This window comes from Pseudomonas putida (genome assembly GCF_001941965.1).
Classification (GTDB): Bacteria; Pseudomonadota; Gammaproteobacteria; order Pseudomonadales; family Pseudomonadaceae; genus Aquipseudomonas; species Aquipseudomonas putida_L.
Map to the genome: position 1 here is coordinate 341,693 of NZ_MKZO01000012.1, position 56,833 is coordinate 398,525.

Sequence of the window (56,833 nt, forward strand, 5' to 3'; positions counted from 1 at the left end):
CACGCCTGCTGGCCACCGATGAAGTTGAAGAAGGTGCCGGTGGGCTGGCCGTCGGGGGCGCTGAAGACGTTCTGACCGCTGGCGATGTCGACCACGCTCTGGTGGATATGCATCGAGCTGCCCGGTGTCTTCGCCAGCGGCTTGGCCATGCACACCACGGTCAGGCCGTGCTTGAGCGCGACTTCCTTGAGCAGGTGCTTGAACAGGAAGGTCTGGTCGGCCAGCAGCAGCGGATCGCCGTGCAGCAGGTTGATCTCGAACTGGCTGACGCCCATCTCGTGCATGAAGGTATCGCGGGGCAGGCCCAGCGCCGCCATGCAGCGGTAGACCTCCTGGAAGAACGGGCGCAGGCCGTTGTTGGAGCTGACGCTGAAGGCCGAGTGACCGTCTTCGCGGCGGCCGTCGAGGCCCAGGGGTGGCTGGAACGGCTGGGTCGGGTCGGGGTTGGCGGCGAAGACGAAGAACTCCAGCTCGGTCGCCACCACCGGCGCCAGGCCACGGGCGGCGTAGCGGGCGATCACCGCCTTGAGCTGGCCGCGGGTGGACAGGCCGGAGCTTGTGCCGTCCAGTTCATCGGCATCGCAGATGGCCAGGGCGCGGGGTTCGGCGCTCCAGGGCAGGCGGTGGATCTGCGTGGGGTCGGCGATCAGGGCCAGGTCGCCGTCGTCGCCGCCGTAGAAGCGTGCCGGCGGGTAACCGCCCATGATGCACTGCAGCAGCACCCCGCGGGCCAGTTGCAGGCGCCGGCCTTCGAGGAAGCCCTCGGCGGTCATCACCTTGCCGCGCGGCACGCCGTTGAGATCTGGCGTGACGCATTCGATTTCATCAATGCCCGTCAGGCGCTCTTCCAGGGAACGCTGAACATTGGTCGTCATGACTCTGTCCTTGTTGTTTTTCGCATGCCGGAAACGGCGACAGGGACAACATACTCAGGGGCTGTTCAAAATATCAAGCGGAGATGGTGGTGATTGATCGTGATTTTCTACACCCTTGGAGATTTATCGCTCTCAGGGGCCTCATCGCTGGCAAGCCAGCTCCCACAGGGTTTTGTGTTGACCACAGGATTGGTGGCCGACGCGATCCCTGTGGGAGCTGGCTTGCCAGCGATGAGGCCCTAAAAATCAACGAGGCTCGTGCAGCGTCAGCCCATTGGCCGGCAACGGCAGCGCCGTCTTGTACCTCACCTGCTTCAAGGCAAAGCTCGACCTGATATTCGCCACCCCCGGCAGCCGGGTCAGGTAATCGAGAAACCGCTCCAGCGCCTGGATGCTGGGCAGCAACACCCGCAGCAGGTAATCCGGGTCCCCGGTCATCAGGTAGCACTCCATCACCTCGGGCCGCTCGGCGATCTCTTCCTCGAAGCGGTGCAGCGACTGCTCCACCTGCTTCTCCAGGCTGACATGGATGAACACGTTGACATCCAGCCCCAGCACCTCCGGCGCCAGCAAGGTCACCTGCTGGCGAATCACCCCCGACTCCTCCAGGGCCTTGACCCGGTTGAAACAGGGCGTCGGCGACAGGTTCACCGAGCGCGCCAGCTCGGCGTTGGTGATCCGCGCATTTTCCTGAAGGCTGTTGAGAATGCCGATGTCGGTACGATCCAGTTTCCGCATGAGATAAATCTTCCTGCCTATTGTTCTTTTGCAGAATATTTATCCGCGCGCTCGAACAAAGGCAATCAACATCAGAAAAATATTCTTCCGGGGCCGGAATATCATTAAGACAAGACTGACTTCCTGGTCACAAGCCGGGTCTCAGTAGCTACCGCTTCAAAGCTCAACAAAAACACAAGACAGAGCGAGCGTAAAAAGCATGAACGAGTACGCCCCCCTGCGTTTGCATGTGCCCGAGCCCACCGGCCGGCCAGGCTGCCAGACCGATTTCTCCTACCTGCGTCTGAACGACGCCGGTCAGGTCCGTAAACCCGCCATCGACGTCGAACCTGCCGATACCTCGGACCTGGCCTACAGCCTGATCCGCGTTCTCGACGCCGAAGGCAACGCCATGGGCCCCTGGGCCGAGGACATCGACCCGCAAGTCCTGCGCCAGGGCATGCGGGCCATGATGAAGACCCGCCAGTTCGACAGCCGCATGGTGGTCGCCCAGCGCCAGAAGAAGATGTCCTTCTATATGCAGAGCCTGGGCGAGGAAGCCATCGGCAGCGCCCAGGCCCTGGCCCTGAACCGCACCGACATGTGCTTCCCCACCTACCGCCAGCAGAGCATCCTGATGGCCCGGGAAGTGTCCCTCACCGAGATGATCTGCCAGTTGCTGTCCAACGAGCGCGATCCGCTCAAGGGCCGCCAGTTGCCGATCATGTACTCGGTGCGCGAAGCCGGCTTCTTCACCATCAGCGGCAACCTCGCCACCCAGTTCGTCCAGGCCGTCGGCTGGGCCATGGCCTCGGCGATCAAGGGCGATACCAAGATCGCCTCGGCCTGGATCGGCGACGGCGCCACCGCCGAATCCGACTTCCACACCGCCCTGACCTTCGCTCACGTTTACCGCGCCCCGGTGATCCTCAACGTGGTCAACAACCAGTGGGCGATCTCCACCTTCCAGGCCATCGCCGGCGGTGAAGCGACCACCTTCGCCGGACGTGGCGTAGGCTGCGGCATCGCCTCGCTGCGGGTCGACGGCAACGACTTCGTCGCGGTCTACGCCGCCTCGCGCTGGGCCGCCGAACGCGCCCGCCGCGGCTTCGGCCCGACCCTGATCGAGTGGGTCACCTACCGTGCCGGCCCGCACTCCACCTCCGATGATCCATCCAAGTACCGCCCGGCCGACGACTGGATTCACTTCCCCCTCGGCGACCCGATCGTGCGCCTGAAGCAGCACCTGATCGCCAACGGCCATTGGTCCGAGGAAGAACACCAGCAGGTCAGCGCCGAACTGGACGCGGAAATCATCGCCGCGCAGAAGGACGCCGAGCAGTACGGCACCCTCGCCGGCGGACAGATGCCGACCCCGGCCTCGATGTTCGAGGACGTCTACAAGGAGATGCCGGAGCACCTGCGCCGGCAGCGCCAGGAACTGGGGATCTGACATGAACGATCACAACACCTCCATTCAAGTGGAAAACGCCATGTCGACCACCAACATGACCATGATCCAGGCCCTGCGCTCGGCGATGGACATCATGCTCGAGCGCGACGACAACGTGGTCATCTACGGCCAGGACGTCGGCTACTTCGGCGGCGTGTTCCGCTGCACCGAGGGCCTGCAGAACAAGTACGGCAAATCCCGGGTATTCGATGCGCCGATCTCGGAAAGCGGCATCGTCGGCACTGCCGTGGGCATGGGCGCCTACGGCCTGCGCCCGGTGGTGGAAATCCAGTTCGCCGACTACTTCTACCCGGCCTCGGACCAGATCGTTTCCGAGATGGCCCGCCTGCGCTACCGTTCGGCCGGCGAATTCGTCGCCCCGCTGACCCTGCGCATGCCCTGCGGTGGCGGCATCTATGGCGGCCAGACCCACAGCCAGAGCCCGGAGGCGATGTTCACCCAGGTCTGCGGCCTGCGCACGGTGATGCCGTCCAACCCCTACGACGCCAAGGGCCTGCTGATTGCCTCGATCGAGAACGACGACCCGGTGATCTTCCTCGAACCCAAGCGCCTGTATAACGGCCCGTTCGACGGCCACCACGACCGCCCGGTAACCCCCTGGTCGAAACACCCGGCCAGCGCCGTGCCGGACGGCTACTACACGGTGCCGCTGGACAAGGCGGCGATCACCCGCCCGGGCAACGACGTCACGGTGCTGACCTATGGCACCACGGTCTATGTGTCCCAGGTCGCCGCCGAGGAAACCGGTGTCGACGCCGAGGTCATCGACCTGCGCAGCCTGTGGCCGCTGGACCTGGAGACCATCGTCGAATCGGTGAAGAAGACCGGCCGCTGCGTGGTCGTGCATGAAGCCACGCGCACCTGCGGCTTTGGCGCCGAACTGGTTTCGCTGGTCCAGGAACATTGCTTCCACCACCTGGAAGCGCCCATCGAGCGCGTCACCGGCTGGGACACCCCCTACCCGCATGCGCAGGAGTGGGCGTACTTCCCTGGCCCTTCGCGGGTCGGTGCGGCATTGAAACGGGTCATGGAGGTCTGAATGGGCACGCACGTCATCAAGATGCCGGACATTGGCGAAGGCATCGCGCAGGTTGAACTGGTGGAATGGTTCGTCAAGGTCGGCGACACCATTACCGAGGACCAGGTGGTGGCCGATGTCATGACCGACAAGGCCACGGTGGAAATCCCTTCGCCGGTGTCCGGCAAGGTGCTCGCCCTGGGCGGCCAGCCCGGCGAGGTCATGGCGGTGGGCAGCGAGCTGATCCGTATCGAAGTGGAAGGCGCTGGCAACCATCAGGAAAGTGCCAGTAAACCGGCCCCGGTGGTTGCAGCAGCACCCGAACCGAAACCGGCACCGGTCGAAGTACCGGCGGCCAAACCACAAGTCGCTGCCGCGCCTGTCGAAAGCGCGCCGATCGTACCCCGTGGCGCCAATGAAAAACCCCTCGCCTCCCCCGCCGTGCGCAAGCGCGCCTGGGATGCCGGGATCGAACTGCGTTACGTCCACGGCAGCGGCCCGGCCGGGCGCATTCTCCATGAGGACCTCGACGCCTTCCTGACCCAGCCGACCCGCAGCAGCCACGGTGCGCCGAGCGGCTATGCCAAGCGCGAGGACAGCGAACAGATCCCGGTGATCGGCCTGCGCCGCAAGATCGCCCAGCGCATGCAGGACGCCAAGCGGCGCGTCGCCCACTTCAGCTACGTGGAAGAGATCGACGTCACCGCCCTGGAAGAGCTGCGCCAGCACCTCAACGGCAAGTTCGGCGACAGCCGCGGCAAGCTCACGCTCCTGCCGTTCCTGGTTCGCGCCCTGGTCGTGGCCCTGCGCGACTTCCCGCAGATCAACGCCACCTACGACGACGAAGCCCAGGTCATCACCCGCCACGGCGCGGTGCACGTGGGCATCGCAACCCAGGGCGACAACGGCCTGATGGTGCCGGTGGTACGCCATGCCGAAGCCGCCAGCCTGTGGGCCAACGCCAGCGAGATCGCGCGCCTGGCCCATGCCGCGCGCAACAACAAGGCCAGCCGCGAGGAGCTCAGCGGTTCGACCATTACCCTGACCAGCCTCGGCGCCCTCGGCGGCATCGTCAGCACACCGGTGGTCAACACCCCTGAAGTGGCGATCGTCGGAGTCAACCGCATGGTCGAACGGCCGATGGTGATCAACGGCCAGATCGTCATCCGCAAGATGATGAACCTCTCCAGCTCCTTCGATCACCGGGTGGTCGACGGCATGGACGCCGCACAATTCATCCAGGCCGTGCGCGGCCTGCTCGAACAACCCGCCAGCCTGTTCGTGGAGTGAGCATGCAGACTCTGGACACTACCCTCCTCATCATCGGTGGCGGCCCCGGCGGCTACATCGCCGCGATCCGCGCCGGGCAACTGGGCATTCCGACCATTCTGGTGGAAGGCCAGGCCCTCGGTGGCACCTGCCTGAATGTCGGCTGCATCCCGTCGAAGGCGCTGATCCATGTCGCCGAGCAGTTCCACCAGACCGAGCAGCACAGCCGGAAATCCAGCCTCGGCATCAAGGTCGTCGCGCCGAGCCTGGATATCGGCCAGAGCGTGGCCTGGAAGGACGGCATCGTCGACCGCCTGACCACAGGCGTGGCCGCCCTGCTGAAGAAAAACGACGTAAAGGTGATCCATGGCTGGGCCAGGGTCATCGACGGCAAGCTGGTGGAAATCGACGGCCAGGACCTGCGGATTCGCTGCGAGCACCTGTTGCTTGCCACCGGTTCCAGCAGCGTGGAACTGCCGATGCTGCCGCTGGGTGGCGCGGTGGTTTCCTCCACCGAAGCGCTGTCGCCCAAGGCGCTGCCCAAGCGCCTGACCGTGGTCGGTGGCGGCTATATCGGCCTGGAGCTGGGCATCGTCTATCGCAAGCTCGGCGTTGAGGTCAGCGTGGTGGAAGCCCGGGATCGCATCCTGCCGACCTACGACGCCGAACTGACCCAGCCGGTGGCCGAATCGCTGAAGAAACTCGGGGTGCAGCTGTACCTCGGGCACAGTGTGGAAGGCTTCGATGCGACGGAAAAACGCCTGAAGGTGCGCAAGCCGGATGGCGAGGAACTGGCGCTGGAGACGGACCAGGTGCTGGTTGCGGTTGGCCGTCGTCCGCGGACCAAGGGTTTTAATCTCGAAGCCCTGGAATTGAAGATGAACGGTGCCGCGATTGCCATCGACGAGCGTTGCCAGACCAGCATGCGCAATGTCTGGGCTATCGGTGACGTGGCGGGCGAGCCGATGCTGGCGCACCGGGCCATGGCCCAGGGCGAGATGGTTGCCGAGCTGATCGCCGGCAAACAGCGGGCGTTCACGCCGGCGGCCATTGCGGCGGTGTGCTTTACCGATCCTGAGGTTGTGGTGGCAGGCAAGACCTCTGAAACTGCCAAGGAAGAAGGCCTCGATTGCCTGGTCGCGCAGTTCCCCTTCGCCGCCAATGGCCGGGCCATGACCCTGGAATCGAAGAGCGGTTTCGTGCGGGTGGTGGCGCGGCGGGACAATCACTTGATCGTCGGCTGGCAGGCGGTCGGGGTGGGGGTTTCGGAGCTGTCCACGGCGTTTGCCCAGTCACTGGAGATGGGCGCGCGACTGGAGGATGTGGCGGGGACCATTCATGCCCATCCGACCTTGGGTGAGGCGGTGCAGGAAGCGGCACTGAGAGCACTGGGCCACGCCCTGCATATCTAGAACCGAAAGCACGACGCTGCACCCTGTGGGAGCTGGCTTGCCAGCGATTGCGATGGTGAATTCACCAAAGTCATCGCTGGCAAGCCAGCTCCCACAGGGTCCGCGCTCTCCATCAGAAACCAAGAAGGCCGCTCAGTGAGCGGCCTTCTTGTGTTTCAGCAGTCCATTCAGACGCGGAAATAACCCACGGTCGAATCGAACGGCAGACGCTTCAGCTCGATCTTGTTCAGATCCAGCACATCACGCAGTGCTGCGGTCTCACCTGGGAAGTTGCGGTAGGCAACTTCGTCCAGGACCACGATGGCACCCTTCGGCATGTACGGCAGGAAGGTTTCCAGCGCCACCTTGGTCGACGAGTACAGGTCGGTGTCGAGGATCAGCATCGCCACCACCAGGTCCGGACGGGTCTTGACGAAGGCCGGGACGGTTTCGAGGATGTCGCCCTTGACGATCTCGCAACGCGGGATGCGGTTGACGGGACGGATCAGGTCGTTGGCGTCGATCATGTCCTGGATCAGGGTCTCGTCGGTGTCGGAGAACATCTTCTCGTTGATGTCCGCCGGGTCTTCCTTCTCGTCGATGCTGGCAAAGCCCTGGAAGGTGTCGAAACCGATGATCGAGCGGTTGATCGCATACGGCTCGAGAATCATCGACAGCTGCATGTAGAGCATCAACGAGTTGCCCTTGTACACGCCGCATTCAACGATGGCGCCCGGTACGTCCTGGACCATCTTGAACAGTTCGATCCGCGACAGCGCCGCGGTCACGGCGATGCGGTTGGCGAAGACGAAGGGGGCGTCGGCCACGTATTGGGCATCGACACGGCTCAGCACGCTGGCACGCTTTTCGTTGTACTCGACCTCGGCAGCGGTCAGACGACGCTTGGTCATGGATTAACTCCCTGGAATTGCGAAAAGTCGCTGGCATGGAAAAGGTCTTTGAAGCCGGCTTCCACGTCGAAACAGCCGTTGTCGACATTGGGCGCGCCGCGCTTCTGAATCAGGTCCTGCAGGTGGATCAGGCGGAAGTCCACGCTGAAACGGATACGGTCGGTGCGGTTGGCCACGGTGCCGTGCAGGTGCGAACCGGAGAAGGTCAGGATCTCGCCGCTGTTGCCGGCCACGCGGATTTCCGAGGAGTCGTCGACCTCTTCCAGCGGCACCGGGTGGATGCGGGTTTCCTGGGTGATGTTGTCCTTGGCCTTGATCCGCTGGTTGGTGATCCAGTCGGTCAGGCTCCAGCTATGGGACGAGTTCTCCACCGGCCGGGTGAAGTAGGCCGGGTTGATCATCATGGTCTGGTCGGGCTCGATGGTGTAGATCGGCATCCAGGTGTTGATCTGGCAATCGACGTTGCCGTACCAGGTGTCGCGGTGCGGCTTGTAGGCGTAGCTGACGCCGGCGTGCAGGTAGTCGTAGTTGGGCACGACACGGATGCGCGGCACGTCGAACAGGTAGTCGTCCGGGTTGGCGCCGATTTCCAGCACGTAGTCGCGGATCAGCGCCTTCGCCTGCGGGCCGTTGGTGAACTGGCGCTTGAGCCGGGTGACGTGCTCGACGAAGGTTTCCACCGGCATCTGCTTGTGCAGCGACAGGTGGTCGGTTTCGCCGTCGAAGGCGTCGGTGATGCTGTGCCGGGCCAGGGCGCAGAGCTCGTGGGCGCTGCGCAGGTTGGTATCGAGGAAGATATCGCCCGCATAGACCTGCTCGCGGAATGCCGGCTTCTTCTGCAACTGGTTGATGTAGAGATTCATTGGTGCCTCTTCCTCATAAAGACTGATGCCCGCCGGGCGGGCCATGAATTGAAGTGGACGCAAGGCGACGCCCCCCTGCCCCTCGGCAGGCAACTCCAACCGCATGGGCTACCGGGTCATGAGCCCGGTTCTAGTGATCTTGTGATCGGCATCAGGCGGGCAAACTTTAATACCGCCGGGAAGGTTACAAGGCTTGCCGCTGACGGCAAGGGGTTTCCGCCCGGAGGCAAGGCGACACACCGCTTCGTTGCTGGAAGCCCCGTAACACGGGACCTGGATCAAGCTGGCACAGCTATTGCCCTGTATCCCGGAGCATTGTCGCCCCACTCAAGGAGGTTGATCCCGTGAGCATCATCAATGGTCATGGCTGGCAGAACGCCGCCATCCAGCAACATCGCACCCTGCCCGCCGTTTCCGGCGTGGACGGGCAAGCCTATCAGGCCGAGACCGCGACGGCCTCGTCGGTTGCCACCGTTGCCAGCGCGGCAGCGGCGAGCAGTGCGTCCGGCTCCACCTACCAGGATGCCAAGGATGCGCAGGACGAGGCCTTCGCCAAGCTCAAGGTGGCGCTGCAGAACACCGACAGCAGCAGCGTCAGCGAGTCGGACGAGGGCACCTCGACCACCCGCAGCGCGGCCCAGGAATTCCGTGACTACATGGCGTTGTCCCCGGAAGAGAAGATCCGCCTGAAGATGCTCAACGAGCTGGGGCTGACCGAGGAAGACTACGAGGCGTTGCCGCCGGAGAAGAAGGACGCGATCGACAAGCAGATCGCCCAGCGCCTGAAGGACGAGAGCGAGGTCAAGTCCATGGCCAGCCTGCAGCCACAGATGCAGGTGGCGATGGCGGCACAGGGCCTGATCAAGCCGGTAAGTGAGGTCGAGGCGGCGGATCCGGCGCAGGTGCGCAAGGACCGGGAGGATCGGGAAGATCCGTTTAATGTGTGATGGGCTTTAGGGCCCTATCGCTGGCAAGCCAGCTCCCACAAGGATCGCGTGCACCGCCGAACCTGTGGGAGCTGGCTTGCCAGCGATGAGGCCATCAGCCCTGTGCAGATACCTCAGGCAATCGGAATCATCGGATCCGCCGCCGCCAATGCCACCGCCCTGTCAGCCACCGGCGGATAGATCCACTGGGTATTGATCTGCCGCTTCAGCGCCTTGCCCTCCTCTCGCACCAGCTTCACCTGGCGATCCCAGCCCTCGGTGAACACCGCGCCCCAGCCGCCCAGATCGAGGCAGGTCACATACTTGGGCTGGCGATACACCACCGGCTCCACCCCGATCAACCGCGCCGCCGCATTGTTGCCGGCATGCCGCCCCAGCGGAATCGCGTGCTGGCAGGTCATCAGCGCATGGTTGCCGAGATCGTCGGTCGCGGCATAGGCGGTGTCCCCTGCCGCGAACACCGCGTCCTGACCGATCACCCGCAGATGTTCGTCCACATGCAGGCGCCCCATACGGTCGCGCTCGCCGGGAACCTGCGCAGTCAGCGCACTGGCCTGCACACCGGTGGTCCAGATCACCGTACTGGCCTCGATTCGCTGGCCATCCGACAAGGTCACGCCCTCGGCATCCACCACTTCCACCGAAGCGTTCAAGCGCCACTCCACGCCCAGTTCCGCACTCGCCTCGGCAATCGAGCGGGCGATCTCCTCACCCTGTGAAGCACCAATGGCCTGGCCGCGATCAACCACGATCACCCGCACCTCGGCAGCGTCACCCAGCACCTCGCGCAGACGAGCCGGCATCTCGGTCGCCGTCTCGATTCCGGTGAAACCACCACCAGCCACCACCACGGTATTACGTGCCGCCGAGTATGGGCGCTGGGCAAGGGATTTCAGGTGCTGCTCAAGGCGCACCGCCTCCTCGATCCGGTCGACATCGAAAGCATGCTCGACCGACCGCGCCAACCCGCTGCCGGTCGCCAGGACCAACTGGTCATAGTGCGCGACCGCAGCATTGCCCTGCCCATCCACATACTCGACACGCTTGCCGGATACATCGATGTGCTGCGCGGCGCCCTGGATAAAGCGTACGCCGGTCACGGCGAACAACTCGCCCAGCGGCGCCATCAGGCTGGCTGCATCCGGCTCATAGAAGCGCGGACGGATACGCAGTTCGGCCTGGGGCGCCAGGACGCTGACCATGGCGTCCGAACGGCCATGCATCTCCAGCAGGCGGGTGGCGCTCAGGGCGCTCCACAGACCGCCGAAACCGGCGCCAAGAACAAGAATGTGCTGCTTCATCGTGCTGCTCCGCATCAGTGAGGTTCGATTCAATAACTACGACTGTATTAGTCGCAGTTAATAAAATCAAGCCACCATTGGTCGGCGAGCGGCTTTGCCTGATCCCTGATGAAGCGCTAAAATTGGCGACCAGTTCAGTCGGAGATAGGCAGATGTCGTTGTACAGCGCGGGGGTCGAATACGGCATTCATTGCCTGATATTCCTGGTGGGGGACGGCGGTGAAAGCCGTGACGCCAGCGTGCGCGACCTGGCCGAATTGCAGGGCGTGCCCCAGGATTACCTGGCGAAGATCTTCACCAAGCTGGCCAAGGCGAAACTGGTCGCGGCCACCGAGGGCGTGCGCGGCGGTTTTCGCCTGGCGCGGCCGGCGGATGAAATCACCCTGCTGGATATCGTCACGGCCATCGACGGGCAGAAGCTGATCTTCGACTGCCGCGAGATTCGTGGGCGTTGTGCGCTGTTCGAAGGCGAGCCACCGGGCTGGGCCATCGAGGGGCCGTGTGCCGTGCATGCGGCGATGATCACTGCGCAGAAGCGCATGGAAGAGGCGCTGGCCCAGCAGACCGTGCTGGACCTGGCGCGAAGGGTCGGGCGCAAGGCGCCGGCGGGGTTCGGGGCGCAGGTGGATGACTGGATGGGGGGACGGCGGGAAAAGAAGGCGGCTGGAGACATTCCCCTCACTGAAGTCTGATCAAGAATCCAAAGAGCGACCGAGGACCCTGTGGGAGCTGGCTTGCCAGCGATTGCAATAGTGAGTTCACCATAGCTATCGCTGGCAAGCCAGCTCCCACAGGGTCCTCGGTCGCTCTTTCGGTATCTACAGGAGGCTGAAGAGTTTGATTGCAGCCAAGTGCACCGGATAGAACCACCATCCCCAGCGCCCCACCGGCAGCACCCGGCCAGGCCATTCCCGGCGTAACAGTTCCAGCCCAACAAACACCGCCATGAACGCAGTCCCCGCCACCATCACCGACACCGGCGCCAGCGGATGCTCGAACAGCCAGCTATTGGTGAAATTCCCCGCCATCGCCAGAAACCCCGCCAGCCAGGCAAAACGCCCGTCCTTCAAAGCCATCAGCAACGCCGCCGGCAGCAACACGCCGGGCAAACCGTACATCAGCCATTCGCTCGCCAACGTCGCCGTGATTGCCGCCAAGAACGCCATGGCCGCCGTGGCGCGAGTACGCAGATGCACACCCCAGGCGATAAGCAGCCCGAGGCCCAGGGTCGGCATCACATTCAGGGTCATCGAGCCGTTATCGAGCCAGCGATAAGGCACTTCGGACAGCAGGGAAAACCCGACGAACCACCCAAGATACCGCCACCTGACCACCGCCGAACGCGCCACATTGGCCGCCAGCGCCAGGCAAAAAAACGGAAATGCCAGCCGCCCCGTGACAAACAGCCAGTCCTGCTCCGGCCACAGATACCTCAGGTGATCGCCGATCATGGTGACGATCGCCAGCCACTTGAGCAGATCGAGGGACGCCGAGCGGGCCATCAGCGCGAGCGGAACGCGGCGGGTGTCACCCCGACGACTTTCTTGAACGCCCGGGCCATATGGCTCTGGTCGAAGAAGCCGCAGGCCACCGCCGCCTCGGCCAGATCCATACCGGTGCGCAACAGCGCCTGCACCCGCGCCACGCGCTTCTGGATCTGGTAGCTGTGCGGCGCCACCCCGACCTCGCGCTTGAACACCCGGATCAGGTAGAGCGGGTCCATCCCCGCCTCCAGGCCGAGGGTTTCCAGGGACAGGTTGTGCTCCGCCTCGCTGTCCAGGCGGCTGCGGATACGCCGTACCGCATCACGCTCCGGGCGAGCGGAGCGGGCCAGCTCATGCCCGTGCTGTTCGAACAACCCGGCAAGCATCTCCACCAGCAGCGTCTCGCGCTCCAGCGGCAAGCGCGACTCGGCAATGGCTTGATGGGTCAGCAACAGGCGCCGGGCGAACCGCGGATCATCGGTCATCGGCTGGCGAAACAGATGCACATGCTGACTGCCGTAGCGCCCTTGCAGCACCAGGTCGTTCAGCCAGCACGGATCGACGTAGAGCATGCGATAGACCCAACCGGCATTGTCCACTGGCACGCCATCATGGATTTCCCCCGGGCTGAGGGTCACCACCGTGCCAGCGCCGCCGAAGTGATGAGCGCCCCGGTAATAGAGCTTCTCGACCCCCTGGGTGATCACCCCGAAGGCATAGCGGTCGTGGCTGTGCCGGCCGAAATGCTGCTGGCTGTAGCGCGCGCTGAGCAGTTCGCAGCCACCTTCGGGGATGCGCAGGAACTGCGAGAAGTCCTTCTCTTGTGGCGTCATGGGTTGTCCAGTTTCGTCCAATCGTTGTGCCGACGGGCTTGATAGGTTCTGTGTTCCTACGCAAACCTGCAAGCGATGCAACGACATGCACACTCGAAAAGCCCTGCTCGAACTCACCCTTGGCGGCCTGATGCTCAGCCTCTCCGCCCTGGCCGTAGCCTTTGCCGATATCGGCGCAGGCGGTGCCGGTTTCTACCGGATGCTGTTCGCCTCGGTCCTGTTCTACCTCAGCCTGAAATGGCGGCGGATCCCGGTGCGCCTGCCGTCGGCGGCTGCGGTGCGCCTCACCGCGCTGGCCGGCCTGTTCCTGGCCATCGACCTGATTCTCTGGCACCACAGCATCTACATCGTCGGCCCCGGTATCGGCTCGATCCTGACCAACTGCCAGGTGTTCTTCATGACGTTGCTCGGCCTGTGGCTGCTCAAGGAAAAACCGTCGCTGAATTTCAGCCTGGCCATCGGCCTGGCGTTCTTCGGTCTGTACCTGCTGCTGGCGCCGGAAATGAGCAGCGAAGTCGGCGTGCGCGGCGTGCTGTTCGGGATTGCCTCGGGGCTGGCCTATGCGGTCTGTGTCTACTACCTCAAGGCCGCCAGCCAGTTGCCCTGTGGCGGCGGCGACAAGCTCGCGCAGATGCTCAACCTGAGCCTGTGGGCCGGGCTGGTGATGCTCGGCTATGCGCTGCTGCGTGGGGAAAGCCTGGCCATCGGCGACGGGAAAACCCTGCTGATGCTGGTGATCTACGGGGTGATGGTGCAGTTCGTCGGCTGGCTGCTGGTCAATCGCTCGATCGGGCAGATCAGCCTGGGGCTGGCGGGGTTGATCCTGCTGCTGGAGCCGGTGATTACCTATTTCGTCGATGTGACGTTCCTGGGCAAATCGAGCTCGGCAGTGCAGATCGGCGGGGCGTTGCTGACGGTGGTGGCGGTGTATATCGGGTCGTTGCGGCCGCCTGAAAAGGTATGTGTCACGCAGTGACCTTACTGGCCTCATCGCTGGCAAGCCAGCTCCCACAGGTTCGGCAGCGACGCGGACACTGTGGGAGCTGGCTTGCCAGCGATGAGGCCATCAGCAACAACCCATCAGCTAGAAGCGGTACTCCACTCCAGCCCCCGCATACCACGACCGCCCCGGCGCCGCCTCGTAATAACGGCCATTGCCGTCACCCACGATCACCGACCCCACATACTGCCGGTCCAGCAGGTTGTCCAGGCGCACCATCTCGTACAGCGTGAAGTGATCGAGCTGCTGCTCCATCCGCGCCCGCCAGTTGAACACCGCATAACCCGGCGCGGCCTGCTGCTGGTTGCTGTCCTCGACATACACCTCGCTGCGGTACTGCCCTTCCAGCGCCGTGCTCAGCCCGGCCACCGGCTTCCACACCAGCTCACCGAACAGACTGGTTTTCGGCACACCCGGCAGGCGGTTGCCCTTGTCGATCTGGCCGACCTTGTCCCGGTAGGTCGCATCGAGCCAGGTGTAGGCCAGGTTCAGCTCCCACTGTTCGGCCAACTGATGCTGCAACCCGACTTCCAGGCCACGACGCAGGGTCTTGCCGGCGTTGTAGTAACTGGTGCGCCCAGAGTTGGAACCAGCCACCACGATCTCGTCCTCGGTGTGGATCTCGAACACCGCCACGTTCAAGCGGCTGCGCTCGTCGAGGCGGGCTTTCAGCCCGATCTCGTATTGCGTGCTGGTGGCCGGCTTGAGCCCGAAGTTGAAACTCTCGCTGCCCCCCGGTGCATAGGCCATCTCCGCCTGGGTCGGGGTTTCGAAGGCCTTGCCGGCGCTGATATAACCATGCAGGTCCGGGGTGAACGCGTACATGACCGAGAGGCTCGGCGTAGTTCGCGAGTACTTTTTCGAACCACTGGAATCGCCATTGGACAGGTAGTGGTCATCCACTTCCATCTCCATGCTGCTACGGCGCAGCCCGGCGTCGAAGGTCCAGCGTTCCAGTTCCCAACGGGCCTGGATATAGGGATCGAGACTGGTGGCGGTATCGATCTCGTCGCGGCGCAGCTCACCCTTCACGCCGAGCACGTTGCCGCTGTAGTTCTGGTAGCCACGGCGGTCGTCACGGCTCTGGTCGTAGTCGGCACCGACCGTCACGGTCAAGGCACCCGGCGCCGCGCTGATCGGTTGGATCCAGCGCAAGGTACCGCCATGGAACTCACGGTCGAAATCCACCACGCCGCCACCGCGTTCGTTGGCCGGATTAGGGACGTTGTTGCCGATGGTCCTGGGAATCGACAGGTACTGGATCACGCTGCGCTGCCCGGCATAGGCATTGAACTGCAAGGTCGCCTCGCCGAAATCACGCTCGTAGTTCAGGCCGACCTGCTGGTGATGGATGCTCTTGCGCGTGTTGTATTCCTCGGCCCGCGAACTGACCGAGCGCGGGTCGTGCTGGTAGGCATCCCAGCTCTGCCCCAGCGGGTCCTGGGTGCCGTTCTGCTCAAGCGTATTGAAGATCAGCGCCATCCGGCTGTCGTCATCCGGCCGGAAATGCACCTTGGCGAACGTCTGGTCACGCCGCGCCGAACTGTGGTCGCGATAACCGTCGGTGTCCATGCGCGAGGCATCCAGCACGAAGCCGGCCTGGTCATTGCCGCCCTGGCTGTACAGGTGGTTCTTGAGGAAGCCGTCGCTGCCGAACAACGTGCTCGCGCCAATGGTCGCCGAGCCACTGCCGTCCTTGCTGAACATCTGGATCACCCCGCCGGCATTGCTGCCGTAGAGCGCCGAGGCCGGGCCGCGCAGCACTTCGATACGCTCGGCCACGTCCAGGTTCAGCGACGCCGCCTGGCCCTGGCCGTCCGGGGTGCTGGCAGGAATCCCGTCGCTGAGCACCTTGATCCCGCGAATGCCGAACGCCGCGCGGGCGCCGTAGCCACGGGTGGACACCTGCAGGTCCTGGGCATAGTTCTGGCGGTTCTGCACCACCACGCCGGGTACGCGGCCCAGGGCTTCGGAGAGGTTGACCCCGGCCTGGCCATCGCTGATCTGCTCACGGCTGACGATATCCAGGGAGGCCGGGACATCGAAGGTCGAGGACGGGACGTAGGTGCCCGTCACGGCCAAGGGTTCAAGGGTGATGCCCGGCTCGTCGGCCATGGCCGCCGTGGTGCCGGCAAGGCAAATAAGACAAAGGGACGCCGGGGTGCCGCAGGACAGGAAACGGCGGCGGCGGAGGAACGGAACAAACATAGGAAGTCTAAAAAACCTGGCAAAGCCCACGCGAATCGGTGGCCTGTGAAAACGACTGCGGGTCGACGCTGACGCTCGGGATTGTCTAAGATCGCAACTTTATCGTTTCAGCGTATTTCAGTCGAGGAGTCCCATGTCCATTCAGGAAGCACCGCCGCCACTCGCCGCATCCAAAAGCACCATCGCGAAAATGGAGGCGGCCATGGCGCTGGGCAGCTTCGCCATCGGTACCGGCGAGTTCGCCATCATGGGCCTGATGCCGGATGTCGCCAGCAACCTGCACCTCAGCGAACCCGAGGTGGGTCATGCCATCAGCGCCTATGCCCTGGGCGTGGTGGTGGGTGCGCCGGCCCTGGCGATCCTCGGCGCCAAGTTGCTGCGCAAGCACATGCTGCTGGTGCTGATGGCCCTGTACGCCCTCGGCAACCTGGCCACCGCCTTCGCCCCCTCCTTCGCCAGCCTGGTGGGTTTCCGCTTTATCAGCGGCCTGCCCCATGGCGCCTATTTCGGTATCGCCGCCGTGGTGGCGTCGAGCATGGTGCCGAGCAACCAGCGCGCCGGCGCGGTGGCCCGGGTGATGATGGGCCTGACCCTGGCCATGCTGCTGGGCAACCCCATCGCCACCTGGCTCGGGCAGTTCTTCGGCTGGCGCTCGGCCTTCGTGCTGGTGGGTGCGATTGCCCTGTGCACCATCGCTCTGGTCTGGCGCTTCGTGCCGCAACCCAAGGACGAGCCGCGCAGCGATCCGCGCAAGGAACTCCAGGCCTTCCGCCTGCCCCAGGTGTGGATGGCCCTGGGTATCGCGGCCATCGGCTTTGCCGGGATGTTCTGCGTGTTCAGCTATCTGGCGCCGACCATGCTCGAAGTGACCAGGGTTTCACCGCAGTGGATTCCCTTTGGCCTGGCTGCCTTCGGCGTGGGCGGGATCATCGGCAATATCGCCGGTGGCAAGCTGTTCGACCGTTTGCAGTTCCGCGCCGTAGGGCTGGTGCTGGTGTGGTCGGTCGCGGTGCTGCTGTTCTTCACCTTCGCGGCCCAGGCGCTGTGGTCGATCCTGCTGGGCATCGGCCTGGTCGGGACGATGATCGCCCTCGCCGCGCCATTGCAGATCCGCCTGATGGATATCGCCCATGAAGCGCCGAGCCTGGCCGCGGCGTCGAACCATGCCGCGTTCAACCTGGCCAATGCGCTGGGGCCGTGGTTGGGTGGCATGGCGATCACTGCCGGGCTGGGCTGGACCAGCACCGGGTATATCGGTGCGGCGACAGCGCTGGCGGGGTTGGGGATTTTCCTTATCGCGCGGCGGATGAAGGACGGGCACTAACGCTTGGCGATACGGTTGCGTTCGTGGTGGATGCAACCGTCGTAGTAGGTCTTCTTCACCGACGCCGGTGGCAGGCGACTGCGGCTGGCGTAGGTCTGCTCGGTGATGCCGCGGGCCATCTTCGGCATCCAGCGTTCCGGGTACTTGCGCGTCTTGAGGTTCTCCCGGGCCCGCCACAGGGTGGTCCCGGAGAGTTTCGAATGCTGCGCCGAACGGGCCACTTCCGATCCCCAGCGGCACATCTCGACCTGCTTCCTGTTCAATCCCTTGGCCTGGGCCGATGTCATCACTGTCATCAGCACCAGCGCTGCCACACCTGCATATCCGAATCGCATCTGGAAAAGGTCCCACTGTCCAAGAAGCGAAAAATGCTATGCGAAAACAAAGGGTTGAAAGGGCCATCAGTTTGGATTCTTGTGTAGGGGCTGATGGCCTCATCGCCGGCAACGCCGGCTCCCACAGGTTATGTGAAGGGCACGGGTGCCCTCAGGACTTGAACCGCCCTACCAACTGATGCAGCTCCTGCGACAGCTCCGACAACCGTCCCGAATCCTCCCGCGCCGAGCCGGCAAGCTGTTCCACCACCCGCGCCTCGTCGTAGATCTGCTGGATATGCCGGTTGATCTCCTCGGCGACGCTGTGCTGCTCTTCGGCGGCCGCCGAGATCTGCAGGTTCTGGTCGCGGATTTCATTCACCGACAGCTGGATGCCCTCGAAGCTATCCCGCGCGCTTTCGATGGACGACACGCTGGCCCGGGACAGGTCCAGGCAGCTTTCCATCTTCTCCGAGACTTCCTGGGTCTTGCTGCCCAGGCTGTTGAGCAACTGGTCGATCTCTCCGGTGGAGTCCGAGGTGCGCTTGGCCAGCGCCCGCACCTCGTCCGCGACCACGGCGAAACCACGGCCCTGGTCACCGGCCCGCGCCGCCTCGATGGCCGCGTTGAGCGCCAGCAGGTTGGTCTGCTCGGCAATCCCGCGGATGGTGCCGAGGATCTGGTTGATGCTGCGGCTGCCGGCTTCCAGTTCGAGCATGGCCTGGGACGACTCGACCAGGCGGCTGCCCAGGCGATTGACGTTCTCGGTGGTCTGCTCGATCTGCTGCTTGCCCTCGGCGACACGGCGATGACCGCTCTCCGCCGAATCGGCAGCACTGCTGCAGGAACGCGCCACTTCGTTGGCCGTGGCGACCATCTCGTTGAACGCCGTGGACACCAGCTCCACCGCCTCACGCTGGCGGCCGGCCGCTTCGTTCATGTTGCCGGCCATCTCGCTGTTGGCCCGCGAGGCGTCATGCAGGTTGGTCGACGCCGCGCCGATACGCTGGATCAACTGGCGAATGGCGGCGAGGAACTTGTTGAACCAGCCCGCCAGCTCGGCGGTTTCATCCTTGCCGTGGACGTGCAGGTCCTGGCGCAGGTCGCCCTCACCTTCGGCGATCGACTGCAGGCCGCTGCTGACCTGGCCGATGGGCTTGACGATAACCCGCGAGAACGCCGCCGCGATCACCGCGAACAGCAGGCCCAGGACGATGACGATGCCGGCGGTGAGCCAGGTCATGCGCGTGGCCGTGGCCATCACTTCCTTCTGCTCGATCAGGCCGACGAAGCGCCAGCCCAGGCCAGGGGACGTCCAGACATTGGCCATGTAGCGGGTGCCATCGATTTCCACCTCGGTAGAGCCCTGGGTGGTCGCGGCCAGCTTGGCATAGGGCTCGCCCAGGTCCTTGAGCGGCTTGAAGCTGTGGGCGCTGTCCCGCGGGTCGACGAGGACGATGTCGTTCTCGATCAGCATCACGTAGCCGCTGTCGCCCAGCTTGATGCTCTTGACCAGTTCGGTGAGGTTCTTCAGCGACACGCTGACCACGAACACGCCCTTGGCCTTGCCGGCGTCGTCGAGCATGGCGCGGGCGGTGCCGACCAGGGCCACGTCGTCCTTGTCGTAGTAGTAGGCGGTGGTGCGCACGGTCTTGCCCGGGCTGGCCATGGCCGCCTTGTACCAGGGGCGGGTGCGCGGGTCGTAGTTGGCCAGCTTCGGATCGTCCGGCCACTTGGCGTAGCTGCCGTCTTCCAGGCCGATGGAGAGGATCGCCGCCGCCGGGTGGGTTTCACCGTACTGGGCGAACTGGGCGATGACCTGCTTGGCCGACTCCGGCAGCGGCTGCTGGGCAGCGTCGGGGCCTTCGTAATGTTTCAGGCTGGTTACAGCGGTGTATACAGGATCCTTGGCCATCTGATCGACGTTCTGCAAGGTGCCGTCGAAGAACTGGCGCATATTACCGTCGATCTGGCGAATTTCGCGGGTGCTACTGTCCAGGAACTGGCTGACCGCGTCAGTCCTGGTATTGCTCACGGAGATGATGCCGACCAGGCTGACCGGGAGGATGGCGACAGATATGAAGGCAAGGGCGAGCTTGGTTTTTATTTTCATACGGGGTCACGATCCGGGACAAAGTTGATCCATTGGTCAAGTAATGGCTACTTGCCATCTATTGGTTTTCGGCAGGATCGTAACGAATCTTTAGGGATAGTTTTGTGTACAAGTTATCAATCTAGTGAATCCACAGGTTGAGTTGCTCGTCGCGGTGGATGACCAGGGCCTGGAGGGCCTGTCCCAGGCAGGGGCCGAGCAGGCAGTTGCCGTCGGCGGGATCGAACAGCGCGCCGTGGGCGAAGCAGACGATGTGCTGGCCGTCGCCGGACATGAAGCGGTCCTTGCGGTATTGCATGGCGACGTCGAGGTGGGGGCAGAGGTTGCGGTAGGCCTTGATCTGGCCTTTCCATTTCAAGGCCAGGACGGTATCGCGGCCTTGCTGCCAGGGGTCGAAGCCAAGGGCCTGGCCTTCTTGCAGGTGGTGTTCGTGGCATAACAGAACAGGAACGTTCGACACGCTTGTTTTACTCCACATGATTCATGGCTTTGCACGAACCTGTGGGAGCTGGCTTGCCAGCGATTGCTGCCGGGAATTCACCATAGCTATCGCTGGCAAGCCAGCTCCCACAGGGTAGGCGTCGTGCTCTTGATCTCAGATCGGCTCGGCCGTACGCGCCAGCATCGCCTTGGTCAGCCCGATCCGGTCGAACCCGGCATCCCGGGCCATCTCCCGCTCCCCGGCCATGATCGAGTTCTCGGCGATGTACTTGCAGCGGTCGAAGCGGCGCATCATGAAGCGCTGCAAGCGCGTGCGCAGGTCGCCCTCGCCGAACAGTTCCTCGCTCAGCACCAGCGCATCCTCGATGGCCATCCCCGCGCCCTGCCCCAGGTGCGGCGTGGTGGCATGGGCCGCATCGCCGATCAGGATCACCCGCCCCTTGAACCACGGATCATCGACGAACAGTACCTCCATCGGCTTGTAGACCACCTGGCTGTCATCGGTGATCTGCTCGCGCAACTCGCCCACCAGCCCGCCGATCCCGGCGATGCGGTCGCGCATGGTGGCGGCCAGCTGGTCCTTCTCGAACCAGGGATTGTTCGGCTCGTGGGAGGTGGAGAACATGTACATCAGGTCGTCCGCCAGCGGCACCAGCCCGGCATTGCCTTCGGCGCCGGTGTAGCTGGCCAGGTGGTCGATGGACGGATGCCGCGGGAAGTTGTAGCGCCACACCGCCTGCCCGGTGAAGCGCGGGGTGTAGGTGTCGCCATAGAGCAGGCCGCGAATCTTCGAGTACACGCCGTCGGCACCGACCATCAGGTCGTAGCGGCCGCTGGAGCCGTCGGTGAAGCTGACGTTGAGGTCGAGGGGGAGTTCCTCATAGGACTCGACACTCACCCCGAGGCGCACCCGGGTGCCAAGCTCGATGGCGGTATCGCTGAGCACCTGGTGCAGGGCCAGCCGCGAGATGCCGACGTTGGCCGGATACTGCGGGCCCGCCAAGCGCTGCCCGGGGATGCGCGCCAGGGCCTTGCCCTGCAGGTCGTAGATGCCCACGTCCTCGAAGGCGTAGGCGGCATCGAGGTAGCGGTCGAGCACGCCGAGACGGGCCATTTCCCGGACCACGTTGCTCTGCTGGATGATGCCGACGCCGTACACCGTCCACTCCGACTTGATCTCCACCAGGTCGACTGCCACCCCCTGGCGGCGCAGCGCGATCGCCGCGCACAGGCCGCCGATGCCGCCGCCCACGATCAGTACTCTGTTGATATCGCTCATGCGTGATTCCCTTGTTCTTGTTGTGTGGATCAGCCCTCCGGCGGGAGGCTGGAAGCACAGGCTAGGAACCGGGGAAGAATTTGACTAATCGTTACTGGGGATGCAGGGTATCGCGAAAATAAATACAACAACGAGATGCCTGCCATGCGCTTCAAACACCTGGATCTGAACCTCCTGGTGGCGCTGGATGTCCTGCTCGAAGAGCAGAACATCACCCGAGCCGCCGAACGTCTGCACATGACTCAATCGGCCACCAGCGGGGTACTCGGGCGGTTGCGTACGTACTTCGAGGACGACCTGCTGGTCCAGGTCGGACGCAAGATGATGCTCACGCCGCTGGCCCGCGACCTGGAGATCCCGGTGCGTGAAGTGCTGCTGAAGATCCAGACCTCGATCACCGCCAAGCCGGTGCAGGACATCGCCGAAAGCAAGCGGCATTTCCGCATCATGGCCTCCGACTACCTCATCAGCGTGCTGTTCGCCGAGGTGATCCGCGAGGTCAACCAGCAGGCGCCGCTAATGACCTTCGAACTGATCAGCCCTGGCGAGACGGCCCGGGAAATGCTGATGCGCGGCGAAGTCGACCTGATGATCGCGCCGGACCACTACATCGTGAAGGAGCACCCGTAGCAATTGCTGTTCGAGGAACAGCACGTCTGCGTGGTGTGCCAGGACAACCAGGCAGTGGGCGAGCGCCTGACCCTGGAGCAGTACCTGGAGCTGGGGCATGTCTCGGTGGTGTTCGGACGCAACCGCACGCCGGGGATCGAGGAATGGTTCATGAGCGAGTATGGCTGCAAGCGCCGTCTCGAAGTGATCACCCATGACTTCAACACCCTGCCGCAACTGGTGATCGGCACCCAGCGCGTGGCCACGGTGCATGGCCGCCTGGCCCGGCTGTATGCGCGCAACCTGCCGCTGCGCATCGTCCCGCCGCCGGTGAATCTGCCGGCGATGCAGGAGTACATGAGCTGGCACCGCAGCCTGGACCGGGATCCGGTGCTGGCGTGGTTGCGGGGGAAATTGCTGGAGATGGCGAGTAGGCCGGCTGCGCCGTTGGCGGCTTGAGACACTCCTGAGAGCAACTCTGCCCCTGTGGGAGCTGGCTTGCCAGCGATTGCTTCAGTGAATTCACCATAGCTATCGCTGGCAAGCCAGCTCCCACAGGGTTTGCGTCAGCCCCTCAAATCAGCGCTCGGCGCGAAATACACCCAGCGCCTCCCCAAGCCCCGCACTAAGCCGCTGCAACCCCTCACTCGCCGCCTCCAGCCGCGCACACTCCGCCGCATTCTGCTCCACCACCCGCTCCACTTCCCCAGCCGCGCCATCCACCCGCCAGGCGAGATCCTGCTGGGTCCGCGCCGCCTCGGCGATATGCCCGGCAGCACTCTCCACCTCGACAATGCTCGCCGTGATCGCCGCCAACACCGCACTGGCCCGCGCCGTCAGTTCTACCCCTTCCCCCGTCAGGCGCTGGCTGTCATCCAGGCTCGCCGCCGCCGCCCGCGTCACTTCACCGAGTCGCTGGATCATCCCGTCGATCTCCCCGGTAGACGCCCGGGTCCGGCTCGCCAAACCGCGCACCTCGTCCGCCACCACGGCGAACCCACGCCCATGCTCACCGGCCCGCGCCGCCTCGATCGCCGCATTCAACGCCAGCAGATTGGTCTGCTCGGCCACCGCACTGATCACATCCAGCACGCCGGTAATGGCTTCGCTCTGGCTTTGCAGCAGTTGCATGGCCGCAGTCCCCGCCCCCATCTCCCCGGACAACCGCTGAAGACTCTGGCTCGCCTCGCGCACCAGCCGATCGCCCTCGTGAATCAACGAGCTGGCCTGCCCGAGGCTGGCCTGGCTGGCATCGACCCGCTGATTGACCTGCACCGTGGCCTGGGTCATCAACTGCATGGCCTGCATCACCTCGCCGGTCTGCCGCCGCTGCGCCCGCACGCCCTGCCCCGTACGCTCGACCATCCCGGCCAGGGTGTCGGCCGCGACATCCAACTGGTCGGCATCCCCACCAATCCGCCCGACCAGATCCCGCAGCGCCTGCAGCATCACCCCGATCGCTTCGTTCAGTTGCCCCAGCTCATCATTGCGCCCCAGCCGCGGCAGACGCCCGTGCAGATCCCCGGCAGCGACCTGCTGCGCCAGCGCCAGCATCTGCCGGACCGGCACGGCAATGGAGCGGCGAATCAGTACACAGGCCGTGATACTCGAAAGCAACGCCAGCCCGAGCATCAGCGCCAGTTGCAGGTCCAGATGCCGACGCTGCACCTCCCAGGCCAGGGCCGCACGCTCGCGCTCGCCATCGAGGGCGGCGATCGCCTGCTGCGCCGCATTGTTCATCGCCGCCTGCTGGACCAAAGCCTGCTCACCGCTGTCGCTGTAGCGCAGGAAGGCCTGGCGGTATTCCTCCAGCGCCGCAGTGGCCTCGTCCAGCGCATGACGACGCTCGCCTTCCAGCCGGGCGGCAAGGCTGCTTAATGCGGTACCCAGTTCGTTGACCCGGTTGATCCAGTCATCGCGATAGCGCTGCTGCGGATCGAGGGTGAAATACAGCTCGCTGTCACGCAGGTTGGTCAGGCGCTCACGCAGCGCGGCGGCATCTTCCAGCAGTTGCATGGCCGCCGCGTCGGGTGACTGGTCCTGCTCCAGCCCGGCATTGATTTCATCCAGCTGATCGAGGAATACCCCGGCAAACCGTTGCCCCGCACCCTGAGCCAGTTCCTGCATGCGCAACCGGGCGTCCTGGGCCTGCAGGCGGGCCCTGGCATAGCCCTGGAAGCCTTGCAGGTACTCCGTGCCCAGCCTCGCGACATCCCCGTCGACCGATTCGTCACGAAGCTTCTGCAAGGCGATGGTCACCGGCGCCGCAGACTCGTCAGTGACCAGCAAGGCAAAGGTCTTCTCCGCCTGCCGCGCCTCGGCCAGATGATTCTGCAAACGCTCCAGTCCGCGCAAACGCTCGCTGTTGGCCTGGCTCACCTGCAACGCATACCAGGCCGCCAGCCCCATGCCGAGGGTGCAGACCAGCACCAGGGCAAAGCCCAGCGACAGCTTGCCGCCCACGCTGAGGCGACCGAACGGGCCGGTGGACTGAATGGTTTCGAACACGCTGGAAACGGACAAGGGCATCCTCCTCGGAAAGCCGCGCGTCGTGCGCGGCCGCCCATCCTGCCCGCCTCCTTCACCCCCCCACCAATCGCATCTGGCGATGCGACGCATCGGCCCGCGCCATGTATCGCGTGCCCGGATAGCTGGCATCCGAACAAGCGATTTGTCCGATTCACAAGGCTCGTGCGAGCGTGCAACAGCTGCCCGAAGGGTGGCCGTCGCCCCATGCCTGTGCAGTTGCCGGCGATGTGCATAACAAGAAGGAAACCAACCATGTTCCGTTACTTCCCGAGCAACTACGTGTGGAACCTCTCGGTCAACCTGGCCATCGAGATGGGCGCGCGCATCGGCGAGATCGTCGAGATGTGCGAGCCCCTGCAAGAGGCCGCCAGGCAGCCTGATGCCGAAGGCACCCGGGCCTTCCGCGAGACCTGGGCGAAGATGGCCGACAAGCTGAGCGAGATGGCCGGCGAGGATGAAGCCCTTGGCCGGCTGCTGTCGGCCGGCGAAAAATATAACCGTGCGGCCACCTACTACCTGACCTGCGAACGCCTCCAGGCCCATGGCGCTCCCGGCCGCCTGGACCTGTACCAGCGCTTCCTCGACACCTTCGCCCGCGGCGTCGCGCTGTCGAAGGAGAACTGCGAGCGGGTCGAGATCCCCTACGAGGGCAAGGTCATCTCCGGCCTGTATGTTCGCGCCGAAGGTGTCAGCGGCCCGGCGCCGATCCTGGTCCAGCTCAACGGCCTGGACTCCACCAAGGAAATGAAATACCGCGTCGGCCTGCCCGCGTGGCTGGCCAAACGCGGTGTCGCTTCGCTGCTGATCGATCAGCCCGGCACCGGCGAAGCCCTGCGCCTGCATGACCTCAAGGCACGCTACGACGCCGAGCACTGGGCCAGCCGGGTGGTCGACTGGCTGCAGGACCGGGCGGACATCGATCCCCAGCGCATCGGCTGCGAAGGCGTGTCCCTCGGCGGCTACTACTGCCCCCGTGCCGTGGCCTTCGAACCGCGCTTCGCCTGCGGCGTGGTGTGGGGCGCCAACCATGACTGGCGCGATGTGCAGAAGCGTCGCCTGGAGCGCGAAGGCAGCTTCCCGGTGCCGCATTACTGGGAGCACGTGCGCTGGGTCTGGGGTGGCAAGGACATCGAGGAGTTCATGCAGATCGCCGAGAACGTCCACCTCGATGGCGTGGTCGAGAAGATCCGCGTGCCCTTCCTGGTCACCCATGGCGAGCAGGACTCGCAGATCCCGCTCAAATGGGCGCACCGCACCTACGAGCAACTGGTCAACAGCCCCAAGCGCGAACTGAAGATCTTCACTTCCCGCGAAGGTGGCGTGCAGCACTCCAGCTTCGACAACTCCATCAATGCGGGCCAGTACATCGCCGACTGGGTCGCCGAAACCCTCGGCGGCCGCACCGCCTGACTTCTGGACACGATCATGAACATCATCGGACCCGATTACCTGGTCTTCGGCGTGGACAACGTCGCCGACTGCGTGCAGTACATGACCGACTACGGTCTCAAGCCTTGCGATATCGATGACAGCGGCGGCTGGCTGGAGGCCCTCGACGGCACCGGCGTGCTGATCCGCCCGCGCCACGACCCACGCCTGCCGCCGGCCATGGAAACCGCCACCACCCTGCGCGAAACCGTATACGGCGTCGCCGATGAAGCCACCCTGCTGGCCATCGAGGCCGAGCTGGGCAAGGATCGCGAAGTGCGTCGTGGCGAGGATGGCGTGTTGCGCTGCGTGGACGACATGGGCTTCGCCCTGGGCTTTCGCATCACCCAGCGGCGCACCCTCGACCTCCCCGGCGAAGCCAGCCATGCGCCGGGTGCGCAGGCGGCGCGGCCGGTCAATGCACTGGGCGCCAGCAATGACATGCCGGCGCTGCCGCGCAGCCTGTCCCATGTGGTGTATTTCGTGCCGGATCCGGACCGGGCCGAGGCGTTCTATACGCGCCTGGGCTTCGTCTGTACCGACCGTTTTGCCGAGACCGGGCCGTTCCTGCGTCCGGGCGGCACCCTGGACCACCACACCCTGTTCCTGATCCAGACCCCGCCGTTCATGAAGGGCATCGAGCACTTCACCTTCCACATGGGCGGGCCGACCGAAGTGCTGGTGGCCGGGACGCGCTTCGTCGAGAAGGGTTATGAATCGTTCTGGGGACCGGGGCGACATCAGTTGGGGTCGAACTGGTTCTGGTACTTCAACAGCCCCATGGGCTGCCATGTGGAATACGACGCGGACATGGACCTGCATGATGAGCAATGGACCGCGCGGGTAGCGGCGCCGGGGGCGGATAACTCGCAGTATTTCCTGTTCCACTATCAGGAGAAATGGTTCCCGGGAGGGCCGCCGGCCAAGCATTGAGGGAATGCAGAAGGGGGTGTCATTGACACCCCCTTTTTTTGCTTTGTTGCTGATGGCCTCATCGCTGGCAAGCCAGCTCCCACAGGGATCGCGTGGACAACACTGACCCTGTGGGAGCTGGCTTGCCAGCGATGAGGCCCTCAAAAACAACATCCATTTTCAGTCCTTCTGCGGTGGCACAACCACCCCAACCTCCTTCGCATACACCTGCCACTGCCGCTTCAACCGCTCGAACACCTCCGGCTCCCGCGCCGCCAGGTCCTCCACTTCACCTCGGTCCCTCGCTACATCGAACAACTGCCAGCGCGTCGCCTGCGGTGCCTGCCCCGGCATCGCCCAGGGCCGCAGCCCCAGCAGCTTCAGATTGCCCTCGCGGTAATACAGGCTGCCAAACAACTCCCCGGCCAACGGCCGCTCCACCGCACCCTTGCCCTCCAGCATCGGCAGCATCGAACGCCCGGTGATCGGATGCTTGCCCTGCCCCTGCGGAAGCGCCAATCCGGCAATCTCCAGGAAGGTCGGCGCCAGATCATCCACCCGTGCCACCCCGCGCTCCACACCCTGACGCGCCAGCGCACGGGGCATATGCACGATCGCCGGCACACTGATCCCGCCCTCCGCCGTGCTGCCCTTGAACAGCCGCAACGGCGCCGCACTCACCTCGGCCCAGCGCAAGCCATAGTCGATCTGCGAGCCTCGACGCCCAAGGTTCTCCAGGCTGTTATCGGTATTCGCCCCCGCGGGATAGAACTGCTCATGCCGCTCCCCCGCTGCGCCGTTGTCGGACATGAACACCACCAGGGTGTTGTCGTACTGCCCGGTGCTTTTCAGGTAGTCCAGCAAGCGCCCGATGTTGTAGTCGAGGTTGCCGACCATGGCCGCATAGATCTCCATCTTGCGCGCCTCGACCCGCCGCTGCTCCGGGCTCAACTGCTCCCAGCCCGGCAGGTCCGCCGCCACCGGCAGACGCTGGGCGGCGACGAAGTCCTCCGGCAGACGCTGGGCGGCGACGAAGTCCTCCGGCAGCAAACCCTTCTCGCGCTGCCGTTCGATCCGTGCCTGGCGGACCTTGTCGTAGCCCTGGTCATACAGCCCGCGGAACTTCTCCAGCCAGGCTTCCGGCGCCTGCAGCGGCCAGTGCGGCGAGGTGTAGGCGGCGTAGGCGAAGAACGGTTTGCCGCTGTCCTGGCCCTTGCGCAGGTAGTCGATCAGCTTGTCGGTGTAGAAGTCCGACGAGTAGAAATTCTCCGGCAACTCCACCGGCTGACCGTTCTCGCGGTAGGTGATGCGCTCGATCTTCGCCGTGGGTTGCGCAGGCGGCTTGAAATGCACGCCACCGCCTTCGAGGAGGGTGAAGGACTGCTCGAAACCACGCCGGTCAGGGCCCTGGTCAGACCCCAGGCCAAGGTGCCATTTGCCGACCATGCTGGTGCGATAGCCGCCCTCGCGCAGCAGCTCGGCAATCGAATGGGACTGCGGATTGAGATAGCCCTCGTAGCCCGGCTTGCCGCGCTGGAACGGCTGGATCGCCTCTTCCATGGTGCCCAGCCCGGCCAGGTGGTTGTCGGTGCCGGACATCAGCATCGCCCGGGTCGGCGAGCAGGTCGGCGCGGCGTACATATTGGTCAGTTGCAGGCCATGGGCAGCCAGCTCGTCGAGGTTGGGCGTGGCGATTTCGCCGCCAAAGGAACCCAGGTCGGAATAGCCGAGGTCATCGGCGAGGATCAGCAGGATATTCGGCCGCTCGGCAGCCACGGCAGCCGCGGCAGCGCCGGACACGAGACAGGCCAGCGCAGTCAGCAGGAAGGGAAAACGCACGGGGAACCTCGCCGTTCTTATTCTTCGAAGATCGCCACGGCACGGACGAAGCCGGCGGACGCATGCTTGATCTTGTACGGGAAGCAGGACACCAGGAAACCGTGGGCCGGCAAGCTGTCGAGGTTGGCGAGTTTTTCCATCTGCCCGTAGCCGATATCCCGCCCGGCCTTGTGCCCTTCCCAGATGATCGAGGCATCGCCGCTTTCGGCGAAACGCTGGCGGGTGAAGCTGAACGGCGCATCCCAGCTCCAGGCATCGGTGCCCACCACCCGCACGCCACGATCGAGCAGGTACAGGGTGGCCTCGCGGCCCATGCCGACGCCGGCATCCAGGTAGCCCGGCTGGCCGAACAGGCTGCCGGCGCGGGTGTTGACCAGGACGATATCCAGCGGCTGCAGGTCGTGCCCGATGCGCTGCAACTCGGCCTCGACCTCGGCGGCGCGGACCACGTGGCCATCCGGCAGATGACGGAAGTCCAGCTTCACCCCCGGTTGCAGGCACCACTCCAGCGGCAGCTCGTCGATGCCGAAGGCCGGCTTGCCGCCATCGGTGGTCGAGGCGTAGTGCCAGGGCGCGTCCATATGGGTGCCGCTGTGGGTGGTGATGGACAGGCGCTCGGCAGCCCAGGACTCCTGACCGGGCATCTGCTCGATGGCCAGTCCGGGGAACATCGCGGCCATCTCCGGCCAGCCCTGCTGGTGGTCCATGTAGTCGATCTTCGGCAGCAACGGTGGCGGATCGGTGTAAGGGTTGTTGTCCAGGGTTACCGACAGATCGACCAAGCGGCGCGTGGGTCTTGCAGTCATTGGGTTTCCTCTCAGGCAGGTGTCGCGAGCGCCCGCGCAGGGCGGACGCGATGAGTAAGGTCGAGGGCATTGCGCACCAGGGCGCGCGCCGTGCCGTCATGGCGAAAGCCGCGGACCCGGGCCAGCGGCGTGCGCAATGGCGGTAAGCGCCCGAACAGGGCTTCCAGTGCCGCGTCCGGCTGGTAGTCGATCAGGGCCCGGCGCTCTTCGCCGAACACCTCCGCCAGGGCATCCACCACGGCGGCGATGGACAGCTGCAGCACCGGCAGTTGCCAGACCCGGCATGGCGCATCAACGGGCAGATCGAATTCGGCGGCATGCAGCAGGTTGTCGACGCAGCAGGCGGCGGACATCCACCAGGCAGTGGCCCGGGATGAAACGGGACAGGTGTAGGACTGCCCCGCAGCGAAGCGTTGCAGCAGGTCGCTCATGAACGCCGAACGCAACCCGGCGCCATCTCCCGGCCGGGCGACGATGCCGGGCAGGCGCAGGGCGCGGCCATCGACTTCGCCGCGCCGGGCCAGATCGCCCAGTTGCTGCTCGATCATCAGCTTGTGCGCACCATAGGACAGCGCCGGGCGCGGGCGCTGGTGCTCATCCATGCGCAGCGGCAGGTCGCCGCCGTAGACCGCGACACTGCTGGCATACACCAGCACCGGCGGGCGCTGGGCGTTACGCAGCAACTCAAGCAACTGCAGGCTGGCGAGCAGGTTCACCTGGCGGCCCAGGGCGTAGTTTTCCTCGGCCGCGCCGCCGGCGATGCTGACCAGATGAAAGACCACATCCACCCCGTCGGCCAGCCCCCGGCGCAGCAGCGCCGGGTCGGTGATGCTGCCGGTGAGATGGCGCAGACGCGGGTCTTCAGGAAAGCCATCGAGACGCTGGTCGAGCAGGATCAGCGCCTCGATCCGCCGCCCGCGCAAATGCCCGAACGCCAGCAAACGCTGGACCAGCTGACGCCCCAGAAACCCGGCCGCCCCGGTGACCATCACGCGCATGGCGCACCTGCCCGGACCACCTGCTGGTCGATGGCGCCGAACAGCGGCGAACCCTCCCGGCCACGGGCCTCCATGCGTACCCGCTCGCCGAATTGCATGAAGGCGGTACGGGGCGAACCATGCTCGATCATTTCCACTGCGCGGCGTTCGGCGATGCAGGCCGAGCCGACACTGCGATCAGCGTTGGATACCGTGCCCGAACCGATCACCGTACCCGCCGCCAGACGCCGGGTCAGCGCGGCATGGGCGATCAACTGATGGAAGCCGAAATGCATGGCCCCGCCGTGAGGATGGCCGAACCACTCGCCATTACGTTCCACGCTCAGGGGCAGGTGCACCCGCCCCTCGCGCCAGTCCTCGCCCAGCTCGTCCGGGGTCACCGCGACCGGGGCGAAGCTCGAGGACGACTTGGCCTGGATAAAGCCGAAGCCGGTTTTCATCTCGCGGGGTGCCAGGGCGCGCAGGCTGACGTCATTGAGTTGCAGGATCAGCCGCACATGCCCGAGCGCCTGTTCGGCGGTGCAGCCCATGGGCACCTCGTCCACCAGCACGGCGAACTCGCCTTCGAAATCGATGCCGTGGGCTTCGCTGGGCAGCGGGATGTCCTGGCGCGGGCCGAGGAAATCGTCACCCGCGCCCTGGTACATCAACGGCGTGTCCTCGACGCCTTCGATGGGGTCGAGGCGGAAGGCACGCTGCATCAGCTCGCCATGGCTGAGGAAGCAGGAACCGTCCAGCCATTGCCAGGCGCGCGGCAACGGTGCCATGACCTGCTGCGGATCGAAGGCGAACGCGTCGTCGGCAGCGTTGTGGTTCAAGGCCTCATAACGAGCCTGCAACGCCGGTACCACCTGTGCCCAATTGTCGATTGCCACCTGCAGGGTCGCGGCGATATCACCGGCTTCCACCGCCCGGCGCAGATCCCGGGACACCAGCAGCAGACGCCCGTCGCGGCTGCCATCGGCCAAGGTCGCGAGCTTCATGCCAGCACCTCCTGCAACTGCTCGGCATAGCGCCCGTCAAGGAGGATGAAGACCATCCGCGCCATCGCCTCGGTGCGATTGCTCCAGGCATGGTTGGTGCCGCGCTGGACCACGATATCGCCGCGCTTGAGGTACACGTCTTCATCGTCCAGCACCAGCCAGACCTCGCCCTCGGTGACGATGCCGTAGTCGAGGGTTTCGGTGCGGTGCATCAGCTTGTGGCGGGATTCGCCGGTGCCGGTGCCGGCATGGGACTCGCCGATCTCGGCGAACGCCGCCGCAGCGGCCGCGTCGCTGACCTGGTTCTGCACGCTGTCCGGCGGGATATCCACCACGCGGATCAGGCTGCCGAGGGCCGACGGGCTCAGCACCAGCGGCCTGAGGGTCGGGTCGGCGCCGTTGTCGATCAGCGCCGGGCTGGCATCACTGCTCCACACCTCATGGAACACCGTGCCGGGCACGGCCTTGAGTTCGAGACTGGTGGGCACGGCGCCAACCAGGGCCGCCAGTGCCGTACCGGCAGCGCTATGGCCGGTGACGACGCGCTTGAAGGGGGGAAGTGCTTGCATGGGGACTCCGCTATCAGATCTTGTTCGGGGAGGAAGGCAGGGCCGGCATCGGGCTGATGCGCGGCAGGGCGAGACAAGCCAGGGCCAGCAGCAGTTGCCCCAAGGCGATCAGGGCCAGGGCGCCGGGCAGCGCCTGCGGGTTGCCAGACGTCAGCGCCAGCACCACCAGCGGGCTGGCGAACTCCCCGGCAAACAGCGCCGCCGTGAATCCGCCCGTGGCCCGGCCTCGCTGGGCCGCACCGGCACGGGACATGACCCAGGTGATCAGGGTCGGCAGCATCAGGCCGATGCCGAGGCCATTGAGGGCGACGGCCGGGGTCAGCCACAGCGCATCCGGGGCCAGCGCCATCAGCCCGCCGCCGATACCCGCCGTGACGAAGGCCAGCCCCAGCAGGTACTGCCGGGCCAGGCCATGCAGCAGGCGGAAACTCAAGGCACCGAGCATCACACCGAGCTGGTTGGCGCCCATGACCATGCCGATCTGCTGCGGCGAATCGACGTGCAGCAGGCCGAGCAGAAAGCCCGCCTGCACCGGCACCACAAACAGGCTCACGCCCGCCAGCAGGCTGAACAGGTACAGCGGCAGCAGGGCCCGCCAGGGGAAGCCGGCGCTGTCGCTTTCGACCTGCACCTCGCCCGCCTGGCGCTCCCACAGCAGCCATGCCATCAACGGCAGGAACAGCAGGCCGACGCCGTAGAGCAGGTACGGCGTGCGCCAGTCGTCCTGCCCGAGCGCCCCGCCCACCGAGATGAACAGTGCCGCCGACAACGAGGTGCAGACCATCTGCAAGGCGAACAGCCGCTCACGCCGGGCGCCCTGGTAGTAGTCGCCGATCAGGGTGGTGCAGCAGGTCATGATCCCCGCCTCCGCCAGGCCGAGCCCGGCACGGCTGGCGACGATCGCCGGCAGCGATTCCAGCCACAACGGCAACAGGCCGAACAGGCTGTAGAGCAGCATTGAGCCAAGCAGCAGCGGCTTGCGCCCGAGGCGGTCGGCGATCATTCCGGCGAAGGGCGCGAGCACGGCGATCACCAGTGCGGGAATGGTCAGGCTGACCGGGACCAGCACCGCAACCAGCGGATCATCGCCGAAGTGCGCCTGCATTCGTGGCAACACCGGCGCCAGCAGCACCGCGCCGAGGACCGGCAGGCAACTGCCGAGCAGCAGCAACAGGGATTGCGGCAAACCCGCCTGGGCTTCACGACGCATGGGAGATCTCCTGGCGTACGGACGATTCGCTATGCAGGGGCGCCGGACGCACCGGCAGGAGGAAGCGCGCCAACGCCGGCAGCAGCACCAGCGCGCCGACCATGTTCCAGACGAACATGAAGGCCAGCAGCACGCCCATGTCGGCCTGGAACTTGATGGGCGAGAACATCCAGGTGCCAACGCCGATGGCCAGGGTCACGCCGGTCAGCATCACCACCTTGCCGGTGGACACCAGGGCCCGGTAATAGGCCTCGGACAGGCTCGCGCCCTGGCGCAGGTGGGCGAGCAGGATGCTCATCACGTACAGCGCGTAGTCGACGCCGATCCCCACGCCCAGGGCGATCACCGGCAGGGTGGCGACCTTGACCCCGATGCCCAGCCAGACCATCAGCGCCTCGCAGAGGATCGAGGTGAGCATCAGCGGGATCACCGCGCACACCGTGGCGCGCCATGAACGGAAGGTCAGCAGGCAGAGAAGGATCACCGCGCCGTAGACCCAGAACAGCATCTCCCGGTTGGCCTCGCGCACGACGATATTGGTCGCCGCCTCGATCCCGGCATTGCCGGCGGCCAGCAGGAACTTCACCTCGGCGGTGTCATTGGCCGCGGCGAAGCCCTCGACGTGCTGCACCAGGCGGGTCAGGGTCTCGGCCTTGTGGTCGGTGAGGTAGACGTACAGCGTCAGCAGGTTGCAGGACTCGTTGTACAAGCCGCGCGGGGCGCTGGCGGTGATCATGTTGAGCATCGCCTGGTTGTTCTGCAGCTCGTACCACTTGGGGTTGCCCTCCGAGAGCCCGACCAGCATGCGCCGGTTGAGCAGGGCCAGGGAGTTGGTCGAGTCCACCCCCGGCAGGCTGCGCAGTTGCCAGTCCAGTTCGTCGACCTTGCGCAGCACGTCGTAGCGCGCGCAGGCCCCGGCCGGGGTCTGCACCATGATCGCGAACAGGTCGCTGCTGGCGCCGTAGGCCTGGGTCATGAAGGCGTCGTCGCGGTTGTAGCGCGAGTCGGCGCGCAGTTCCGGGGCGCCGGCATCGAGGTCGCCGATGGCCAGGTGCAGGCTGACCAGGAAGCCCAGCACCGCCAGCACCAGGCTGACGCCGATGCACGCCCGCGCCCAGGGCTTGCGGGTGAACAGGTCGAGCAAGCGCCAGAACGGATGGCGGGCCTTGCCACGCTCCTCCGCCCGCTCGCTGCGCAGGCTGATCTCGGCGGCCTTCGGGCTGACGCCGAAGTAGGAGAGCAGCACCGGCAGCAGGATCAGGTTGGTGAAGATCAGCACCGCCACGCCGATGCTGGCGATGATCGCCAGGTCCTGGATCACCTTGATCTGGATGATCATCAGCACGGCGAAGCCCACCGCGTCGCAGAGCAAGGCGGTCAGCCCGGCGAGGAACAGGCGGCGGAAGGTGAAGCGTGCGGCGACGACGCGGTGCATGCCGCGACCGATGTCCTGCATGATCCCGTTCATCTTCTGCGCGCCGTGGCTCATGCCGATGGCGAAGACCAGGAACGGCACCAGCACCGAGTAGGGGTCGAGCTGGAAGCCGAGCAAGGGCAGCAAGCCCAGTTGCCAGACCACCGCCACCAGCGAGCAGATCACCACCAGCAGGGTGCTGCGCACGCAGCGGGTGTAGGCATAGAGCACTGCCGTGGTGATCAGGATGGCTACGGCGAAGAACAGCAGGATCTGTTGCAGGCCCTCGATCAGGTCACCGACCTTCTTGGCGAAGCCGGTGATATGGATGTCGATGCCGTCGCTGGCGAACTCGGCGCGCAGGGCTTCCAGTTGCCCGGCCAGCACGGTGTAGTCCAGCGCCTTGCCGTCCGGGGTGCGGGCCAGCAGCGGCACCTGGATGATGCTGGAGCGCTGGTCGAAGGCGACAAGCTGGCCGATCTCGTTGGACAGCTGCACATTGCGCCGCAGTTCGGCGAGGGACTCGGGGCTGCCGTTGTAGTCGTCGGGAATCACCGGACCGCCGTCGAGGCCGTCCTCGGTCACCGAGACCCAGCGGGTCGCCGGGGTCCACAGCGACTTCATGTAGGCGCGATCGACGCCGGGCAGCAGGTAGATGCGTTCGCTGAGCTTCTGCAGGGTGCCCAGGTAGGCCGCGTCGTAGATTTCGCCTTTGCTATTGGCAACGGCGACGCGCAGGGTGTTGCCCAGGCCGGACAGCTCCTTCTGCCGCTCCAGGTAGTTGGCGATATAGGGATGCCCGGTGGGGATCATCTTCTCGAAGCTGGCATTGAGTTCCAGGCGCGTGGACTGCCAGCCCAGCACCAGGGTAGTCAGCAGGCATAGCAGCAGGACCCAGTGCCGGTGGTTGAACAGGGCCCGCTCGGTGAGCGAACCGGAACGCGGGTCGAACCCGTCCGGGCTGCCGGGCTCGGGGTGACGGCTAGCGCAATTCATGGGGATCACTCCGAAGCGGAAACGGTGGGCTGGACGACGCGGGACAGCCCGGTGAAGCCGGCAACCACCAGGCTGCCGTCGGCGGCCTGGACCACGGCGGCGACCGGCTTGCGCTGCGGCGCAAAGGCCGGGGCCAGGCCGTCGGCCGCACTGGTGAACAGCCCGCCGGACTGGTTGCTCAGCAGCACCCGGCCATCGCCTAGGGTGATGGCGTCGCTGAAGGACACCGGGGCCAGGGTCGGCAGCGCCTGCGCCTCTTGCGCGCCTTCGCCCAGGACGAAGGCATTGCCCTTGAGCCCGCCGATCAGCAGCGTGCCATCGGCACGGGTGGCGAGGGTGAACAGGCTGCCGTGATAGGGGCTGGGCAACTGGTGGAAGTCTTCGCCGTTGTCGGAACGGGCCAGGTAGCCCTGCTCGCCGGCCAGTACCCAGGCCTCGCCCTGGCGGGCCACGGCGTACAGGTGCAGGCCCTCCGGGTTGTCGATGCGGCCCATCAGCGAATGCCAGCTGGCGCCGCCATCGTCGCTGTGCAGGGCCAGACCATAGGCGCCCACCACCAGCACGTTGCGCGCATCGCTGGCGGCAACGGCGAGGAACGGTTTGTCGGCAGCCTCACCGGCAATCCGTTCGGCGGTGTCCAGGCGAGTAACGGCAGTGTCGTCATCCGGCGCCTGCTGTGCAGCGCGGCGAGCCTCTTCCAGCTCCACCTGGGCGGCGCGTTCGCCGTCCAGTTGCAGGCTCCAGTGCTCGCCGCCATCGCGGGTCGCCAGGACCACCCCGGAATGCCCGGTCACCCAGCCGTTCTGCGCATCGGCGAAGGCTACGGCGGTCAGGCCCACCGAGACCGGCACCGCCACCTGGCGCCACTGCTGGCCGTTGTCGTCGGACAGCAGGATCAGCCCGCGTTCGCCCACCGCCACCAGCCGTTCGCCGGCCCGGGCCAGGGCGGTGTACACCGCGCGTTGCGGATTTACGACCTGCATCGCCGGGCTTTGCAGGACATCACCGACGGCGCGGTGCTGCAGCATGGCCTGGGCCTGGCAGGTGGAAGCCAGCGGCAAGGCGAGGGCCAGCAGCAGGCCGCCCGACTGAAGCAATCTGTTCATGTCTACCTCGAAATCCAGTACCGATCGGGAGGGCAGCACCTGCCCTCCTCTCTCGCGGTCAGCGCACGCCGCGGCCGGCCATCGCCGCCGGGGAGAACTCGGCGGCCTTGTAGCGATCGACCACGGCGTATTGCTGGTCCTTGCCGGCGTAGAGGTTCTGGATGAACCAGGCACCGGAGACCAGGTCGTAGAAGCCCGAGGACAGTTGGGCCACGGCCGGCAGGTCAGGCATCACCGAGGGCAGCGACCAGAGGGTCTTGGCCAACTGGCCGTTGGCGTCCCAGCGGTCGCCGAGCATGGCTTGCCAGGTGTCTTCGTCGAGGTAGTAGCGACCCTTCGGCAACTGGTGGCGCTTGCCCGGGGCCAGGTCGGCTTCCACCACCCAGACCCGGTGCAGTTCCCAGCGCACGTAGTCGGGGTTGAGGTGGTGCTTGGCGAACAGGTCTTCAGGTTTGGCGGCCGTCTGCACCTTGTTGGTGTTGTAGGGGATGTACATCTCCTGCTTGCCCACCAGCTTCCAGTCGAAGCGGTCCATGCGGCCCTGGAACACGCTCAGTTCATCGAAGGACATGACCCCGGCGGTAGCCGGCGTCGGCGTGTCGCAGCAGGCGTTGGGCAGCTTGCGCACGCGGCGCTGGCCGGTCAGGTAGACATGGGCCTGGGACTTGTCGCCGTTGAGGTTGGTAAGGCCCATGATCTGCTCGCCGGCACGCAGGGCCGGGCCGACGTTGAGCAGGCGGAACAGCCAGTAGTCACCGTCGAAATTCGCCGCGGTGCCGTCCTGGTAGTAATAGGGCATCTCCTGCACGGCCTTGCCGTCGGTGGTCATCACCTGGGCGCCATCGGCGGTCATCAGGTAATGGCGGAAGTCCATGGCCAGGGACACGCCACGCCAGTTCAGCAAATGGTTCCACATGGCCTCGGCGCCGTTCTTCGGCACCGGGAACGGGATGCCGCCATAGGCCCCCTCCGGCACCGGGCCGGCAGTGCTTTGCACCAGCTTCGCCTCGCGGGCGTTCTTCAGGGTGTTGTCGTAGACCCACTGCGGCGCGGCGGCCGTGCGGCGGGTCGGGTAGACATCGATGCGGTAGCTCTCCGGGTAGCGCTTGAACATGGCCTTGGTACCGTCGCTGAGCTTGGCGGCGTATTGGTCGAGGTTCTTCGCGGTGATGCTGTACAGCGGCTTGTCGGCGGCGAACGGGTCATTGCGCTTGCCACCCTGCTTGAACGCCGGGTCGACCTTGGTGTAGCCGCCCTCCCAGGCCGGGATGCTGCCGTCGGCATTGCCGGCGCGCTCGGCGCCCAGCGGGGTGAGTTGCTGGCCGAGGTCGTCGGCGCCTGCGGCCAGCGCCGGCTGCAGGCCCAGGAGGGCGGTGGACAGCACGGCGGCACAGAAGGTCTTGAGAGCAAAAGGAATGTTCACGGAGATCCCCTCAGAATGTTGTTTTAACCGAGAAGGCCAGGAAGTCCCGGTCTTTCAGTGCTTGTTTGAAGGTGAATCGGGAGGCGGCATCGAGGTTGGTGTCCTCGGGGCCGTAGTAGTGGGTGTAGGTCAGGCCGAAGGTGACCCGATCGAGGTAGGTGGCGCTCACCCCGACGTTGAAATCGCCGCCGCGGTCCGGGCCGAAACTGCTGACCACCGCCGACTTGCCCATGGGGAAGTAGCTGATGCCCAGCGGCACGCTGAGGTCGATGCCGGGGAACACCTGGCGGTAGGTGGGGGTGTAGACCAGCTTGAGGCCGACGCCGTCGTCGGTGGCGCCCGGGTCGAGGGCGGCACGGTTCTTCGTCACGCTGAGCAGGCGGTTCCAGGCCACCTCGCCGACCAGGCTGGCCTCGTTGGCAACGAAGGACGGGCCGAGGGAGGCGATCATGTTCAGGTTGAGGTGCGCGGTGCGGCCGACGGCGTAGAGCGGGTGGTCATCGTTGTCAGCCACGACGCCGGCGGTGACAGTCTGGCCATTGGAGACCAGGGGCATGTTCCAGCGCATCGAGGCTTCACCGGCGAAGCTGTATTCGTCGATGCTGGTGGCGAAGCTGGCGCCCAGGGCGCGGATGTTTTCCGGATAGACCCAGTAGTACTCGCCGATCTGCCCGGTGGCGAAGTTCGGCCCGGTGGTGCTGGGCTTCAGGTACAGCTTGGGCGACTTGTCGTGGTACTGGATGGCGTACAGGCCGTACTCGACGGTGTCGGCGGTGTAGCGCAACTGCAGGCCGCCCTGCCCCGAGCTTTTCGCGTCCTTGTCCTTGCCGTGGAAGAACGCGGCCGGGCTGTCCGGGTTGCCGCCGAGGAAGACCGGGAAGGGTTCGCCGACGATCAGGCGCTCGTTGCCCTGGCCGATGGTGTCGCTGACCGAGAAGTAGCTGCCGGCACCCGGCAGGCGGGTTTCTTCCCATTCGAACTGGTAGTAGGCGCCGAGCGAGACGGCGTCGGTGAGCTGGTAGGTGCCGGACAGCTGGCTGACCGGGCGGGTGATTTCCTTGAACTGGGTGTTGGGCACCGACACCGCCTTGACCACGTCCACCGGGGCCATGCCGCCGGCAATGCCGTTGGCGCCGAAGAACAGGCTTTCACCCCAGATCAGGCCATGGCGGCCGAGGCGCACCGAAGCGGCGCGATCGGCGACCTCGCCGTTCCAGTAGACGAAGGCATCCAGCAGTTCGCCGTCGCCGCCGTGCAGGTGCCGGGTGTCGTCGCTGAACTGGTCGTAGGCCACCGAGCGCACGTTGGCCCGGGACGGGTCGTTGTTGTCGTTGTCCTTCTGGTACTCGGTGTCGTACCAGGCCGCGCCGCTGAGACGGGCGCCGAAGTCGCGGTAGCCGATATCCAGTTCGGAGAGGATGTCCAGGCGGTTGGAGATCAGGCCCTTGGCGAAGGCGCGGTCACCGTCGTCCTGGTTGCGCGCGACCTGGCCGCTGGTGAGCTTGCTGCTTGGGTCCTGGGTGCGCCAGGCGGCGCTGTACTTGAGTGTGTTGTCCCAGCGCAGGCTCAGGTCGGGATTGCCGGTCTGGATCTCGAATGCCTGGGCGCCGGGAATGCCCATGACCAGCGCCGCAGCGAGCGTCAGGGTGGAAGGCGCACGCCGCGATGCGGCGATGGAGCGAATAGCCATCGAACGAACCCTCTTTATTGTTTTTGTTGGCATCTTTTTCGGGCCACCACCGGCCGGTAAGGCAGCCGGACCGGTTCTAGGTCGTGTGCCAGGGGTGGCGCCACCCGGCGGGATAGACCGGGCGACGGGCACAGGTTGACCTGCAGGGCTGTCTCTGACTAATCGCTTGTCGGGATGCGACCTATCGAGCGGCGCGATACCTCGAAGGCATCGCGAGGCGGGATATCAGGCATCGGAAAATGCGATACCCCGGCGCATTGACGGGGTGCGAGGGCGACGGGAAGGTATCGGCAAAACAACTACAAGAAGCCTGAGCCATGCGTTTTCACCATCTGGACCTCAACCTGCTGGTTGCCCTGGATGTGCTGCTGGAAGAGCAGAACATCACCCGCACTGCCGAGCGCCTGCACATGACCCAGTCCGCCACCAGCGGGGTGCTGGGGCGCCTGCGGACCTTCTTCGAAGACGAGTTGCTGGTGCAGGTCGGGCGGCGCATGCAGCCCACGCCCTACGCCCTGGAACTGGCCGGACCGGTGCGGGAAGTGCTGCTGACCATTCGCTCGTCCATCACTGCCCGGCCGGTGTTCGACCCGGCGGCCAGCAAGCGGCACTTTCGCCTGGTGACCTCGGATTACCTGATCAGCGTGCTGTTCGCCCAGGTGATCCAGCGGATTCACCAGGAGGCGCCGGGGATCACCTTCGAGATGCTCAGCCCGGGGGATAACAGTGCCGAATTGCTGATCCGTGGCGAGGTGGACCTGATGATCGTGCCCGAGCGCTACCGGCTTGATGATCACCCGGCGCAGTTGCTGTTCGAGGAGGATCATGTCTGCGTGGCCTGGCGGGGCAACCTGGAGGTGGGAGACAGCCTGAGCCTGGAGCAGTACCTGGCGATGGGGCATATCTCGGTAGGTTTCGGGCGCAACCGGCACCTGAGCATCGAGGACTGGATCATGAACCAGTACGGCGTGAAGCGGCGGCTGGAGGTGATCACCAATGACTTCAACACCCTTGCGCAATTGCTGGTGGGCACGCCACGGCTGGCGACCATGCACCGGCGGCTGGCGCAGTTGTATGCGCGGTATCTGCCGCTGCGGATATTGCCGACGCCGATGGAGATTCCGCTGATGGGGGAATACATGCTCTGGCACCGGAGCATGGAGGGGGATCCGATGTTGAAGTGGTTGCGGGGGCGGATTCGGGATTGCATCCAGAACATTGACCTGCCGGTGACCTGATGGAGTGACGCGGGCCCTGTGGGCTAGCCAGCAACTGTGATGGTGAATCCACCACCGCTATCGCTGGCAAGCCAGCTCCCACAGGGTCTTGTGTCGCTCGCAGAATCCCGGCTCGACTCGGTCAACTGTGGGAGCTGGCGTTGCCAGCGATTGGCCCGAGCGGGCACCTGCATTGCCTGTGCCGGCCTCATCGCCGGCAACGCCGGCTCCCACAGGTTCCTCAGTCAGCCACAGGATTTGTGCCCGACACGGACCTATCCATCCGGTCAATGCCTGGTCATCGACAGCATCTGATAGTCCCTACCCTCACAGCCCCCTAGCCTCCGTCACAACCAACAAGACGAGGCTCCACCCCATGACCGCCCTGCACCTCCACTGCGCCACTCTCTTCGACGGCACCAGCCTCGAACCCCTTCACCACCAGACCCTGATCATCGAAAACGGCCAGATCCGCCACGCCGGACCCAGCGCCCAGTCGCCCCGCCCGCAACCCGGTGACCGCGAAGCCCACGGCCATTTCGTCATGCCCGGCCTGATCGACGTGCACACCCACCTGGCCTTCGGCAACGCCCAGAGCGAGGAAGACATCGATATCTGGACCAGCGACGAATTCCGCGCCCTGCGCGGCCTGTTCTTCGCCCAGCACGTACTCGCCGCCGGGGTGACGTCGATGGTCTGCCCCGGCGATAGCGGCCAGCTCAGCATCGCCGTGCGCAATACGCTCAACGCCGGCCTCTTCGAAGGCCCGCGCATCGCCGCCAGCAGCCGGGTGATCACCAACCGCCAGAGCCTCAACGACTGGTTCCCCAGCCGCGTCGGCGCCCCGGAATACTTCACCGCCGCCCTGGTGACCAGCCGCACCGAGGCCATCGCGGAAATCCGCAAGCAGGCCAAGGACGGCGTCGACCTGATCAAGATCGCCATGGACGGCACCCAGCGCCGCGCCAACGGCGAGATCATCGCCGCCTTCACCGCCGAGGAAACCCGCGAGATGGTCGAGGAAGCCCATCGCCTCGGCTGCCGCGTGGCCACCCATGCCTACGGTCGCGAGGCGGTGATGTATGCCGCAAAAGCCGGGGTCGACCTGGTCTTCCACGCCTTCTACATGGACGACGCCTGCATCGAGGCATTGCTCGACGCCGGCAGCATCCTCGCCCCGACCATGACCTTCCCGCAGAACACCGTGGACTTCTGCCAGCCCCACGATCCCGCCATCGCCACCGGCTATGCCGGCTACTGCGCGCGCACCCTGGAACTGGGCACGCCGGTCCTGAAACGGGCCAAGGCCGCCGGCATCCCCTTCGCCTGCGGCAGCGACAGCGGTTTTGCCGTGACGCCCTACGGCGAGTGGCATGCCCGGGAACTGGAACTGCTGGTGCGGCGCCTGGACTTCACCCCGGCCGAAGCCCTGTTCGCCGCCACCAATGTCGGCGCCCGCCTGATGCCCCGCGGCGAAACCCTCGGCACCCTGGAGCCGGGCAAGCAGGCCGACCTGCTGATCCTCGACGGCTCGCCGCTGGACGATATCCGCATCCTCCAGGACCGCAGCCGCCTGCAGGCCGTGTACAAGGCCGGCGAGCCGGTGAAGCTGCAACGCACTGCCTACAACCCCAAGCAGGTTTCGGACTTCAACAGCCTGAAATGGACCGATCTCTACACCCGCGACCGGGTCACGGAACTGGGCAAATGGAGCCTGCCGGCATGACCGCCCTCGACTTCGAACTGGCCGCGCGCCTGGCCGCTGCCACCCTGCGTCAGGCCCGCACGCTGGGCATTCGACCTCTGGCAGCCGTCGTGCTGGATACCGCCGGCCATCCGCTGGCGGTCCTGCGCGACGAGCAGGCCAGCTTCCTGCGCCCGCGCATCGCCAGCGGCAAGGCCCGTGGCTGCCTCGGCATGGGCATGGGCGGCCGGGAACTGGCACGACGGGCGCAGGCGATGCCGGCGTTCTTCGATGCGATCAACAGCCTGACCGACGGCGAAGTGATTCCGGTGGCAGGCGGGATCCTGTTGCGCGATACCGAGGGCAGTCTGCTCGGCGCCATCGGTGTCAGCGGCGATACCTCGGACAATGATGAGCGCTGCGCCCTGCTGGCAATTGCCGAGGTCGGACTAAGGGGGGATACCGGCGATCCTCAGAGCTGAGCCGCCTGCTCCAGCAGCAACTGGCGAAACCATGCCAGCACCGGATCACTGGCCTGCTGCGGATGCCACTGCAGGGCCTGGGCCGCCGGCGGGAAGGCAATGGGCGCCAACAGCACCCGCAACGGATAACGCCGCGCCAGCGCCTCGGCCTGGCGACGGAACAGCGTGGCGATACGCGGGGTGCCGATCACGAATTCGGCCATCAGCACGAAGCTCTGCACCGTCGCGACCACACGGCGCTCCAGGCCGATATCCTTGAGGTGCTGGGTATCCAGGGACAGGGTCTGCCCGTCGGCGAATTCGCGCAGGACGTGTTGCCCTTCGCGGAAGCGGCTGAGATCCAGGGTTTGGCCTTCCGGCCAGTGCTCGGCGCACACGATGCAGCACAGCTCATCATCAAGCAGCGCAGCGTGGGGATAGGCGGTGTTGATCCGCCGTTGCGGGACGATCGCCAGGTCGCTGCGCCGGTACTCCAGGGCTTCGGCCACCTGGTCGCCATCGCGGGACAGGGACAGGTCGCGCACCACCAGGGAGGCCTCGGGCGCCAGGCAGCTCAATGCACGGCTGACCGCGGGGATCAGGGTCGCCGCCACATAGTCCGAGGCCACCAGGGTGAAGCAGCGCTCGCAGCGGGCGGGGTCGAAGTCGGCGGTGGTTGCCACCAGCTCGTCGGTCATGGCCAGCAGTTCGCGAACCCGGGGCGCCAGTTGGCGGGCCAAAGGGCTGGGTTGCAGGCCGCGGCCTACGGGGAGCAGCAGCGGGTCCTGGAAGTGCTCACGCAGGCGCCCGAGCGCCGCACTGGTCGCCGACTGGCCCAGGTTCAGGCGCTCGGCGGCCCTGCTCACGCTGCTTTCTTCGAGCAGGGCGTTCAGGGCGACGAGGAGGTTGAGGTCGAGACGGCGGTAGCGCATGCAGGGGTTATAACCCACGGGACATCCGTGAACCTGGCGCTTTTCACACTGCCAGGTATCGCCCCGGACGATACCTCCCCGAGGCGACGCAGGCTCACCAGATCTTCAGCGTGTAATCGATATTGATCCGGGTCTCGTTGTCGCTCCTGAAGGATGAAGCCGCGCCCTGCTGGTTGCGGTAGAACGCTTCCCTGATGCGCAGCACCAAGCCTTTTGCCGGCCCCGATTGCACGACATACGCCAGCTCGAAATCCTTGGAAGACTCCGTCAGCCGACTGCCGCCCAGTGCCGGCAGGTCGATGCTGTCGCCGTGCAGGTAACGCACCATGCCCGTGAGCCCGGGCAGGCCAATGCCGGCAAAGTCATGGTCATAGCGCACGGCCCAGGTCCGTTCGCGCGGGTTGACGAAGTCCGCGCTCATCGTGCCGTCGCTGAGCACCGACGGCTCCCCTCCGGCGATATAGGGAAAGGCACTGTCGCCGAACTGGCGCATGTACCCCACCCCAAGGCCATGGACACCCCACAGGTAGGTGAACATAGCGCCGACATTCAGGTTGTCGATGCTGCCGGCCTTGGCCCGCCCGTCTTCACGGCTGTTGAAGATTCGGACATCCGACCTGAACCTGCCCGTGCCCAGCGGCGCCATGTGCAGCACGCCGAAAAAGTCCTGGGTGTAGATGTCGTCCAGCTCGGCGCGCAGCAGACGCAAGGTCAGGCCGGACGTTGGCCGGTACTCGCCACCATAGAAATCGAAATGCTCGGAGGTCGCCCCCGCCTTGAAGCGACCATTGGGCGACGCCAGCCCGATGGGCTCGTAGTCGGTGGAGTCGCGCAGGTTGACCCGGTCCATGCGTCCGGCATGCAGGGTCAGGTCGTCCCACTCATCGGACACCAGCGAGACTCCGCGAAAGGACTGCGGCAGCAAGCGGGCCGGGCTTGCGGTGATCACCGGCAGCGAGGGGAACTGCGTCCCCAGGGAGAGCCGGGTCTTCGAGACCCTGGCCTTCAGGGTCAGGCCCAGTTCCGAGTACTCGTCCCTGGCCTCACGGGTCCGGGAGTTGTAGGCGAGAAGCTGGGTCGCGGTACGCTCAGGCGAGGAATCAAGCTTCAGCCCCAGCAGGCCGGTCAGGTCCAGGCCGAAACCGACGGTGCCTTCGGTGAACCCGGAGTTGGCCTTGAGAATGAAACCCTGCGCCCACTCCCGCGCCGCCGGGTAAGGCGTGTCGCCCTTGTAGTCACGGTCCAGGTAGAAATTGCGGGCCGTCAGCGTTGCGCTGCTGTCTTCGATAAGACCGGCTGCTGCACCCTGGGCGGCCAGGCCCAGGAGAATGCCCCAAGCCATTGGCTTGAGACGGGTCATGAACAGGCTCATTCTGCGTCACCTTGTTGTTGTTATTGGCGATGTGTTCAGGAAGCCAGGGGCCGGGCGGCCGGCAGCGGTGCCTGGCTGCGCATCAGGCGCACGGCCAGGGCCGCGAGCAGGAACGCCCCGGCGAACAGCAGATACAGGTCGGCAGGCTGCCAGTGGGCGTCGATCAATCCGCCGGCGACCAGCGGCGAGAGGATCGCGCCGATGCGCCCGACGCCAATGCCCCAGCCGAGCGCCGTGACCCGTTGTTCGGGGGCATAGATGCCCGGCGTCAGCGCATAGAGGCCGGCGACACAGCCATTCACCAGGACGCCGATCAACAGCACGAGGACGAAGGCCAGGCTCAGGTGGGCGGTGAAATGAACGAAGATCGCCAGCAGCAAGGCATTGAGCAGCAGGTAGCCCACCAGGATCCGGGACAGCCGGTACTTCGCCGCGAGCAAGCCGATCAGCGACGTGCCGACGATCCCGCCAAGGTTCAGGAGCACCCCTCCGGTAATGCCCTGCTGGTTGGACAGGCCGGCCGATACCAGCAACTTGGGAGTCCAGCTCATGACGAAGTAGAAGCCGAACATGACCAGGAAAAAGCCGGCCCAGACCAGCAGCGTCGAACGCAACAGCGGGCCCGAGAACAACGTCGCGAAACCTTGCCCTGGCGACTTCCGCTCCAGCGCCTGGGGTGTCGGCAACGCCTCGACCGGCTCCACGCCCATCCGCCCCAGCAGTCCGTTGACCCTGCCCAGCGCACCCCGGGGCTGGCGCGCCAGCAGGTAGGCGATAGACTCCGGCAACAACAGGAACATCACCGGCAAGGTCATCAGGGTGGCGATCCCGCCGTACAGGAACACCGAACGCCAACCGGCCTCGGGAATGACCTGCGCCGCGAACAGACCGCCCAGGGTTGCGCCCAGGGCATAGGCCGTGGACTGCAGGCTGATCGCCAGGCTGCGCCATTTACGGTTGGCGTATTCACCAGCGATCACATAGCTGCTCGCAAGGATCCCGCCGATCCCCAGCCCGGTCATGAAGCGCAACGCGCCGAGCATTTGCACCGAAGGCGCCCGGGATGACAGGAGCATGCCCAGTGCAGCGATCGCCAGGCACAGCAGGATCAATGGCCGCCGCCCGAAACGGTCGGCCCAGGGCGCGATGAACAGCGAGCCCAGGGCCATGCCGACCAGGCCGGCACTCAGCAGGTAGCCGATATCGATCCCGCTGAGCCCCCACTCTGCGGCGACCGATGACGCGGTGAAGGCCATCACCAGCACATCGAAGCCATCGAGCATGTTGATCAGGAAACACAGGGACACGACCTGCCACTGGAAGCGGCCCATGGCCTTTTCATCCAGGCGCTGGACGATGGAAACGGCGGTGTAATTGCGCGCAGCCGCCTGCGCGCTGCCGGAAGGGGAGCGTGGAAATTGCATTGGATACCTTCTTGTTTTTGTTAGTCGTGCAACGCAAGGACGACCCGGAGGTCGCGGAACGAAATCAGGCCGAGGCCTGGCGCAACTGCTCGATGATCTTGCGCGCGCGGTTGGCCCCGACATCGACGTGGATATCGATCATCGGCCTGGGCCCGAATTCGAGCATGTTGCGGTACTGGGCCTCGATCACCACCTTGTCTTCATCGAAGGTCATCGCGGTCTGCTCGACGACCTTGGCCTTGATCGCCTCGACGTCGCTTTTCGGGTTGGTCGCGATGGTCCAGAAGTAGTGACTGGTGGTCTCGGTTTCAGGCGTCACACCGTGGAAACCACGCATGTGGAAACCGCCGCGCCGCGGGTCGTCGAGCGGCTCGGTCCCGGCATCGACTGCACCTGTCCAGATGCGCAGGTGGGACACCAGGAATTCGATTTCCTGCCAGCGATCGACCTTGCCCTGGAACGGGTATGCGGCGCTGTAGGTCGGTGGCGGCTCGGAACCCGGCATGTGACGGATGACCCTGACCGAACCCTCGTCGCTTTCGACCCGCATCTGCGCGTTCATATGGATGCTGGCGTTGCCACCGATGGTGCGCAGGTGCACGTAGCCCAGGTGGCTCAGGTCGAGCAGGTTGTCGTGGATCAGCTGGTAGGGCGCATCGTAGTGATAGATGCCCCCTTCGAAGACGTACTCGCCACTGCTATGGACCTCGTAGGTCGGCGGCTCGGACGATGGCTGCGGCTGCTCGGGGCTGCCGAACCAGATCCAGATGATCTGGTCGCGCTCCTGCACCGGCCAGGCCTGGACCCTGGCCTTGCTCGGGACCTTCGCCTGGCCGGGCACCTCCAGGCACTGGCCCGTCGCGTCGAACAGCAGGCCGTGATAACCGCAGCGCAGGCCCTGCCCTTCCAGGGTCCCGCTGGACAGCGGCAGCGCCCGGTGGCAGCAACGGTCTTCCAGGGCGGCAACCTGGCCCTCGGCGGTGCGGAACAGCACCAGGGGTTTGCCCAGCAATGTGCGCCCCACCGGCTTGTCCTTCAGCTCCCAGGCAAAGCCGGCCACATACCATTGGTTCAGCGGGAATTTCGGTAGTGCGGCCGGCGCGCCGACCTCATAGGCAAGTGCCTGGGCTTTCGATGTACTCATCACAGTCTCCTCTCAGGGTTTTCTTGTTGGGGTTCAGAGATCCAGCACCAGCCGCGGGCTGCGCGAGCGCGAGCAGCAGGGGGTGAAGCAGTCGTTGCGGGCATGCTCGGCGGCCGTCATGAACTGGTCGCGGTGATCGGGTTCGCCACCCAGCACGCGGGTCGTGCAGGCACCACAGATGCCCTGTTCGCACGAGCTCTCGATATCGACGGCGTTCGCCAGGAGGACGTCGAGCACGGTCTGCCCGGCGGGAATGGCGAGCACACGACCGGAGCGCGCCAGCTCGACTTCGAAGGCACGGTCACCGTCCTGCACCTGGGGCTGGGCGGCGAAATCCTCCCGGTGGATCTGCCCGTCGCTCCAGCCACAAGCCCTGGCGGTGGACTGCACATGGTTCATGAACCCGCCGGGCCCGCAGACATACAGCTGGTCGGCGCCCGAGGGATTCGCCAGCAGCCGCGCGGCATCCAGCCGCTGTTCGGCCGGGCCATCGTCGACATGGATACGCAACTGCCGGCCGAACAGCGGGCCGTTCAACAGGTCGAGAAATGCCAGGCGCCCGAGGGAACGCCCGCAGTAGTGCAACTCGAAATCCTTGCCGGCGACGACCAGGGCATGGGCCATCGCCAGGATCGGCGTGATCCCGATACCACCGGCGAACAGCAGGTAGCGTTCCCCGCTCAGGTCGAGATCGAAGAGGTTCCTGGGCTGGCCGATCAGCAGCCGCGCGCCCGCCTCGATCTGCTCGTGCATGCCCCGGGAGCCGCCACGGGAAGCCGGCTCGTGGAGGACGGCGATCAGGTAGCGATCGCTGTCCTCGGGGGAGTTGCACAGCGAGTACTGCCTGACCACGCCGGGCGCCACCTGCACGTCGACATGCGACCCTGCGGTAAACCCAGGCAAGCGGTCGCCATTGGCCGCGAGCAGTTCGAAACTGCAGACGCCCTCGGCTTCGATGATTTTCTGTGACACACGAACTTCGAGCATGAGCCTGCCCTCACCACGGTTATGCAGTGTTTGAAAAATGAAGGTGGGAATGCCGGATTTACCGGCGCAACGACGGTCTTACGGGTCGGCGGGGAGAGAAGGACGCAGGCAGGTCATGACACGGGGCCTCTGGTTTTTATTGTAATGTCGCGTGCGCTTATGATGCGCACGCAGAATCCTCAAGTGATTTTCATCCTAGTCATTTTAGTTGCGATGTCAACCAATTTTCCAAGAACGCACAGGTGCCCTTCCTGCCATGTCCCATACGCCGCTGAATCTGGATCGCTATGTACCGGCCCTGCTCACCTTCCTCACCAACAAGATGTCGAGTGGTGCGTCGGCCTGCTACCGCAAGCATTACGGGATCGGCATCGTCGAATGGCGGCTGCTGGCAATGCTCGCGGTGGAGGACAACATCAGTGCCAACCGCATGGTCCAGGTCATCGGGCTGGACAAGAGCGCCATCAGCCGGGCGCTGCAGACCCTGGAGCGCGACGGGTACGTCTCGACCCGGGTCGATGCGAAGGACGCCCGGCGCTATACCGTCTCGCTGACGGAGCCAGGCCAGGCGCTGCATGACCGGGTGCTGGTCACGGCCCTGGAACGGGAGCGCCTGTTGCTGGGCAATCTGGATGAGCAGGAAATCGAAACGCTGATCGGCTTCCTGCACCGGATGACGGCCCAACTGGACCAGGTCAATGCGGTTGAACCGCAGGCGTGAGGGAGGCCAGGCCTCAGTGCAGTATCTGGCTTAGGAAACTCCGCGTCCGCGGATTGCGCGGGTTGTCGAAGAACTCCCCGGGCGTGGCCTGCTCGACGATCTCGCCCTTGTCCATGAAGATCACCCGGTCCGCCACGGTGCGGGCAAAGCCCATTTCATGGGTGACGCAGAGCATGGTCATGCCGTCCTCGGCGAGGCCGACCATGGTGTCCAGTACCTCCTTGACCATCTCCGGATCCAGCGCCGAGGTCGGCTCGTCGAAGAGCATGATCTTCGGCTTCATGCACAGCGCCCGGGCAATCGCCACGCGCTGCTGCTGGCCGCCGGAAAGCTGCCCGGGATACTTGTGCGCCTGGTCCGGAATGCGCACCCGCTCCAGGTAGTGCATGGCGATGTCCTCGGCCTGGCGCCTGGGCAGCTTGCGTACCCACATCGGCGCCAGGGTGCAGTTCTGCAGGATGGTCAGGTGCGGGAACAGGTTGAAGTGCTGGAACACCATCCCGACTTCACGACGGATGGCTTCGATCTGCTTGAGGTCGTTGGTCAGTTCCACGCCATCCACGACGATGCGCCCTTGCTGGTGTTCCTCCAGACGATTGAGGCAGCGGATGGTGGTGGACTTGCCCGAGCCGGACGGCCCGCACAGGACGATGCGCTCGCCCTGACGTACCTCCAGGTTGATCTGCTTGAGCACATGGAACTGCCCGTACCATTTGTTCATGTCCTCGATGCGGATGATCGGTGCGGACGACGGATTTGCCTGGGTCATGCTTGACGCTCCTGACGCGTGTGGCCGGTATCGAGCTTGCGCTCCAGGCCTCGGGAGTAATGGGACATACCGAAACAGAAGATCCAGAACACCAGGGCCGCGAACACGTAGCCCTCGGTGGCCATGCCCAGCCAGGCCGGGTCGGCGGCGGCCTGCTTGACGCTGTTGAGCAGGTCGAAGAGGCCGATGATCACCACCAGGCTGGTGTCCTTGAACAGGGCGATGAAGGTGTTGACGATGCCGGGGATCACCAGCTTCAGGGCTTGCGGCAGGATCACCAGGCCCATGGCGCGCCAGTAGCCCAGGCCCATGGCCGCAGCGGCTTCATATTGCCCCTTGGGAATGGCCTGCAGACCACCACGTACCACCTCGGCGATGTACGCCGACTGGAACAGGATCACCCCGATCATGGCCCGCAGCAGCTTGTCGAAGCTCATGCCCTCCGGCAGGAACAGCGGCAGCATCACCGAGGACATGAACAGCACGGTGATCAGCGGCACGCCGCGCCAGAACTCGATGAAGGTCACGCAGACCACCTTCACCGCCGGCATCCGCGAACGTCGGCCCAGGGCCAGGAGAATGCCGAGGGGCAAGGCGCCGGCAATACCGACGGTGGCGATGACCAACGTCAGCAGCAGGCCGCCCCATTGGCTGGTGGGCACCTTCACCAGACCGGCCATGCCGCCGAACAACAGCACGTAGGCCAGCAGCGGATACAGCAAGAGGAAGCCGGCGCCATAGAGCGCCTTGCGCGGCAGGCGTTTGAGAAACAGCGGCAGCACGCCCAGCAGCGCCGCCAGCACCACCAGGTCGACCCGCCAGCGCTGTTCGCCCGGGTAGTAGCCATACATGAACTGATCGAAACGCTGATGGATGAACACCCAGCAGGCGCCCTGCCCGCTGCAGTCGGCGCGGCTGGTGCCGAGCCAGTCGGCCTTGAACACGGCCCATTGCAACAACGGCGGAACGATCAGCCAGACCAGGTAGAGCGCACCCAGGGTCAGCAGGGTATTGAACCCGCTGGAGAACAGGTTGGCCCGCAGCCAGGCAACGACCCCGACGGTCTTCACCGGCGGCGGCATATCGGGTTTGAAGACGAAGGCATTCATGCTCGGCTCCTCAGCGCTCGATCAGCGCGATGCGCTTGTTGTAGGCATTCATCAGCAAGGAAATGCCGATGCTGATGACGAGGTACACGCTCATGGTGATGGCGATCACTTCGATGGCCTGCCCCGTCTGGTTCAGCACGGTGCCGGCGAACAGCGACACCATTTCCGGGTAACCGATACCGGCCGCCAGCGAGGAGTTCTTCGCCAGGTTCAGGTATTGGCTGGTCAGCGGCGGGATGATCACCCGCATGGCCTGGGGAATGATCACCTTGCGCAGGGTCGGGCCTTCACGCAGGCCGAGGGAACGGGCGGCTTCGGTCTGGCCGTGGCTGACCGAGCGGATCCCGGAACGGACGATCTCGGCGATGAACGCCGCGGTATAGATCGTGAGGGCCAGGGTCAGCGCCAGCAGCTCGGGGATCAGTACCCAGCCGCCAGCGAAGTTGAATCCTTTCAATTCCGGCAGTTCCCAGCTCAGCGGATTGCCGAACAGCAGCACGCTCAGGCCCGGGATCACCAGCAGCAGGCCGAGGGCGGCCCAGAACGTGTGGAACGGCACACCCGTCGCCTCGAAGCGGCGGTTGGCCCAACGCACCATGAGCACCACGGCGACGATCGCCAGCAGCACGGCGACGGCGAACGGCCAGAAGCCCTCGGCGGTCGAGGCCCCGGGCATGTTCAGCCCGCGGTTGCTGATGAAGAAGGTGTCGTTGATGTTGAAGCTGCCCCGCGGTCCCGGCAGGGTCAGGAACACCGCGAAGTACCAGAAGAGGATCTGCAATAGCGGCGGGATGTTGCGGAAGGTCTCGACGTAGACGGTGGCCAGCTTGTTGATCATCCAGTTCGGCGACAGCCGCGCCACACCGATGATGAAGCCGAGCAGGGTCGCCAGGATGATACCGATGAAGGTCACCAGCAGCGTGTTGAGCAGGCCGATGACGAAGACCCGGGCGTAGCTGTTGGCTTCTTCATAGGGAATCAAATGCTGGGCGATGCCGAAGCCGGCGCTGCGTTCGAGGAAGTCGAAGCCGGAGGTGATACCCCGGTGTTGCAGGTTGGTCTGGGTGTTGTGGAACAGGTAGAAACCGACCGCCAGGACGACGGCGACGGTGACGAGCTGGAAGAGCAAGGCGCGCAGGCGCGGATCGCCCAGCGAGAATTTACGCGAGGCAGGAGCAGTGGTTTGCATGGTTCGACTCTACCGGACAGGCAATCAGGCCATTGCCCGGCGCCAGGCCGGGCAACTCCAGGTTCAGCGCACAGGGGGACCGTATTGCAGGCCGCCCTGGCTCCACAGCGCATTGAGGCCGCGCTTGATCTTCAGGTCGCTGCCGGTGCCGAGGTTGCGCTCGAAGGACTCACCGTAGTTGCCGACCTGGGCGACGATGTTCACCACCCAGTCGTTGGGCAGGTTGAGGTCCTTGCCCAGGCTGCCTTCGACGCCGAGCAGGCGGGCCACGTCGGGGTTCTTCGCGCCCTTGGTCAGGTCCTTGACGTTGGCCGAGGTCACGCCCAGTTCCTCGGCATTGAGCATGGCGATCTGGGTCCAGCGCACTACCGAATACCACTCCTCGTCGCCACGGCGCACCGCAGTGGTCAGCGGTTCCTTGGAGATCACTTCGGGGAGTACGGCGTAGTCGTCGGGGGACGCCAGCTTCAGGCGCTGGCCATAGAGTTGCGACTGGTCAGCGGTGAGCACGTCGCAGCGCCCTGACTCCAGGGCCTTGAAGGACTCATCGGAAGTGTCGAAGGAGATCGGCGTGAACTTCAGGCCGTTGGCGCGGAAATAGTCGGCCAGGTTCAGTTCGGTGACGGTACCGGCCTGGATGCAGAAGGTGGCGCCGTCCAGTTCCTTGGCGCTGTTGACGCCAAGCTTCTTGTTCACCAGGAAGCCCTGGCCGTCGTAGTAGGCGACCCCGGCGAAGAGGATGCCCATGGAGCCGTCACGGGAGGAGGTCCAGGTGGTGCTGCGGGAAAGCAGGTCGACTTCGCCGGATTGCAGGGCGGTGAAGCGTTCCTTCGCCGTGAGCTGGGTGTAGCGGACCTTTTCCGAGTCGCCGAAGATCGCCGCCGAGACGGCCCGGCAGACATCGACATCGAAGCCGTGGAAGCTGCCCTTGGCGTCGGTGAAGGAAAAGCCCGGCAAGCCGTCGCTGATGCCGCACTGGATAAAGCCTTTCTTCTTGATGTTGTCCAGGGTGGTGCCAGCCATGGCGCTGGTCGAGAGCAGGGAGGCCAGGGCCAGCCCTGCGACGCTGAGTGCCAGGGTGGAGAGGTTGTTTTCTTTTTTCATTTTTATCGCCCTTGTTTATTGCAGCAGAAACCCTCCGCCCGGGCGGGATGCACGGCAGGCGGAAATTCGAACAGCAGAAAGAGGCAGAAAACAGCGAACGGGCGTCAGGGCCCGGGGACAAGGTGGTGCACAGGTACGAGTGGCATCGTCGGCCCTCTCTTTATTGTTTTGAAAAGGCCCCCGTGTGCAGGGGGCGAAGTGTGAAACGCCGTCAGAGCAGGACAACGAGGTGATCGCTATCGGCCCTGGGAGAACCGTAGCGCCAGTGGAAGGAGAGAAAAAGCGAATAATTCTGCAAGTATGGGTAAGGGAAACTTACTGATTGAACTGCAATGCAAAGCCTGACCCGCTCCCACAGGGTCCGCGTACATCAGCGAAATGCCAGGGCATGCTCCTCAAGGCACTGAATGAACACCCGCAACGCCGGGCTCTTCTTTTCTCCCTTGCGATAAGCCACCGAGATCCGCCGGCGAATCTCCGGCACCAGCCGGCTGACCCGGACACCCTGCATCTCGGTATGCGCCCGCAGTCCCGGGAACATGGCAATCGCACAACCCTCGCGAATCAGCGCACTGGTCACCTCGGCGCCCTTGCAACGGGCAATGATCTTCGGCACATACCCCGAGCGCTGGCAGGCCTCGCTGAGCATCCGCGTATAGGTGCCCGACGCCGTATCGATCACCCAGTGCTCACCCTCCAGCTCCGCCCAGCTCACTTCATCCCGGCCAGCCAGCGGATGATCCGGCGCCATCATCACGTGGAAGACATCCTCGATCAGCGGCGTCAGCTCGATCCCGGGGTCGAGCAGCCCCGGCGGGATATTCAGGTCGTCGATCAGGGCCACGTCGGTCTGCCAACTGCGCAGGGCATTCAGGCCCTCCTCCGGCTCCATCTCCTCGAACAGCACCTCCAGCCGTGGATAGGCCGTGCGCAAGGCACGCATGGTCCTGGGCATCAGCGCCGAGGCCACCGAGGGAAACGCCGCCACGCGCAGATCCCCGGCCACCACCTTCTTCAGCTCGGCCATATCGGCCCGCGCCGACTCCAGCTCGGCGAAGATGCGGTTGGCCCGCTCCACCAGGGTGCGCCCGGCAATGGTCAGCTCGACGCCACGTCCGCGCCGCTCCACCAGATCGATACCCAGCTCCTGTTCCAGCAGCGAGATCTGCTGCGAGACCGCCGACGGCGAAACGTGCAGCGCCTCGGCCACCGCCGCCATGGTCTTGCGCACCGCCAGCTCGCGCAGGGCGCCCAGTTTGCCGATATCCATCGCGCTTCTCCCCCTCGCCCCAATCGTTAAGTTCGGCTTACGTATCCTTGAAATATTATTCGCTTTTTTTGAGTTTTTGCAGGCGATAGGCTGAAAAAAACCCAAGAACAACCCGATAAAGGTACCGCCGCCATGACGCATTCCTACTTCAACGACAACCTTGCATTGCGCGACCCGCTGATCTTCAAGGCGCTGGACGACGAGAAAAAACGTCAGCAGGGCCAGATCGAGTTGATCGCCTCGGAGAACTCGGTCAGCCGCGCCTCCCTCGAAGCCCTCGGCTCGGTGATCACCAACAAGACCGTCGAAGGCTACCCGGGCAAGCGCTTCCACGGCGGTGCCGATTTCGCCGACGTGGTCGAGCAGGCCGCGATCGACCGGGCCAAGGCGCTGTTCGGTTGCGAGTACGTGAATGTCCAGCCGCACTCGGGTACCCAGGCCAACCAGGCGGTGTTCTTCGCCCTGCTGCAACCGGGCGACGTGGTCCTGAGCCTGGACCTGGCCGCCGGCGGCCACCTGAGCCACGGCGCCAAGCCCAACCAGTCGGGACGCTGGTTCAGCATCGTGTCCTACGGCGTTGACCGCGAAAGCGGGCGCATCGACTACGAGAACGTCGAGGCCCTGGCCCTGGAGCACAAGCCGAAGCTGATCATCTCGGGCGGCTCGTCCTACCCGCGGGAAATCGACTTCGCCCGCATGCGCGGCATTGCCGACAAGGTCGGCGCCACCTACCTGGTGGACATGGCCCACTTCGCCGGCCTGGTCGCCGCCGGGGTGCATCCGTCGCCGATTCCCCATGCCGACTTCGTCACCTGCACCACCACCAAGACCCTGCGCGGCGCCCGTGGCGGCCTGGTCATGACCAACCGCGAGGACCTCTTCAAGAAGCTCCAGCCCGCCGTGTTCCCCGGCGTGCAGGGCAGCGCGCACCTGGCGACCATCGCCGGCAAGGCGGTGTGCCTGGGCGAAGCGCTGACCGATGAATTCAAGACCTACGGTGCCAATGTGAAGGCCAACGCCCGCCTGCTGGCCAAGGTCCTGCAGGCGCGTGGTGTGCGCATCGTCAGCGGCGGCACCGATACCCATGTGGTGCTGGTGGATGTGTCGTCCAAGGACCTCACCGGCCAGCACGCCCAGGATGCCCTGAGCAGCATCAACATCACCTCGAACAAGAAC

Annotated in this window: 48 protein-coding genes and 3 pseudogenes (2 of these 51 cut by a window edge); 16 read left to right on the forward strand and 35 right to left on the reverse strand. The window is 65.1% G+C overall.

Annotation, left to right across the window (positions count from 1 at the left end; all coding sequences use genetic code 11):
• Together PSEMO_RS08615 and bkdR are read right to left on the reverse strand one after the other, a co-directional pair.
• Positions 1-773, reverse strand: partial view of a glutamine synthetase family protein gene (locus PSEMO_RS08615; protein ID WP_178391981.1) — the 5' portion only. It extends 469 nt beyond the left edge of the window; the window shows 773 of its 1,242 coding nt (coding positions 1-773); its start codon is at positions 771-773; its stop codon lies off the left edge, out of view.
• A 348-nt stretch (positions 774-1,121) separates the two neighbouring features.
• Complete coding sequence (bkdR, locus tag PSEMO_RS08625; protein ID WP_075802692.1) at positions 1,122-1,613, reverse strand: Bkd operon transcriptional regulator BkdR; 492 nt, start codon at positions 1,611-1,613, stop codon at positions 1,122-1,124.
• A 199-nt stretch (positions 1,614-1,812) separates the two neighbouring features.
• Between bkdR and PSEMO_RS08630 the strand changes: the two genes are divergently transcribed.
• Genes PSEMO_RS08630 through lpdA form a run of 4 tightly spaced genes read left to right on the forward strand, consistent with a single transcriptional unit; the run spans position 1,813 to position 6,765 of the window.
• On the forward strand, positions 1,813-3,045 hold the full coding sequence (locus PSEMO_RS08630) for a 3-methyl-2-oxobutanoate dehydrogenase (2-methylpropanoyl-transferring) subunit alpha (RefSeq protein WP_075802693.1): 1,233 nt from the start codon (positions 1,813-1,815) through the stop codon (positions 3,043-3,045).
• A gap of 1 nt (position 3,046) precedes the next feature.
• Positions 3,047-4,105, forward strand: coding sequence for an alpha-ketoacid dehydrogenase subunit beta (locus tag PSEMO_RS08635; RefSeq protein ID WP_075802694.1), 1,059 nt, complete (start codon positions 3,047-3,049; stop codon positions 4,103-4,105).
• Positions 4,106-5,374, forward strand: a complete 1,269-nt coding sequence (locus tag PSEMO_RS08640; RefSeq protein ID WP_075802695.1) for a dihydrolipoamide acetyltransferase family protein — start codon at positions 4,106-4,108, stop codon at positions 5,372-5,374. It begins immediately after the preceding gene.
• A 2-nt stretch (positions 5,375-5,376) separates the two neighbouring features.
• The gene (lpdA, locus tag PSEMO_RS08645) at positions 5,377-6,765 is read left to right on the forward strand and encodes a dihydrolipoyl dehydrogenase (protein WP_075802696.1); all 1,389 of its coding nucleotides are present in this window, start codon (positions 5,377-5,379) and stop codon (positions 6,763-6,765) included.
• A 167-nt stretch (positions 6,766-6,932) separates the two neighbouring features.
• On the opposite strand, the gene PSEMO_RS08650 is transcribed toward lpdA, so the two are convergent.
• Both PSEMO_RS08650 and PSEMO_RS08655 read right to left on the reverse strand, forming a co-directional pair.
• Positions 6,933-7,655, reverse strand: a complete 723-nt coding sequence (locus PSEMO_RS08650) for a TylF/MycF/NovP-related O-methyltransferase (RefSeq protein ID WP_075802697.1) — start codon at positions 7,653-7,655, stop codon at positions 6,933-6,935.
• Positions 7,652-8,518, reverse strand: a complete 867-nt coding sequence (locus PSEMO_RS08655; RefSeq protein ID WP_075802698.1) for a hypothetical protein — start codon at positions 8,516-8,518, stop codon at positions 7,652-7,654. The genes PSEMO_RS08650 and PSEMO_RS08655 overlap by 4 nt, the downstream gene beginning before the upstream one ends.
• Positions 8,519-8,862: 344 nt before the next feature.
• Between PSEMO_RS08655 and PSEMO_RS08660 the strand changes: the two genes are divergently transcribed.
• Positions 8,863-9,465, forward strand: a complete 603-nt coding sequence (locus PSEMO_RS08660; RefSeq protein WP_075802699.1) for a hypothetical protein — start codon at positions 8,863-8,865, stop codon at positions 9,463-9,465.
• 113 nt (positions 9,466-9,578) lie between these two features.
• Here the strand turns inward: PSEMO_RS08660 and PSEMO_RS08665 are convergent, their stop codons facing one another.
• Positions 9,579-10,766 (reverse strand): NAD(P)/FAD-dependent oxidoreductase, encoded by a 1,188-nt coding sequence (locus tag PSEMO_RS08665; RefSeq protein WP_075802700.1) that lies wholly within the window; start codon positions 10,764-10,766, stop codon positions 9,579-9,581.
• 152 nt (positions 10,767-10,918) lie between these two features.
• Here PSEMO_RS08665 and PSEMO_RS08670 point away from each other — a divergent pair, with 152 nt between their 5' ends.
• On the forward strand, positions 10,919-11,458 hold the full coding sequence (locus PSEMO_RS08670) for an RrF2 family transcriptional regulator (protein WP_075802701.1): 540 nt from the start codon (positions 10,919-10,921) through the stop codon (positions 11,456-11,458).
• Positions 11,459-11,584: 126 nt separating this feature from the next.
• On the opposite strand, the gene PSEMO_RS08675 is transcribed toward PSEMO_RS08670, so the two are convergent.
• Both PSEMO_RS08675 and PSEMO_RS08680 read right to left on the reverse strand, forming a co-directional pair.
• The gene (locus tag PSEMO_RS08675; RefSeq protein ID WP_075802702.1) at positions 11,585-12,268 is read right to left on the reverse strand and encodes a TraX family protein; all 684 of its coding nucleotides are present in this window, start codon (positions 12,266-12,268) and stop codon (positions 11,585-11,587) included.
• The gene (locus tag PSEMO_RS08680; protein WP_086937209.1) at positions 12,268-13,083 is read right to left on the reverse strand and encodes an AraC family transcriptional regulator; all 816 of its coding nucleotides are present in this window, start codon (positions 13,081-13,083) and stop codon (positions 12,268-12,270) included. The genes PSEMO_RS08675 and PSEMO_RS08680 overlap by 1 nt, the downstream gene beginning before the upstream one ends.
• Positions 13,084-13,168: 85 nt before the next feature.
• Here PSEMO_RS08680 and PSEMO_RS08685 point away from each other — a divergent pair, with 85 nt between their 5' ends.
• Positions 13,169-14,059: a DMT family transporter gene (locus tag PSEMO_RS08685; protein WP_075802704.1), complete on the forward strand. Its 891-nt coding sequence runs from the start codon at positions 13,169-13,171 to the stop codon at positions 14,057-14,059.
• Positions 14,060-14,167: 108 nt separating this feature from the next.
• Here PSEMO_RS08685 and PSEMO_RS08690 read toward each other — a convergent pair whose 3' ends face one another.
• Entirely contained in the window at positions 14,168-16,291 is a 2,124-nt protein-coding gene (locus PSEMO_RS08690; RefSeq protein ID WP_075802705.1) for a TonB-dependent receptor family protein, read from the reverse strand.
• A 133-nt stretch (positions 16,292-16,424) separates the two neighbouring features.
• Here PSEMO_RS08690 and PSEMO_RS08695 point away from each other — a divergent pair, with 133 nt between their 5' ends.
• On the forward strand, positions 16,425-17,615 hold the full coding sequence (locus PSEMO_RS08695) for an MFS transporter (protein WP_075802706.1): 1,191 nt from the start codon (positions 16,425-16,427) through the stop codon (positions 17,613-17,615).
• Here the strand turns inward: PSEMO_RS08695 and PSEMO_RS08700 are convergent.
• The 5 genes and pseudogenes from PSEMO_RS08700 to PSEMO_RS08715 all read right to left on the reverse strand — a co-directional run bounded on the left by PSEMO_RS08700 (position 17,612) and on the right by PSEMO_RS08715 (position 21,762).
• A complete protein-coding gene (locus tag PSEMO_RS08700) occupies positions 17,612-17,911 on the reverse strand; it encodes a hypothetical protein (protein WP_256721053.1) in 300 nt (99 codons plus the stop codon). The genes PSEMO_RS08695 and PSEMO_RS08700 overlap by 4 nt on opposite strands.
• 190 nt (positions 17,912-18,101) lie before the next feature.
• Positions 18,102-18,881 (reverse strand): methyl-accepting chemotaxis protein, encoded by a 780-nt coding sequence (locus PSEMO_RS34180; RefSeq protein ID WP_372239104.1) that lies wholly within the window; start codon positions 18,879-18,881, stop codon positions 18,102-18,104.
• A gap of 75 nt (positions 18,882-18,956) precedes the next feature.
• Positions 18,957-20,042: pseudogene (locus PSEMO_RS34185) on the reverse strand (cache domain-containing protein); the annotation flags it as partial.
• A gap of 121 nt (positions 20,043-20,163) precedes the next feature.
• Complete coding sequence (locus tag PSEMO_RS08710) at positions 20,164-20,502, reverse strand: Rieske (2Fe-2S) protein (protein WP_081430219.1); 339 nt, start codon at positions 20,500-20,502, stop codon at positions 20,164-20,166.
• A 135-nt stretch (positions 20,503-20,637) separates the two neighbouring features.
• On the reverse strand, positions 20,638-21,762 hold the full coding sequence (locus PSEMO_RS08715; RefSeq protein ID WP_075802710.1) for an FAD-dependent oxidoreductase: 1,125 nt from the start codon (positions 21,760-21,762) through the stop codon (positions 20,638-20,640).
• A 144-nt stretch (positions 21,763-21,906) separates the two neighbouring features.
• Between PSEMO_RS08715 and PSEMO_RS08720 the strand changes: the two are divergent.
• Positions 21,907-22,830, forward strand: a pseudogene (locus PSEMO_RS08720) (LysR family transcriptional regulator).
• 120 nt (positions 22,831-22,950) lie between these two features.
• Here PSEMO_RS08720 and PSEMO_RS34190 read toward each other — a convergent pair.
• Together PSEMO_RS34190 and PSEMO_RS34195 are read right to left on the reverse strand one after the other, a co-directional pair.
• A complete protein-coding gene (locus PSEMO_RS34190) occupies positions 22,951-23,820 on the reverse strand; it encodes a methyl-accepting chemotaxis protein (RefSeq protein WP_372239105.1) in 870 nt (289 codons plus the stop codon).
• A pseudogene (locus PSEMO_RS34195) lies at positions 23,812-25,029 on the reverse strand (HAMP domain-containing protein); the annotation flags it as partial. The pseudogene PSEMO_RS34195 and the gene PSEMO_RS34190, both read right to left, overlap by 9 nt.
• A 123-nt stretch (positions 25,030-25,152) precedes the next feature.
• Between PSEMO_RS34195 and PSEMO_RS08730 the strand changes: the two are divergent.
• Both PSEMO_RS08730 and PSEMO_RS08735 read left to right on the forward strand, forming a co-directional pair.
• A complete protein-coding gene (locus tag PSEMO_RS08730) occupies positions 25,153-26,310 on the forward strand; it encodes an alpha/beta hydrolase family protein (RefSeq protein WP_075802712.1) in 1,158 nt (385 codons plus the stop codon).
• 15 nt (positions 26,311-26,325) lie between these two features.
• Entirely contained in the window at positions 26,326-27,261 is a 936-nt protein-coding gene (locus tag PSEMO_RS08735) for a VOC family protein (protein ID WP_075802713.1), read from the forward strand.
• A gap of 159 nt (positions 27,262-27,420) precedes the next feature.
• Here the strand turns inward: PSEMO_RS08735 and PSEMO_RS08740 are convergent, their stop codons facing one another.
• The 10 genes from PSEMO_RS08740 to PSEMO_RS08785 are packed head-to-tail and all read right to left on the reverse strand — an operon-like array spanning position 27,421 to position 40,274.
• A complete protein-coding gene (locus tag PSEMO_RS08740; RefSeq protein ID WP_075802714.1) occupies positions 27,421-29,079 on the reverse strand; it encodes an arylsulfatase in 1,659 nt (552 codons plus the stop codon).
• A gap of 17 nt (positions 29,080-29,096) precedes the next feature.
• The gene (locus PSEMO_RS08745) at positions 29,097-29,885 is read right to left on the reverse strand and encodes a cyclase family protein (protein WP_075802715.1); all 789 of its coding nucleotides are present in this window, start codon (positions 29,883-29,885) and stop codon (positions 29,097-29,099) included.
• 11 nt (positions 29,886-29,896) lie between these two features.
• Positions 29,897-30,883 carry an NAD-dependent epimerase/dehydratase family protein gene (locus tag PSEMO_RS08750; RefSeq protein WP_075802716.1) on the reverse strand — a complete coding sequence of 329 codons (987 nt, stop codon included), beginning with the start codon at positions 30,881-30,883 and terminating at the stop codon, positions 29,897-29,899.
• Entirely contained in the window at positions 30,874-31,866 is a 993-nt protein-coding gene (locus PSEMO_RS08755; RefSeq protein WP_075802717.1) for a fumarylacetoacetate hydrolase family protein, read from the reverse strand. Before PSEMO_RS08755 ends, PSEMO_RS08750 begins: the two co-directional genes overlap by 10 nt.
• A complete protein-coding gene (locus PSEMO_RS08760) occupies positions 31,863-32,435 on the reverse strand; it encodes a cupin domain-containing protein (protein WP_075802718.1) in 573 nt (190 codons plus the stop codon). The genes PSEMO_RS08755 and PSEMO_RS08760 overlap by 4 nt, the downstream gene beginning before the upstream one ends.
• A gap of 13 nt (positions 32,436-32,448) precedes the next feature.
• On the reverse strand, positions 32,449-33,645 hold the full coding sequence (locus PSEMO_RS08765) for an MFS transporter (RefSeq protein ID WP_075802719.1): 1,197 nt from the start codon (positions 33,643-33,645) through the stop codon (positions 32,449-32,451).
• Positions 33,635-36,055, reverse strand: a complete 2,421-nt coding sequence (locus PSEMO_RS08770; RefSeq protein ID WP_075802720.1) for an efflux RND transporter permease subunit — start codon at positions 36,053-36,055, stop codon at positions 33,635-33,637. Before PSEMO_RS08770 ends, PSEMO_RS08765 begins: the two co-directional genes overlap by 11 nt.
• A 5-nt stretch (positions 36,056-36,060) precedes the next feature.
• Entirely contained in the window at positions 36,061-37,161 is a 1,101-nt protein-coding gene (locus tag PSEMO_RS08775; RefSeq protein WP_075802721.1) for a WD40/YVTN/BNR-like repeat-containing protein, read from the reverse strand.
• 58 nt (positions 37,162-37,219) lie between these two features.
• On the reverse strand, positions 37,220-38,584 hold the full coding sequence (locus tag PSEMO_RS08780; RefSeq protein WP_075802722.1) for a DUF1329 domain-containing protein: 1,365 nt from the start codon (positions 38,582-38,584) through the stop codon (positions 37,220-37,222).
• Between the two features lie 10 nt (positions 38,585-38,594).
• Complete coding sequence (locus PSEMO_RS08785) at positions 38,595-40,274, reverse strand: DUF1302 domain-containing protein (protein WP_075802723.1); 1,680 nt, start codon at positions 40,272-40,274, stop codon at positions 38,595-38,597.
• 317 nt (positions 40,275-40,591) lie between these two features.
• Between PSEMO_RS08785 and PSEMO_RS08790 the strand changes: the two genes are divergently transcribed.
• From PSEMO_RS08790 to PSEMO_RS08800, 3 genes are all read left to right on the forward strand, one after another.
• Entirely contained in the window at positions 40,592-41,512 is a 921-nt protein-coding gene (locus PSEMO_RS08790; protein ID WP_075802724.1) for a LysR family transcriptional regulator, read from the forward strand.
• Between the two features lie 355 nt (positions 41,513-41,867).
• Positions 41,868-43,217, forward strand: coding sequence for a metal-dependent hydrolase family protein (locus tag PSEMO_RS08795; protein WP_075802725.1), 1,350 nt, complete (start codon positions 41,868-41,870; stop codon positions 43,215-43,217).
• Positions 43,214-43,657, forward strand: coding sequence for a GlcG/HbpS family heme-binding protein (locus PSEMO_RS08800; protein ID WP_075802783.1), 444 nt, complete (start codon positions 43,214-43,216; stop codon positions 43,655-43,657). The genes PSEMO_RS08795 and PSEMO_RS08800 overlap by 4 nt, the downstream gene beginning before the upstream one ends.
• Here PSEMO_RS08800 and PSEMO_RS08805 read toward each other — a convergent pair.
• The 5 genes from PSEMO_RS08805 to PSEMO_RS08825 all read right to left on the reverse strand — a co-directional run bounded on the left by PSEMO_RS08805 (position 43,648) and on the right by PSEMO_RS08825 (position 49,495).
• Positions 43,648-44,586 (reverse strand): LysR family transcriptional regulator, encoded by a 939-nt coding sequence (locus tag PSEMO_RS08805; protein ID WP_305955591.1) that lies wholly within the window; start codon positions 44,584-44,586, stop codon positions 43,648-43,650. The genes PSEMO_RS08800 and PSEMO_RS08805 overlap by 10 nt on opposite strands.
• A gap of 76 nt (positions 44,587-44,662) precedes the next feature.
• Positions 44,663-45,910 carry an OprD family outer membrane porin gene (locus PSEMO_RS08810; protein WP_372239106.1) on the reverse strand — a complete coding sequence of 416 codons (1,248 nt, stop codon included), beginning with the start codon at positions 45,908-45,910 and terminating at the stop codon, positions 44,663-44,665.
• 65 nt (positions 45,911-45,975) lie between these two features.
• On the reverse strand, positions 45,976-47,271 hold the full coding sequence (locus PSEMO_RS08815) for an MFS transporter (protein ID WP_075802784.1): 1,296 nt from the start codon (positions 47,269-47,271) through the stop codon (positions 45,976-45,978).
• Positions 47,272-47,428: 157 nt separating this feature from the next.
• Positions 47,429-48,508: an aromatic ring-hydroxylating dioxygenase subunit alpha gene (locus PSEMO_RS08820; RefSeq protein ID WP_075802727.1), complete on the reverse strand. Its 1,080-nt coding sequence runs from the start codon at positions 48,506-48,508 to the stop codon at positions 47,429-47,431.
• A 33-nt stretch (positions 48,509-48,541) separates the two neighbouring features.
• Positions 48,542-49,495 carry a PDR/VanB family oxidoreductase gene (locus PSEMO_RS08825; protein WP_075802728.1) on the reverse strand — a complete coding sequence of 318 codons (954 nt, stop codon included), beginning with the start codon at positions 49,493-49,495 and terminating at the stop codon, positions 48,542-48,544.
• A gap of 256 nt (positions 49,496-49,751) precedes the next feature.
• Here PSEMO_RS08825 and PSEMO_RS08830 point away from each other — a divergent pair, with 256 nt between their 5' ends.
• Positions 49,752-50,216, forward strand: coding sequence for a MarR family winged helix-turn-helix transcriptional regulator (locus tag PSEMO_RS08830; RefSeq protein ID WP_075802729.1), 465 nt, complete (start codon positions 49,752-49,754; stop codon positions 50,214-50,216).
• A gap of 13 nt (positions 50,217-50,229) precedes the next feature.
• Here PSEMO_RS08830 and PSEMO_RS08835 read toward each other — a convergent pair whose 3' ends face one another.
• The 5 genes from PSEMO_RS08835 to PSEMO_RS08855 all read right to left on the reverse strand — a co-directional run bounded on the left by PSEMO_RS08835 (position 50,230) and on the right by PSEMO_RS08855 (position 55,657).
• Positions 50,230-50,985: an amino acid ABC transporter ATP-binding protein gene (locus PSEMO_RS08835; protein WP_075802730.1), complete on the reverse strand. Its 756-nt coding sequence runs from the start codon at positions 50,983-50,985 to the stop codon at positions 50,230-50,232.
• Positions 50,982-52,094 (reverse strand): amino acid ABC transporter permease, encoded by a 1,113-nt coding sequence (locus tag PSEMO_RS08840; RefSeq protein ID WP_075802731.1) that lies wholly within the window; start codon positions 52,092-52,094, stop codon positions 50,982-50,984. Before PSEMO_RS08840 ends, PSEMO_RS08835 begins: the two co-directional genes overlap by 4 nt.
• Positions 52,095-52,104: 10 nt before the next feature.
• Entirely contained in the window at positions 52,105-53,283 is a 1,179-nt protein-coding gene (locus PSEMO_RS08845; RefSeq protein ID WP_075802732.1) for an amino acid ABC transporter permease, read from the reverse strand.
• Between the two features lie 63 nt (positions 53,284-53,346).
• The gene (locus tag PSEMO_RS08850) at positions 53,347-54,393 is read right to left on the reverse strand and encodes an amino acid ABC transporter substrate-binding protein (protein ID WP_075802733.1); all 1,047 of its coding nucleotides are present in this window, start codon (positions 54,391-54,393) and stop codon (positions 53,347-53,349) included.
• Positions 54,394-54,757: 364 nt separating this feature from the next.
• A complete protein-coding gene (locus PSEMO_RS08855; protein WP_075802734.1) occupies positions 54,758-55,657 on the reverse strand; it encodes a LysR family transcriptional regulator in 900 nt (299 codons plus the stop codon).
• A 132-nt stretch (positions 55,658-55,789) separates the two neighbouring features.
• On the opposite strand from PSEMO_RS08855, the gene glyA reads away from it, so the two are divergent.
• Positions 55,790-56,833 carry the 5' portion of a serine hydroxymethyltransferase gene (glyA, locus tag PSEMO_RS08860; RefSeq protein WP_075802735.1) on the forward strand. The gene runs 228 nt beyond the window's last position, so only the first 1,044 of its 1,272 coding nucleotides appear in the window; its start codon is at positions 55,790-55,792; its stop codon lies beyond the right edge, outside the window.

Coding starts and splice junctions, on each gene's coding strand:
- PSEMO_RS08760 (WP_075802718.1), bottom strand. CDS start 32,435: ATGCAAGCACTTCCCCCCTTCAAGCGCGTCGTCACCGGCCATAGCGCT.
- PSEMO_RS08665 (WP_075802700.1), bottom strand. CDS start 10,766: ATGAAGCAGCACATTCTTGTTCTTGGCGCCGGTTTCGGCGGTCTGTGG.
- PSEMO_RS08825 (WP_075802728.1), bottom strand. CDS start 49,495: ATGCTCGAAGTTCGTGTGTCACAGAAAATCATCGAAGCCGAGGGCGTC.
- PSEMO_RS08785 (WP_075802723.1), bottom strand. CDS start 40,274: ATGGCTATTCGCTCCATCGCCGCATCGCGGCGTGCGCCTTCCACCCTG.
- PSEMO_RS08670 (WP_075802701.1), top strand. CDS start 10,919: ATGTCGTTGTACAGCGCGGGGGTCGAATACGGCATTCATTGCCTGATA.
- PSEMO_RS08750 (WP_075802716.1), bottom strand. CDS start 30,883: ATGCGCGTGATGGTCACCGGGGCGGCCGGGTTTCTGGGGCGTCAGCTG.
- PSEMO_RS34180 (WP_372239104.1), bottom strand. CDS start 18,881: ATGGCCGGCAACATGAACGAAGCGGCCGGCCGCCAGCGTGAGGCGGTG.
- PSEMO_RS08695 (WP_075802706.1), top strand. CDS start 16,425: ATGTCCATTCAGGAAGCACCGCCGCCACTCGCCGCATCCAAAAGCACC.
- PSEMO_RS08655 (WP_075802698.1), bottom strand. CDS start 8,518: ATGAATCTCTACATCAACCAGTTGCAGAAGAAGCCGGCATTCCGCGAG.
- PSEMO_RS08815 (WP_075802784.1), bottom strand. CDS start 47,271: ATGGGCCGCTTCCAGTGGCAGGTCGTGTCCCTGTGTTTCCTGATCAAC.
- PSEMO_RS08810 (WP_372239106.1), bottom strand. CDS start 45,910: ATGGCTTGGGGCATTCTCCTGGGCCTGGCCGCCCAGGGTGCAGCAGCC.
- lpdA (WP_075802696.1), top strand. CDS start 5,377: ATGCAGACTCTGGACACTACCCTCCTCATCATCGGTGGCGGCCCCGGC.
- PSEMO_RS08765 (WP_075802719.1), bottom strand. CDS start 33,645: ATGCGTCGTGAAGCCCAGGCGGGTTTGCCGCAATCCCTGTTGCTGCTG.
- PSEMO_RS08800 (WP_075802783.1), top strand. CDS start 43,214: ATGACCGCCCTCGACTTCGAACTGGCCGCGCGCCTGGCCGCTGCCACC.
- PSEMO_RS08790 (WP_075802724.1), top strand. CDS start 40,592: ATGCGTTTTCACCATCTGGACCTCAACCTGCTGGTTGCCCTGGATGTG.
- PSEMO_RS08795 (WP_075802725.1), top strand. CDS start 41,868: ATGACCGCCCTGCACCTCCACTGCGCCACTCTCTTCGACGGCACCAGC.
- PSEMO_RS08675 (WP_075802702.1), bottom strand. CDS start 12,268: ATGGCCCGCTCGGCGTCCCTCGATCTGCTCAAGTGGCTGGCGATCGTC.
- PSEMO_RS08685 (WP_075802704.1), top strand. CDS start 13,169: ATGCACACTCGAAAAGCCCTGCTCGAACTCACCCTTGGCGGCCTGATG.
- PSEMO_RS08820 (WP_075802727.1), bottom strand. CDS start 48,508: ATGAGTACATCGAAAGCCCAGGCACTTGCCTATGAGGTCGGCGCGCCG.
- PSEMO_RS08635 (WP_075802694.1), top strand. CDS start 3,047: ATGAACGATCACAACACCTCCATTCAAGTGGAAAACGCCATGTCGACC.
- bkdR (WP_075802692.1), bottom strand. CDS start 1,613: ATGCGGAAACTGGATCGTACCGACATCGGCATTCTCAACAGCCTTCAG.
- PSEMO_RS08770 (WP_075802720.1), bottom strand. CDS start 36,055: ATGAATTGCGCTAGCCGTCACCCCGAGCCCGGCAGCCCGGACGGGTTC.
- PSEMO_RS08840 (WP_075802731.1), bottom strand. CDS start 52,094: ATGAATGCCTTCGTCTTCAAACCCGATATGCCGCCGCCGGTGAAGACC.
- PSEMO_RS08630 (WP_075802693.1), top strand. CDS start 1,813: ATGAACGAGTACGCCCCCCTGCGTTTGCATGTGCCCGAGCCCACCGGC.
- PSEMO_RS08775 (WP_075802721.1), bottom strand. CDS start 37,161: ATGAACAGATTGCTTCAGTCGGGCGGCCTGCTGCTGGCCCTCGCCTTG.
- PSEMO_RS08735 (WP_075802713.1), top strand. CDS start 26,326: ATGAACATCATCGGACCCGATTACCTGGTCTTCGGCGTGGACAACGTC.
- PSEMO_RS08745 (WP_075802715.1), bottom strand. CDS start 29,885: ATGACTGCAAGACCCACGCGCCGCTTGGTCGATCTGTCGGTAACCCTG.
- PSEMO_RS34190 (WP_372239105.1), bottom strand. CDS start 23,820: ATGCTGCAGGCGCTGCGGGATCTGGTCGGGCGGATTGGTGGGGATGCC.
- PSEMO_RS08680 (WP_086937209.1), bottom strand. CDS start 13,083: ATGACGCCACAAGAGAAGGACTTCTCGCAGTTCCTGCGCATCCCCGAA.
- PSEMO_RS08845 (WP_075802732.1), bottom strand. CDS start 53,283: ATGCAAACCACTGCTCCTGCCTCGCGTAAATTCTCGCTGGGCGATCCG.
- PSEMO_RS08640 (WP_075802695.1), top strand. CDS start 4,106: ATGGGCACGCACGTCATCAAGATGCCGGACATTGGCGAAGGCATCGCG.
- PSEMO_RS08855 (WP_075802734.1), bottom strand. CDS start 55,657: ATGGATATCGGCAAACTGGGCGCCCTGCGCGAGCTGGCGGTGCGCAAG.
- PSEMO_RS08715 (WP_075802710.1), bottom strand. CDS start 21,762: ATGAGCGATATCAACAGAGTACTGATCGTGGGCGGCGGCATCGGCGGC.
- PSEMO_RS08700 (WP_256721053.1), bottom strand. CDS start 17,911: ATGACAGTGATGACATCGGCCCAGGCCAAGGGATTGAACAGGAAGCAG.
- PSEMO_RS08690 (WP_075802705.1), bottom strand. CDS start 16,291: ATGTTTGTTCCGTTCCTCCGCCGCCGCCGTTTCCTGTCCTGCGGCACC.
- PSEMO_RS08835 (WP_075802730.1), bottom strand. CDS start 50,985: ATGACCCAGGCAAATCCGTCGTCCGCACCGATCATCCGCATCGAGGAC.
- PSEMO_RS08755 (WP_075802717.1), bottom strand. CDS start 31,866: ATGAAGCTCGCGACCTTGGCCGATGGCAGCCGCGACGGGCGTCTGCTG.
- PSEMO_RS08830 (WP_075802729.1), top strand. CDS start 49,752: ATGTCCCATACGCCGCTGAATCTGGATCGCTATGTACCGGCCCTGCTC.
- PSEMO_RS08730 (WP_075802712.1), top strand. CDS start 25,153: ATGTTCCGTTACTTCCCGAGCAACTACGTGTGGAACCTCTCGGTCAAC.
- PSEMO_RS08650 (WP_075802697.1), bottom strand. CDS start 7,655: ATGACCAAGCGTCGTCTGACCGCTGCCGAGGTCGAGTACAACGAAAAG.